Origin of the sequence: Halomonas sp. YLB-10, from assembly GCF_003856855.1 — a bacterium.
Classification (GTDB): domain Bacteria; phylum Pseudomonadota; class Gammaproteobacteria; order Pseudomonadales; family Halomonadaceae; genus Halomonas; species Halomonas litopenaei.
This window is the reverse complement of sequence record NZ_RRCU01000002.1, coordinates 692,057-747,688: the sequence shown is the minus strand read 5'-3', so window position 1 is coordinate 747,688 and position 55,632 is coordinate 692,057. Positions and strand designations below refer to the sequence as shown.

Sequence of the window (55,632 nt, the reverse complement as noted above, 5' to 3'; positions counted from 1 at the left end):
CAGCGAGTCGGCGGCAAGGATCGGAATCACCGCCAGTACCGGAATGGCCGCCATGTCCTGGAACAGCAGCAGCGCAAAGGCATGGCGTCCGTGGCGGCTGTTGAGTTCCTGGCGCTCGCCCAGCAGGTGTAGTACCAGTGGCGTAGAGCAAAGCCCCAGACTGAAGCCCACCACCGCCGCCGCCACCGGCGGAAGGCCCAGTGCCAGGGCGGTCAGGCCCAGCACCAGGGTAGTGATGGCCACCTGCAGGCTGCCAAAGCCGAACACCGCCTTGCGCATCAGCTTGAGCCGCGCCGGTTTAAGCTCCAGGCCGATGACGAACAGCAGAAAGACGATACCGACCTGCGAAAACTGCAGTACCCCTTCGGCGTCCGGTACCAGGCCGAGGGCCGAGGGACCGATCAGCACGCCGGCGATCAGGTAGCCGAGCACTTCCCCCAGGCCAAGGCGTTTGATGATCGGGACCACCAGCACCGCCGCAGTGAGAAAGATCAAGACGTTGAGAAGCAGCGCGGTGGCCAAGGTCGGGTCTCCAGGGCGGCTCGTGGGTGGGCCTCATAGCATACCTGATGTCACCGGCATGCATGTTATGCCGATGGCAGCGTGGGCGCTGATGCGGGGCTTTGATGCAGGAGGGCTCTGATGCAGGGCTCTGAGGCGGAGCTTTGCTGCGGTGTGCAGGTGCCGGGGCTGGTTCGCGGTGCTGGACAGCCCCCGGCGTCACGCCACCTTTAGCGCCGTGGGCCGCAGCGGGGGGGTGTTCATTCGGACGAGAGGCTGTCCTCACCGAGGGCGACATAGCCTGGCAGTGCCTGGATGCGTTGAATCCAGGCACGAATGCCGGGAAAGGCGCCGAGATCGAAGCCGCCTTCGTGGGCCACATGGGTGTAGGCGTAGAGCGAGATGTCGGCGATGGTGGGGTGCTCGCCCACCAGAAAGGGCGTAGCCTCCAGCTGACGCTCCATGACGCCGAGCGCCTTGTAGCCGCCTTGCTGCTTGGCGTCGAATTCGGCCCGCCGGTCCTCCGGCATTCCCAGGTAGAGCGAGATGAAGCGCGCCACGGCGATGTAGGGCTCATGACTGTACTGTTCGAAGTATTGCCACTGCAGCACCTTGGCATGGCGGTAACGATCCTCGGGCAGCCACTCACTGCCGCTGGCCAGGTAGTGGAGGATAGCGTTGGATTCCGCCAGAAAGCGTCCATCATCCAGCTCGAGCAGGGGGATCTTTCCGTTGGGGTTGCGGCCCAGGAAGTCTTCTTCGCGGGTGTCCCCGGCCAGGATGTCGATGCCTATCCACACCATGCGAATGTCCAGCAGCGATGCCAGCAGCTTGATCTTGTAGCAGTTTCCCGAGCGTGTATCGCCGTAGAGATTCATGGAGGTGTCCCCTGGTGCATGGATGAAGAGTCTATGGTGTCACTATTGCGGGAGGCGGGAAGGGCGTCAGCGCGATTCGGCACTGAGCGACGCTGCGCGAGTCGCAGTGGCATCTGGCAGCTTCTATCCTGTTCCAGGCGGTCAGGGCCGACCCGTACCGAAGGGTAGTCTAACCCTTGTAGCATGGAGCTGCGCCCCAGTAGCAAGAGCGGCGAGAGCGGCAAGCGCGGCGAGAGTGGCAAGAGCGGCAAGCGTGGCGAGAGTGTCGAGAGCGGCAAGCGCGGCGAGAGTGTCGAGAGCGGCCAAAAGGGCAAGCGCGGCGAGAGCGGCAGGATGGGCAAGAGCGTCTAGCTGGTCTCGCAGCAACGCTGGCCCGACTCGAAGTCAAGGATGCCGGAGGTAAGGCGATGGATGACAGGCGTGCCGCAAGGTGGCCAGCACGACTGCTTGGCCTGTTGGTGCTGGCGACAGCGTTGGTTGCACTGGCCGCCGGGGGCTACCTGCTGGCGCTGGGGGGCTCGGCGTACTACGTGCTGGCGGCGGGGGGGCTGGCGCTGACGGGATGGGGCCTGATGGCACGATGGTGCCTCGCCCCGGGGCTTTACGCTTTACTGCTTGGAGCAACCCTTGGCTGGGCGCTGTGGGAAGTGGGGCTGGACGCCTGGCGCCTGCTGCCGCGTCTGGGCCTGCCGGCATTGCTGGGGCTGGTGCTGCTGTTGCCCTGGTTCGCCCGCGGTGCCTACGCCTTCTGCAGGCAGGCGCTGGCATTGATGACGTTCTCTTGCTTGTCCTTGCTGCTGTTACTGGCCTTTCTCCCTGCTGTCGAACCGTCCTTGTCTTCGCGTCCCGAGAGTTCTGTCTCCTCTGCGCCCGAGGGCGCGGCGAGACCCCATGGTGAGTCCGCCACTGGCCTTGATGCGCTATGGCGCCTCGATCTGGAGCAGGAGAGGGCGGAGGCAGAGGCAGAGGCAGAGACAGAGACAGAGACAGAGAACCACTTGGCCACCGCCTTCCCTCTGGTCATCATCGACGACCGATTGATTGTCTGCACCTCGAGCGGCATCGAAGCTCGCATGGTCGCTACCGGCGAGCGTCTTTGGTCGCACCCGAACAGCGACGGGCACCCGAACAGCGATGGAAAGGGCAACGCGGACAATGTCGAGCCGCTGGGGCCCTGTCGCACGCTTGCCTATCACGATGCCGCTGAGCGAACGCAGGATATGGTCGAGGGCGTCTTTGCGCCGACCCCCGGGGAGGGCGAGCCGGATCCCCTGGAAATGTCGACGACCCATGAAGGTGCCGGGGAAGAGGGGGTCGCGGAAAGCGATCTGGTCTGTCCGCAGCGGCTGTTCGTTGTCACCCGAGATCGGCGCTTGCTGGCGCTGGATGCCGACACCGGCAGACGCTGCGAGAGTTTCGGCACCGACGGCCAGGTCGACCTGGCCGACGTGGCTGACATGAGTGCCGACACATCCGCCGAGGTGCTGAAGGGAGCCGCCGGCATCCAGGTCACCTCGCGACTGGTACTGCTGACGGGGTTCGGCCCCGAGGTGGTGGCGCTGGACATCGCCACCGGCGATCGCATCTGGCGCTGGCGGCCCGAGACGCCAGGCGCCGACAACCTTCGCATCGTCGCCGTCGATGAGACCCAGGGCCTGCTGATGGTGGCTGTCCCTGCTGACCCTGCTGCCTCTGGGGCCGAGCGCCGCCCGGACAACGTCCGAGATGAGAGTGAGCAGGGCCCGGGGGGCCGGGTGACGGCGCTGGAGGTGACCACCGGTGAACCGCTATGGACGCGAGCGCTGGATCTTGCCCCCATGCCTGTCGATGCGGCGATCACAGCGTCGGCGGCAGCAAAGGATGTTGTCATGGTCAGCCTGGACGATCGACCCCAGGCCGCGGTGGTGGCGACGAGCGAGGGCCGGCTGTTGATGCTGGACATGCCCAGCGGGGAGACCCTGGCGTCGCTCGACCTGATGCCACCACCGCCGCTGTCGGCAGAGACCTGGCGAACCCCGCCCTCTGACCCGAAGGCACTGCGCGAACGCGACATGTGGGGACTTTCGCCGATGGATCAACTGCTTTGCCGTATTCGCCTGCGGGCCAGGGACAGCGCTGGGCCAGTCACCTTGCCGGCGTCGCTGGAGCGGCTGATCCGACCGACGCTACCCTTGGTGTCACCCCGTGTGGCGCTGAGGCTCGGCCCGGATGGGCAAGCGCTCTACGCCAGCGTCGGCTCCCGTGGTGCCGACCCTCGTCATCCCTGGCTATCCTGCCGTACGCCTCCCTGGGGGGAGCTGGTCAAGGTCGAGCTGTCCGCGCTTTACGCTCTGCACGGCAGTGATGGTAGTGATGGTAGCGATAGCTCGGCGATCGTCTGGCGTCGCACCGTCGGTGACCTCGACGTCGAATTGCCCCAGGAGTTGCGCTTGCCGTTCGAGCTTTCTTTGCCTGTCGGAACGGCGAACCTGTCCACGCCGATGATGCTCGCGGGTAGTTCCGGCGACGCAGCGGTGGTCGTCGCGGACCAGACAAGGTCAGTCGCGCTCTACGCCTTCGCTCTGGATGATGGTCGGGCATTGTGGCGCCAGCGAATGGTCGAGGGGGCGCGGGGAGCAAGCCAACTTACTCACCAGGGCAGGAGCGAGGCGAACGTGGTGGCGCTTGTCCTGCCGCGAGATGCAGCGCCTTCAGACCAGGCCGCCGAACTGGTGGTGTACGCAGCGCCCGAGGCTTTGCCCCAAGGGGGTGGCACGAAGTGAGCGAGGGCGGGCGTCGGTCCCGCCGCGCCCGGCCATGGCTATGCTGAAAAACAACATTGCAGGTTACGCAGGGGGCACCCATGAGAACCATGTTGATTGTCGTCGTCGGGGTGGTCGTGGTCCTGGTGTTGCTGTGGCGCTGTCCCAAGCCGCGACAGCACACCGCCATGTGGATATTCAGCCTCGCCTGGCTGGCGATATGCGCCTGGAACCTGAGCGTCGGGCTGTCGCACGGCTACGCCCTGGGCGAAGAGTTGCTGGTCCATGCGCTGCTTTACGGGGTACCCGTGGGGCTTGGCTGGTGGCGGGTGTGCAGGGAGCCGTCCTCGATCTGACTGGTGCAGGACAGAGGCTGGCGCTCTGTTCAGTCGCCGGGCGCCTTTTGTTTATAGTGGCCGGGGATCTTGACGCGCTCGCCATTGGGCAGCGTCTTGACGTGGGTGGGAACGTAGACTCGCTTGATGACACTCTTGGATGTCGCCATGACGGACCTCCTGCATGTTCCATGGAGAGGACCTCCGATAGTCCTCATCACTACCAGAGCCTGATGAGGTTGTAAATGAGAGCATATATCTTTTGTCATCAAATCACATTTGACCTGCATCAAGGGAAGCGACCATTGCCTGCGCAGCGAGTGCGGGGCTAGACCGATGAGCGCCCACGCCCCCCTGATCGAACATCGACACTATCCAGACCGAGTGTTGAGTGACCGCCACGACTTTCAGCAGCTGTTGCTGGGCCGCGGCGGCATGGTGGAACTGGACGTTGGCGGACGTGGTCTGCGCGTAGGGCCGGGCGTACTGGCCCCGGTCCCCAGCGGCGAGACTCACCACTATCTCGCGCCGGGGGCCAACGACATTCTGGTGCTTGACCTGCCGGTGGCCTGGTGCCAGGCCCTGGGGGTGGAGGGGATCTTCGAAAACGAGCGAGCGAGGGGCTATCGCGCGCCGGCGAGCCTGGTCGAGGCCGCGCCTGCCCCGGGCGCCGGCGTCGAGGCGCTGGCCCGGTGGCTTTCCCGCCTGCAGCACGCGCTGGATGAAGGGCGCGGCAGGCCGCTCCCGGCGCCGCGTCTGCGTCTGCTCCAGCTGCTGCCAAGGCTACGCGGCGAGCTGGCCCACCCCTGGCGCGTCAAGGAGATGGCGGCGCTGTGCCACCTGTCCGAGGCGGTCTTCGCCCGTCAGTTTCGTGAGCTGCTCGGGGTGCCGCCAGCGATCTGGCTGCGTCGTGAGCGGCTGGCCCTGGCGCGACAGTTGCTGGTCGCCCGGACTCGTTCCGGCTCGGCCATGGCCCTCAGCGAGGTCGCGCTGGTCTGCGGGTTCCACGACGCCGCCCACTTTTCCCGCGTCTTCCGCGAGGCCCATGACGTTTCTCCCGGCGCCTGGCGGCGTCAAGCCGCAACCGCCACGCACTACAGGTCAGAATCGTACAAGACCTAGTGTGGGCGGCTGGCCCACACTCGAGACCTCGGTGCTCTGGAGGTCTTTATGCGCTCTTCCTCATCTTCCTCTTCTTCATCTTCTTCCTCTGCCCAGGCGGGGGCATCCTCCGATGCGGTCGACATCTCGCGTAGGCGCGCCACCTGGATCGGTGCCACCACGGTGCTCAATTGGGCCATGCTGGCCCTCTTTACCCAGTTGTCGGGGCCCGTGCCACCGTTTCTGCTCACCGCTCTGGCGTTCGGCGTGGCCTTTGTGTGCTTTGTGGTCTATCAGTGCCTGCGCGGCGAGGCGGTGCTGGCGCCGATGCGCCAGCCGCCACTGGTCTGGGCGCTGGGCGTCGGCGGGCTGTTCGGCTACCACGCCCTCTACTTTATCGCCCAGCAGAACGCGCCGCCGGCCAACGCCGGCCTGATCAGCTATCTCTGGCCGCTGTTGATCGTGCTGTTTGTCGCTCTGCTGCCCGGTGAGCGCCTGCGCGGGTTTCACGTGGTCGGCAGCCTGCTCGGTTTCGGCGGGGCGGTGCTGTTGATCGGCGGAGACGTCGACGCCGGCGGTAGCCTCCTGGGCTACGCCGCCGCCTTCGCCTGTGCCTTCGTCTGGAGCGGATATTCGGTGCTGTCCCGGGCCACCCGCACGGTACCCACCGCCGCGGTGGGGGGCTTCTGTCTGGTCACCGCGATACTGGCGGCAGCGTGTCATCTGGCCTTCGAACCCGGCCGCTGGCCCCAGGGCAGCGACTGGTTCGGTGTCATCGCTCTCGGCCTGGGACCGGTGGGCAGCGCCTTTTTTACCTGGGATATCGGGGTCAAGCAGGGGGACCTGCGGCTGCTGGGTCTGCTGGCCTACTTCACGCCGCTGCTGTCGACCCTGGTGCTGGTGGTGACAGGCTTCGCCGCGCCTACCCTGTGGCTTGTCGGGGCGGCGGTGCTGATCACCCTTGGGATGCTGATCGGCAGCGGCTGGATTGGGCGTAGAAGGTCGTCCCGGGCGTCGGACTGATACCCAGTCGGGCGACTGTATCCTTGGGACAATAGGGAACCTCAAGCGTGTCTTTCAGACTGGCCCCGGCGTTCGACAATAACGTCGGTCTTCAAGGAGGACGCCAGTCATGAAAGAACACGATTTCGAACTACGTTTTCGCCTGCCTCGAGGATTGAACCCCGAGGATCTCGCCGAGCGGCTGTGTAACGACGGCTGCCGCGACGCCCTGGTCGGCAGGGCCCACGATGATGAAATCGCGCTGCAGTTCTGCCGCGCGGCGGCCTGCTCCGGCGAGGCCATGCGCAGTGCGCTGCAGGATGTGATCAGGGTGGAGCCCAAGGCGAGGTTGCTGGTCAGCCGCTAGGGCTTGCCTGAAGACGCCGATGACGCCGGCAGAGCGCTCGATACACGCAAGGCCCGGTGACGGGCCTTGCGCATTTTTATGCCAGTGAGGCCGTCGTCAATGACTCCTGACGCGATGGCGCGACAAGCGGGTAAAGCAGATCGGTGGGGTACTGGCCGTGCTCATGCGGTCGGTATCGGGCTGCGCCCGCCAGCCGCGATAGAGCGCCCAGCGCTTCAAGGCGTCCAGGTTGAGGTGTGGGTGGTGCTCGTCGCGGGGATCGTACTCGGGGGAAGGAAAGGCGTGGGCCAGGTGGTCGTAGCGGGCCAGGGCGCGTTCGCCGCCGTGGGCGGCCAGAGCCCGGTCCAGGGCGGACTGCCAGGCGCGGGTGTCATGCTGCTGGGGTCTTCCATTGGAAACAGCCATGCTGTTGCCCTCCTGAAATCACGTCAGAACATTGGTGGTGTCGCCATTCCCTGGTGGGGTTGTCGGTGGAGTGAAGGAAAGACGCCCGAGCCATCAGGCTCGGGCGTCGTCTCGATCAATCCCAGCTCAGCGCGCCGCCGACCTGATACTCGGTGACGCGGGTCTCGAAGAAGTTCTTCTCCTTGCGCAGATCGATGATTTCGCTCATCCACGGGAAGGGGTTCTGGGCACCCGGGAACTGCTCCTTCAGGCCGATCTGGGCCAGGCGACGGTTGCAGATGAAGTGCAGGTACTCCTCCATGATCGCCGCGTTCATGCCCAGCACGCCGCGGGGCATGGTGTCGCGGGCGTAGCTGATCTCGAGCTCGGTACCCTCGAGGATCATCTGGGTGACCTCGTCCTGGAACTCCGGCGTCCACAGGTTCGGGTTCTCGATCTTGATCTGGTTGATCATGTCGACACCGAAGTTCAGGTGCATCGACTCGTCGCGCAGGATGTACTGGAACTGCTCGGCCACGCCGGTCATCTTGTTGCGCCGGCCCATGGACAGGATCTGGCTGAAACCGCAGTAGAAGAAGATGCCTTCAGTGACACAGTAGAAGGCGATCAGGTTACGCAGCAGCTCCTGGTCGGTCTCGACGGTGCCTGTCTGGAAGTCAGGACGCGCCAGCGACTGGGTGTGCTTGAGGCTCCAGGCGGACTTGGCGGCGACCGACGGGACCTCGCGGTACATGTTGAAGACTTCGCCCTCATCCATGCCCAGCGACTCCACGCAGTACTGGTAGGCGTGGGTGTGGATCGCTTCCTCGAAGGCCTGGCGCAGCAGGTACTGGCGGCACTCCGGGTTGGTGATCAGGCGATACAGCGCCAGCACCAGGTTGTTGGCGACCAGCGAGTCGGCGGTGGAGAAGTAGCCCAGTGAACGTTCGACGATGCGGCGCTCGTCGGCGGTCAGGCCGTCGTTGCTCTTCCACAGCGCGATGTCCGCGTTCATGTTCACTTCCTGGGGCATCCAGTGGTTGGCACTGCCGTCCAGGTACTTCTGCCAGGCCCACTCGTACTTGAACGGCACCAGCTGGTTCAGGTCCGCACGGGCGTTGATCATCTTCTTGTCGTCGACCTCGATCCGGGCGGCGCCCATCTCGAGTTCCTCGAGGCCGGCGGCCACGTCGAGTTCTTCCAGCGACTTGCGTGCCCGGGCCATGCGGTCCTGGTCGGCAGCCTGGTAGTTGCCGGCGCTTTCGCGCACCTCATCCGTTGCCTCGGCAGCCGGAGCCGGGGTCGGCTCGGGTGCCTTCTTCGGCTCAGGTACTTCTGCGGTGGCGGTGTCGTCCTCGTGGAACTCGTCCCAGTTCAGCATTGTTGCGGTCTCCCGATCATCTGATCGGCCGACGCGCCTGGCGTCGGCATGGGGTTGTCTGGTGGCCCCGGCGGTGCCGGGGCGAGGTGTGCGGGCCTGGCCCGCACGTCCGTCATGGCGTTGTCGCCGGTGTTACTGGCAGGCCTCGCAGCCCAGCTCGTCGATTTCCCCGGCGGACGGCGGACGCTGGCCACCCTTGCCCTTGAGGAAGTCGTCGATGCCGCGGGGCTCCTCGGCTGCGGGTGCCGCCGCCGGTGCAGACGCCTGGGGTGCGGTACCGTTGGAGACGGCGTTGAGCTTGCCGCGGTCCACCGTGGACTTCTCCACCGAAGTGGCGCCGAGGGCGCGCAGGTAGTAGGTGGTCTTGAGGCCACGGAACCACGCCATGCGGTAGGTCACGTCGAGCTTCTTGCCGGACACGCCCTGGATGTAGAGGTTCAGCGACTGGGCCTGGTCGATCCACTTCTGGCGCCGTGCGGCGGCTTCGACCAGCCACTTGGGCTCGACCTCGAAGGCGGTGGCGTACTTGGCCTTGAGGTCGTCCGGGATGCGGTCTATGGGCTGGACGCTGCCGTCGTAGTACTTGAGGTCGTTGATCATGACCTCGTCCCACAGGCCGCGTTCCTTGAGGTCGTTGACCATCCAGGAGTTGACCACGGTGAACTCGCCGGACAGGTTCGATTTCACGAACAGGTTCTGATAGGTCGGCTCGATCGACTGAGTCACGCCGCAGATGTTCGAGATGGTCGCGGTGGGGGCGATGGCCATCACGTTGGAGTTGCGCATGCCCTGGCTGCGCACCTTGTCACGGATGCGATCCCAGTCCTGGGTCTGTCTGGTGTCGACCTCGATATACTGCTCGCCACGCTCGGCCTTGAGCTTGTCGACGGAGTCGATCGGCAGCACGCCCTGGCTCCACAGCGAGCCCTCGAAGCTCTCGTAGCGTCCGCGCTCGGCGGCCAGATCGCTGGAGGCCTCGATGGCGTGGTAGCTGATCAGCTCCATGGAGCGGTCGGCGAAGGCCACCGCCTCGCCGCTGGCGTAGGCGATGCCCTGGGCGTACAGCGCGTCCTGGAAGCCCATCAGGCCAAGGCCCACCGGGCGGTGCTTGAAGTTGGAGTTGCGCGCCTGGGGCACCGCGTAATAGTTGATGTCGATGACGTTGTCGAGCATCCGCACCGCGGTGCGCACGGTCTTCTTGAGCTTGTCGTTGTCGAGCTCGCCGTCGACCACGTGCTGCGCCAGGTTGATCGAGCCCAGGTTGCACACCGCGATCTCGTCGGGCGAGGTGTTGAGGGTGATCTCGGTGCACAGGTTGGAGCTGTGGACCACGCCGGCGTGGCTCTGGGGGCTGCGAATGTTGCAGGCATCCTTGAAGGTGATCCAGGGATGGCCGGTCTCGAACAGCATCGACAGCATTTTGCGCCACAGGTCCTTGGCCTTGACCCGCTTGAACAGCTTGAGCTGACCGTTGCGGGTCATCTCCTCGTACTCGGCATAGCGCTTCTCGAAGGCCACGCCGTACAGGTCATGCAGGTCCGGGCAGGTGGACGGTGAGAACAGGGTCCACTCCTCGTCATTGAACACCCGCTTCATGAACAGGTCCGGCACCCAGTTGGCGGTGTTCATGTCATGGGTACGACGACGGTCATCGCCGGTGTTCTTGCGCAGCTCGAGGAATTCCTCGACATCCAGGTGCCAGGTCTCGAGGTAGGCGCAGACGGCACCCTTGCGCTTGCCGCCCTGGTTGACCGCGACGGCGGTGTCGTTGACCACCTTGAGGAAGGGGACCACACCCTGGGACTTGCCGTTGGTGCCCTTGATGTAGGAGCCAAGCGCACGCACCGGGGTCCAGTCGTTGCCGAGACCGCCGGCCCACTTGGACAGCATGGCGTTGTCGCGGATCGCGCCGTAGATGCTCTCGAGGTCATCTGGCACGGTGGTCAGGTAGCAGCTGGAGAGCTGGCTGCGCACGGTGCCCGCGTTGAACAGGGTCGGGGTGGAGGCCATGTAGTCGAAACTGGAGAGCAGCTCGTAGAACTCGATGGCCCGCGTCTCGCGGTCGTCCTCGTTCAGCGCAAGGCCCATGGCCACGCGCATGAACATCACCTGGGGCAGCTCGTAGCGGACGTCATCGCGGTGGATGAAGTAGCGGTCGTACAGGGTCTGCAGGCCCAGGTAGGTGAACTGGTTGTCGCGGCTGTGGTCGAGCGCCTCGCCCAGACGTTCCAGGTCGAAGTTGGCAAGCTCGGGGTCGAGCTGTTCGAACTCGATGCCACGCTCGACGTAGCGCACGAAGGCCGGCTTGTAGAGCTCGGCCATGTCGCCGTAGGTGGCGTCCTCGGCCACGTCGAGGAACGACAGCGCCTCACGGCGCAGGTTGTCCTGCAGCAGACGAGCGGTGACGTAGGTGTAGTTCGGGTCCTTCTCGACCAGCGTGCGAGCGGTCATCATCAGCGCTTGGGACACACCGTCGATGGTCACGCCGTCGTACAGGTTCTTCAGCGAGTCCTGGACGATCTTGTTGGGGTCGACGTTCTCGAGGCCTTCGCAGGCGTCGAACACCAGGGTCTCGATACGCCCCAGGTCCAGCGGACGACGGCTGCCGTCGGCGGCGGTGACGTTGAGGGTCGGGTGCGGCTTCTCGATGCCGCTTTCCTCGCGGGCGCGGGCGTGCTCCTCGCGGTACAGCACGTAGGCGCGGGCGACCTTCTGCTCGCCGCTGCGCATCAGCGCCAGCTCTACCTGGTCCTGAATATCCTCGATGTGCACGGTGCCACCGTCGGCCAGGCGACGGGCAAAGGTCTGCTCGATGGCCTCGGCGGATTCCTTGACGAAGTCACGGACCCGGCTAGAGGTGGCGGCATTGTCCCCCTCGACGGCGATGAATGCCTTGCTGATGGCCACGGCGATCTTGCCGGCGTCGAAGGGCACCACGTCCCCGGTGCGCTTGATCACGCGCAGCGTGTCGGGGGCGGTGACGGAGACGGACGGTCGGTCCGGGCTAGCGAGGGTATCCATGGCGCCGAGGCTCCCTATGAGGTAAAAAAGTCGTGAAAACAGGCGTGACCAACTGCGAGAAAGAGGCAGTTGACAGGCTTCTGTGATATTGCTAGAGACACATGATGTGGTGTCTCTCTGGATATTCGGACACAAGATAGTGTGCTTCTCACCGGTCATCAAGTGGATAAGTCTGTGGATGAGGTGTGGTCATCAAGGGGGCAACTGGGCACAACCGGCGTGGACGCCGTGGTGGCGGCCTTGATGCGCATCAGGGCGAGGGCAGGCGACAGCGCAAAATTCGGGTATCCTTGTGTTATCGCGTGTGACATTGCTCAGCACCAGTCATTCGGCCAGGTTGGATAATGCCCGGCATTCGCCAAAAGGAATGAGACCCCCTATGGAAGAACGTTCAGAGCAACGAGAACAGGATCACGTACTTATCATCGAAGATGATGAGCGTCTCGCTGGTCTGACGCGGGACTACCTCGAAGCCAACGGCTTCCGGGTGAGCCTGGAGGATGACGGCGGTCGCGGCGTCGATCGTATTCTGTCGCTGCAGCCGGATCTGGTGATTCTGGATCTGATGCTGCCGGGCGAGGATGGCCTGTCGATCTGTCGTCGTGTTCGCAGCGACTACGGTGGTCCGATCCTGATGCTGACCGCCCGGACCGACGACATGGATCAGGTCCTGGGACTCGAGATGGGCGCCGACGATTATGTGCCGAAGCCGGTGCAGCCGAGGGTACTGCTGGCACGCATGCGTGCCCTGCTGCGTCGTCTTGATGGAGCCGAGGTCAGTGGCGAAAGCCGCTTGACGTTCCAGGACCTGGAAATCGACAACGCCACCCGCGAGGCCTGGCTCAAGGGCGAGCGTATCGATCTGACCAGCGCCGAGTTCGACCTTTTGTGGCTGCTGGCCAGCCACGCCGGTCGGGTGCTGACCCGCGAAGAAATCTTTTCCCAGTTGCGCGGCATCCGCTACGACGGCCAGGACCGCTCCATCGACGTGCGGGTGTCGCGGATCCGGCCCAAGATAGGCGATGACCCCCATCATCCGCACCGCATCAAGACGGTCAGGAGCAAGGGCTATCTGTTCGTGAAGGACAGCTGAACCCATGCGTCGCGCCCTGGCCGACAGTACCTTCCTGCGGGTCTACGTCATGCTGGCGGCGACCCTGGTGCTGGCGCTCGGCGTGGCGATGGTGGGCATGACGCTGATCGACAAGGTGCGCATCGAGCATTATCGCGAACAACTGGCCGAGGCGCCCATGCACCTGTTGGCGACGATGATCGACAGCATGCCGCGGGGCGAGCGGCGTGAGTGGATGGCCGAGAAGTCCGAGGCGCTGGACATGTCGATGTCGATCGTGCCCCTGTCGTCGCTGTCGCCGAGCTACTTCACCCGTCTTCGACTGCAGCGCGGCGGCGTGCTGGTCGGGCGTGACAGTCCCCATGAGTGGCGCTTCTGGCGGCTGATGCCCGCCGGTGGCGCGGTCCTGCAGGTGTCGCTGTCCGGCATGTCGGAGCGCCAGTTGCGGGGCCTGACCCAGCTCAGCGGGGAATGGCTCGCCAGCCTGCCGGCGGGGGCGCGCCAGGCGAGCATCGACAGCATGACCCGTGGCGATCTGCCGGTATCGATCAGCCAGTCCCCTCCGGATATCCTCGAGCCACGTCAGCGCAACCGCCTGGCCGGTGGCGAGGTGATGATGCAGCTACTGCCCGAGCACTGGTCGGTGGTGCTGTTCATGCAGGTGACGCCGCCCGGCGAAGCCCCCTTCTGGCTGACGGTAGGGCCGATGGCCAGCTACGAGGCGCTTCCGCCGGCGCTGTTGGCGTCGATGCTGGTGCTGCTGATGGGCGCACTGGCGATCGTCATCTACCTGATCGTGCGGGGTATCGAGGCGCGCATGGCGCGACTCGAGATGGCCGCCACCCGGCTTGCCAGCGGTCGCCTCGATACCCGGGTCAAGGTCGAGAGCGGCGACTTTCTCGGGCGTGTCGGCATGGCCTTCAACGGCATGGCCTCCCAGGTGCAGTCGCTGTTGCGGGCCCAGCAGGACATGATCCGGGCTGTGTCCCACGAACTCAGGACGCCGGTGGCGAGGATTCGCTTTGCGGTGCAGATGGTCGAGGACATGTCCGAGGATGCCCTGGTCAGGCGCCAGTTGCAGGGGGTCGACAGCGACATCGATGAACTCGACGATCTGATCGACGAAATCCTCACCTATGCGCGCCTCGACAGCGAGACCATCCACGGTGTCGAAGCTTCCCCCGAACCGGTGGAGCTGCGTGATATCTGCGAGCGGGTGATCGACTCCCTGATGCCATTGCACGGCAATCTTGACGTGCGTCTGACCGCGGGGCCGGAGATCGAGGTCCACGCCGATTCCCGCTATCTGCAACGGGCCACCCAGAACCTGGTGGCCAACGCCTGCCGCCACGCCCGCACCCGGGTCAAGGTCAGCCTGCTCGACGAACCCAACCAGGTGAGGGTCGACGTGGAGGACGATGGGGAAGGGGTTCCGCCGGAGGCACGCCAGGATATCTTCAAGCCCTTCGCCCGCCTGGACGACAGCCGAACCCGCCGCTCCGGCGGCTACGGGCTGGGGCTGTCCATCGTGCAGAAGGTGATGGCCTGGCACGGCGGCACCGTCAGCGTGGACGAGAGTCCCGGCCTGAAGGGCGCGCGCTTCTCGCTGATCATCCCCCGCCGGGTCTGAGAATCTGCCCGCGGGCCAACCTGAATGCCGGTGAACGGCCCCTGTTTCGGGCGGGCCTGATTCGTTCAGCGCCTCGACGATGCTTCCTGCTCAGGCCGGCTTGATCCCTTCCAGTACCGCAAAGGACGTCTCCCGCTCAGGCCGGCTTGATCCCTTCCAGTACCGCAAAGGACGTCTCCCGCTCAGGCCGGCTTGATCCCTTCCAGCACCGCAAAGGACGTCTCCCGCGCGGTGCGCAGGAAGTCGACCATCCACGGCGCTTCCCGGGTGTCCTCGCGGATCGCCGCGAAGAGCGTGCTCCAGACACCATCCTCGCCCAGCGCGACGGCCTTGACGTAGTCCCGCTCCAGGTACTCGGTCAGTGCCCAGTTGGGCAGCGCACAGACTCCGCGACCGCTGGCCACCAGTTGCATCATCATGATCGTCAGTTCGGCGGTGCGCACCTCCCTGGGGGTGACGCCGGCCGGGTCGAGGAACTGGGTGAACACATCCAGACGCGAACGTTCCACCGGGTAGGTGATCAGGGTCAGGTCGGCCAGATCCTGGGGCGAGACGTGGGAGCGCCCGGCCAGGGCATGCTGACGCGCCACGGCGAGCAGGCCTTCGTAGCGAAACAGCGGCTCGTAGTGAACGCCGGGCAGGGGTTGGGGGTCGGCGGTGATCACCAGATCGAGCTGCTCGCGGGCCAGCGCCGGCAGCGGATCGAAGTGGTGGCCGCCGGGGATGTCGATCTCGACCTCCGGCCAATGGTCGCGGAAGTGATCCACGGTGGGCATCAGCCACTGAAAGCAGCTATGACACTCGATCGCCATGTGCAGGCGGCCCTGCTCGTTGCCGGCCAGGCGCGCCAGGTCACGCTCGGCCATGCGCACCTGGGGCAGGATCTGTTCGGCCAGGTTCAAGAGGCGCAGCCCGGCCCGGGTGAACTCCACCGGCCGGGTCTTGCGCAGGAACAGTGGCCCGCCCAGACGCTCCTCCAGATCCTTGAGCTGGTGGGACAGCGCCGACTGGGTCAGGTGGACCCGTTCGGCGGCCTCCACCAGGGAGCCGGCGTCGCGCAGCGCTATCAGAGTGCGCAGATGACGGAGTTCGAGCATTATCGTGAGCTTCTTTCATAGTAAAGATTAAGAAGTTTAGTTTGATTCACCCTTCGGATGCCAGCGACACTTCGTCGTATCATTCATGATCAAGGTGAATCACCATGACTTTTTCTCATATTCTGGGGTATCCCCGCATCGGTGCCGACCGCGAGCTCAAGCGCGCCACCGAAGCTTACTGGAAGGGCGATGCCGATCGAGCCAGCCTGGAGGCCACCGGTCGCGAGTTGCGCAAGCGTCACTGGCAGGACCAGCGCGAGGCGGGACTGGACCTGGTGACGGTGGGCGACTTCGCCTTCTATGACCAGGTGCTCAACGTGTCGCTGCTGCTGGGTGCCGTGCCGGCGCGTTTTGCTGCCAAGGCCGAGCTCGAGCGTGGTGAAGTCGATCTGGACACCGCCTTTCGCATGGCCCGGGGCCGCGCACCCAGCGGGGAGCCCGCTGCCGCCTGCGAGATGACCAAGTACTTCGATACCAACTATCACTATCTGGTACCGGAACTGCACCAGGGGCAGGACTTCCGCCTGGCCAGCACGCGGCTGTTCGACGAGGTCGTCGAGGCGCAGCAGCAGGGGCACGCGGTCAAGGTGGCACTGGTCGGGCCGCTGACCTGGCTGTGGCTCGGCAAGGAGCGGGGCGAGTCGTCCTTCGATCGTCTGGCGCTGCTCGATGGTGTGCTGGCGGTCTACGCCGAGGTGTTCGCCCGACTCGCCAAGCTGGGTGTGGAGTGGGTGCAGCTCGATGAGCCGGCCCTGGCCCAGGACCTGCCCAGCGACTGGAAGGTAGCCTTCGAACGTGCCTACCATCATCTGCAGGGGTCAGGGGTCAAGCTGCTGGTGGCCAACTACTTCGGCGGCCTCGGCGACAACCTGACCCTGGTGGTCAATCTGCCGGTGGCGGGGCTGCACCTGGATGCCGTGCGTGCCCCACAGGAGGTCGAGACGGTGGTCGACCGTCTGCTGCCTCACAAGGTGCTGTCGCTGGGCGTTATCGACGGACGCAACATCTGGCGTGCCGACCTGGCTGCCCTGCGCGATCAGTGGACCAACGCCGCCAGCCGTCTGGGCGAGCGTCTGTGGATCGCCCCCAGCTGCTCGCTGCTGCATGTGCCGGTGGACCTGGAGCGCGAGACCGAGCTCGACGCCGAGTTCAGAAGCTGGCTGGCCTTCGCTCGCCAGAAGCTCGACGAGACCGTGACCCTGGCAAGACTGCTCGCTGGCCGGGTGCGACCCGAAGACGAGGCGCTGCTGGCGGCTTGCGTGCAGGCGATTGCCTCGCGGCGTCAGTCGCCACGGATTCATCGTCCCGAGGTCGGTGCACGCCTGGCGGCGCTTGGCGAGGCCGACAGCCAGCGCCCGAGCCCCTATCTGCAGCGTGCCGAGCAGCAGCGTCGCGCCCTTGGACTGCCGCTGTTTCCGACCACCACCATCGGCTCCTTCCCCCAGACCGCCGAGATTCGCGCTGCCCGTCGTGACCACAAGGCAGGACGCCTGTCCGCTGACGACTACCACGCCAGGATGCGCGAGGAGATCGCCCAGGCGGTGCGGCTGCAGGAAGAGCTGGGCCTGGACATGCTGGTCCACGGCGAGGCCGAGCGTAACGACATGGTCGAGTACTTCGGTGAGCAGCTCGACGGTTACGCCTTCACCCGCTTCGGCTGGGTACAGAGCTATGGGTCACGCTGCGTCAAGCCACCGATCCTGTTCGGCGACGTGAGCCGTCCAGCACCGATGACGGTGGAGTGGAGCCGCTACGCCCAGTCGCTGACCGGGGCGCCGATGAAGGGCATGCTGACCGGCCCGGTGACCATGCTGCAGTGGGCCTTCGTGCGCGATGACCAGCCTCGCGCGACCACCTGCCGCCAGATCGCCCTGGCACTGCGTGACGAGGTGTGTGACCTGGAGGCGGCAGGCATTCGCGCCATCCAGATCGACGAGCCGGCGCTGCGGGAAGGGCTGCCGCTGCGCAAGGCCGAGTGGCAGGAGTATCTGGACTGGGCGGTGGAGGCGTTCCGCCTGTCGGCCAGCGGTGTAGCGGACGCGACCCAGATCCACACCCACATGTGCTACTCCGAGTTCAACGACATCATCGCCTCCATCGCCGAGCTGGACGCCGACGTCATCACCATCGAGACCTCGCGCTCCGACATGGAGTTGCTCGACGCCTTCCGTGACTTTGACTATCCCAACGAGATCGGACCGGGGGTCTACGACATCCATTCACCGAACCTGCCCGAGGTGGACTGGATGGTGGCGCTGATGGAAAAGGCCGCCGAGCGCATCTCGCTGGAGCGGCTGTGGGTCAACCCGGACTGCGGCCTCAAGACCCGTCAGTGGGATGAGGTGACGCCGGCGCTGGCCAATATGGTCCAGGCCGCCAAGGAGCTGCGTCGACGCCACGCCTGACGACCGCGCAGCACTAGAGGGCCCATGACGCCGGGAAGCGCGGTTGAAAGTTCGTCGATTGTGCGAGGGGGCGATCCCATGGTGGCAGAGCCGCGCCTTTTGACGATGTGGCTGGTAAGCTTCGCCAGTAGGCCCCGACAGGGACACGCCAGACGGCACCTGGCGGGGCCACGGAATCGTACTGATGTCGTGATCGAAGGAGCCTGTCATGTGTCGTCCCGCTGTCGTCTCACCCCTCCTTGTCGTGATGCTGAGTGGACTGGTGGGGTGCGCCACTACCAGCGCTCCCGGTCCTGCCAGCGAGCAGACCGATCGCGCGGAGCGGCGCGGTTCCTTTACCGATGCGCCGGTGGAGCAGAAGGCGCCGCTGCTGCCCTCTGCCTACTTTGTCGGTGATGGCGCTACCTTCGTTGGCTGGCGCTGTTCGCCGAGTCAGGACATGGTCTCGGCGACCCAGGAGGATTCGCTCAGGTTGTGGACCACCCACGGTGCCGAGCAGTTGCCCCAGGCGGTGGTGGACCAGGGCGAGCGTTACCAGCGAGGGGAACTCAGCGCCCATATCATTGGTGAGCGGGCGGTGATCAAGAGCTCCCGCGGTCGGCTCGAGTGCGAGGCCCGTACCCGCCGCGACTCCCTGCGGCGCAGCGACAAGCCCGGGGTGATGTTCCTGGCCCGGGGCAACGAGCCAGGCTGGCACCTCGAACTGGCCAATGACGTGCCGCGCATTGACATGAGTCTGGACTACGGCGAGCGTGAAGTGAGCCTGCCCTATCGCGTCACCACCCTGGACAACGGTGCCGGTCGAGTGATCCTGGAAAGCGGCCGCGCCGATGCGCCCTTCGAGCTGCGCATCGAGGCCGGTGCCTGCTTCGATGATATGGCGGGCACGCCCTGGCCGGCCCAGGTCACCTTGAACGTCAACGGACGTCAGCTGCAGGGGTGTGGGCAGGGCATCGCGCCCTGACGGGGGGCGACGTGGACGCGCTTGGCAAGCCGACGAAAGCGTCCTTGGCTTGTGTAGCCAGCACACGCGAATAAAGCGCCGAGCGGCGCTTTATTCGTTTTTATCGAAAGATATTCCGAGATTTATTCGCTTTTCGACAATTTTATTGGCGGTAAACTGTGCGCAGACATCATCTTCCACAGGAGCTCGCCATGACCCGCGTACTGCTTGTCACCTCATCCATCCTCGCCGACCAGGGCCAGTCCACCCAGCTGGCACGCCACTTCGAGCGCCTGGCGCGCCAGCGTGACGATATCGAGATCACCCATCGCGACGTGGTCGCCGACGACCTGCCACACCTGGGCCTCGAGGAGCTGTCCAGCTGGCAGGTGGCGGACGCAGAGCGCAGCGAGGCACAGCGCGAGCTGGCGACGCGCTCCGATGAGCGTCTCGCCGAGCTCGAGGCCCACGACGTGCTGGTGCTCGCCGTGCCGCTGTACAACCTGGGCATTCCCTCCCAGCTCAAGGCCTGGTTCGACCGTATCCTGCGCGCGGGCAAGAGCTTCCGCTATACCGAGAATGGCCCGGTGGGGCTGCTCGAGGGCAAGCGTGCCATCGTGCTGGGCGCTCGCGGCGGTCAGTACGCCGGTAGTGCTCTGGATACCCAGACACCGCACCTGCGCCATATGCTGGGCCTGATCGGCATCAATGAGGTCGAGACGGTGTTTGCCGAAGGGCTCAGCATGGGTGACGAACACAAGGAAGCGGCCCTCACCACTGCCCACGCCGAGATCGAGGCGCTGATCGCCAGGCTGTAAGCCGCGCCCGACGTCTGAAGACACTGATTCGCAAGCCGCCGTGGCCCTGGCCACGGCGGCTTGCGTATGGTGATCGTTGCTCAGGGAAGAGGCCGACACCCGGCCGGGTGTCAGCGAGCGTCGCAGTCGTCGCCTGCGCCCAGCTGCCAGCGGGAATCGACGAAGTCAGCGACACACAGCGCGGGCTGTGGTGACAGCATGCGCTCGAACAATTGCCCCATGGGGCGCTGGCTTGCGCTCATCGGTAGTTGCAGGGTCGGTTCCAGGGCGCGCCAGTTGCCATCCTGGCGCTGTGCCAGGGCGAAGCGAAACGGATGGAAGCCGGGAAAGCCCAGGCGCAGGTCGGTGGCCAGCAGACGTTCGGCGTCTCCCTTGCGCTCCACCTCGTAGCGCACAAAGGGGCCAGCGAACCAGGCCAGGCGGCGACCGCTGTCGAGCTCCAGGGCGGCAGCCTCGAGTTCGGTACCGCGTCGAAACAGTTCGACGACCGGGCGGGTATCTCCGTCGAGCAGGCCGATCAGCGTCTCGGCGTGGCGATCGCCGTCCACGGCGGTGACCCGCCACAGCAGGATCGAGAAGGGCGCCGGCTGGATCAGGCGCGGTGCCTCGGCCATGTCCACTCGGTCGAGCGCCTCGTCGGCCCTGGCATCGACCCAGCCGCGCGCGCCCAGCGCCAGCAGCAGGTACAGCGTCGAGATCACCAGGCCCCAGCTGGCGGCGCGTTGCAAGGTCGCTGGCCGATGGCCACGCCACAGTGCGATCACCAGAGCGACCAGCAAGGCCAGGGTGTAGGCCGGGTCGATGATGAACACCAGCGGGGTAGCGCTGGGCGCGGTGACCTCGAGTGGCCACCACAGCTGGGTGCCGTAGGTGGTCAGCGAGTCCAGCAGCGGATGGGTCACCAGGCACAGCCAGAAGAACAGCCACCAGCGCAACAAGCCAAGGTGCTGCAAGCCCAGGCCCTGTGCCGGGCTTAAGCTCAAGCCCAGTCCCTGTGCAGGGCGTCTGGCCCGACGCTCGGCCAGTCGCTCGGCCAGTCGCTGAGCTAGCCCGGCCAGCACCAGCGAGAGCCCCGTCAATACGAAGAGCGAATGACTGAAGCCACGGTGGTAGGTGACGTTGGCCACGGCGTCGCCGTAGTCGATCAGCACGTCCAGGTCCGGCAGGCTGCCGACCACCGCGCCGGCGAGCAATGACTTGCGGCCCAGGTGACGGCCCAGAACCGCGCCTCCCAGGGCCGCGCCGAGGGCGGCCTGGGTCAGCGAGTCCATGGTGGCGCCGCCGCCAGTATTCGGGCCTGCACCGGGCAGTCGTCGCGGTGGGCGCCGGCCAGGTAGCCCGCGCTCATCAGGAACTCCTTGACGATCTCCGGGCCGGTAAAGCGAAAGTGACGCTTGAACAGCTTCACCCAGTCCGCGTGCTCACGTGGGTGGTGGGCATCGAGCCAGGCCTGGAAGCCGCCGTGGGACTCCCGCATGGCCTGGATCACCCGGGCGTTGTGGATCACCGCCTCGATCTTCAGGCGGTGACGAATGATGTCGGCGTCGGCCAGCAGACGTGCCCGATCGTCGTCGTCGTAGGCGGCGACCCGATCGACGTCGAAGCCGTCGAAGGCGCGCTTGAAGCCCTCGCGCTTCTTCAGCACCGTAAGCCACGACAGACCGGCCTGATTGATCTCGAGTGCCAGGCGCTCGAACAGGTCGGACTCGCCTCGGATCGGGAACCCGTATTCGCTGTCATGGTAGGGCCCGTGCAGCGGATGCCCCGGGGCCAGGTCGCAGTACTCGCTCATGCGGCTTGCTCTTGTTGGTAAGGTGTCTCGATTCCCCTGGGACCGACCTGCGCTACGACAAAAGGGTACCGACTCGGCATACCCTTGATGGCGCGATTCTGCGATCCTGAGGCCTGTCCTTCTCTTTTTCCGTCAGGAGATCATACGCGATGACACGTCTTTCTCGCGCCCTGGGCGCCGTTCTCATGGGTGTCTTCAGCCCGCTTGCACTGGCCGCCGGCCTGGACATGCACAAGGATCCCCACTGCGGCTGCTGCAGCGCCTGGGCCGAGCATATGCGTGAGGCCGGCTTCGAGGTGCGTCTTCACGATAGCCCCGACATGGCGTCGGTCAAGCAGCGCCTGGGGGTTCCCCAGGCGTTGGCGTCCTGTCATACCGCTACCCTGACCAATGAAGACGGCAGGCGCTACCTGATCGAGGGCCATGTCCCCGCCGAGCAGGTGGCCTGGCTGCTGGAGGCGTCGCCGGATATCGATGGTCTGGCGGTGCCGGGCATGCCCCATGGCTCGCCCGGGATGGAGACCGGCCGCCTCGATGACTACGCGGTGCTCGGCTTTACAGCCGATGATGCGCGCGCCATGGTAGTGGCCCGTTACCCCTGAGCCCGCGCAGCAGACGCGGCCCCCTGAACCCCGAGGAGACCCGAATGCAATTTCTACACACCATGGTGCGTGTCAGCGACCTTGACGCCTCTCTGCACTTCTATTGCGACCTGCTGGGCCTCAAGGAGGTGCGTCGCAAGGACAACGACAAGGGACGCTTTACCCTGGTGTTCCTGGTGGCGCCAGAGGACGAGGAGCGCTCAAGCCAGCTCAACGCGCCGGAGCTCGAGCTGACCTGGAACTGGGACCCGGAGGAGTACCAGGGCGGACGCAACTTTGGCCACCTGGCCTATCGCGTCGATGACATCTACGCCCTGTGTCAGAAGCTCATGGACAACGGTGTGACCATCAACCGGCCCCCCCGCGACGGCCATATGGCCTTCGTCAGGAGTCCGGACGGCATTTCGGTGGAACTGCTGCAGAAGGGCGACGCCCTGGAACCCGCCGAGCCCTGGGCCTCGATGGAGAACACCGGCAGCTGGTAGCGAGCGAAGGGCCGCTGTCGATCGTGCCAGCGAGCGGCGCCGAAGGGGCGCGAAGGGATGGGGGAGCTGACTCCCCCATCGACGCCTTGTCTTGCAGCTTGCCACGTGACCCGCCGCGCGGGCGTCGTTTGCTCAGGCGGGGATGGCGCTGTCTCTCAGCAGGTGTGACGACAGTGCCGGCCACTGGTCTTCCCAGTGCTCGGTGGGGCGGTGGCGGTAGTCGCTGCGCACGTACTGGGCGATGCGTCCCTCGATCTGGGCGGTCAGCAGGTTGGCGCCGGCGCTGGCCGGCATCGCCAGCCGGCGACCCTCGCGCAGCTCCGCCTCGCGTAGTACCTGCTTGAACTGGGTATCCAGCCGCTCGAACAACTGGTGGATACGCTGCCTCAGTCGCGCCGTCTCGCCGGTCAGCACGTCGCCGCCCAACAGCCGCGACAGGCCCGGGTTCTTTTCGGTGAAGGCCAGCACCAGGGTCATGATCTGATGGCAGCGCGGCAGCGCCTCCTGCTGCTCGTCGAGGATGCGCGTAATGCGCTCGAACAGGGTCTCCTCGATAAAGCTGATCAGGCCCTCGTACATCCTGGCCTTGCTCGGGAAGTGGCGGTAGAGCGCTGCCTCCGAGACGCCGACCTGGCGCGCCAGGGCGGCGATGGTGATGCGCTTGCCGCTGTCTTCTTCCAGCATCAGGGCCAGCGCCTGCAGTATCTGGTCCCGCCGACTTGGGGTCTTTTCCTGCGTCATGATATCGAATTCTTTTGTCGTTGATGGCCCGCCGGGGCGCCGGCGGGCGAGTTCCCTTGCGTCCGGAGCTTGTGCCCGGTTCGCACTTCCTTGCGTCGTTATCGTGTCGCTTTCGTATCGCCCTGGTACGGGTACTTCAGTTGGGCGATTCGTTGGTGATCAGGGTGCCGACACCCGCGTTGGTAAAGATCTCCAGCAGGGTGGCGTGGGGCACCCGGCCATCGACGATATGGGCGCTGACGACCCCGTCCTTGACCGCGTCGAGGGCGCAGCGGATCTTCGGCAGCATACCACCGTGGATGGTGCCGTCGGCGATCAATTCGTCGACCTGAGCGGTGGAAAGTCCCGTCATCACCTCTCCGTCGCGGTTCATCAACCCGGCCACGTTGGTCAGCAGCATCAGCTTCTCGGCGCCGAGCGCCTCGGCCACCTTGCCGGCCACCAGATCCGCATTGATATTGTAGCTGCGACCCTCGCCGTCGACCCCGATGGGGGCGATCACGGGAATGAAATCCCGGGCGGCGAGCATCTCGATCAGGTCGGTGGAGACGTGTTCCACTTCGCCCACATGGCCGATGTCGATGATCTCGGGCGCCGTCATTTCCGGGCTCTGATGCTCGACCTTGAGCTGGCGCGCGCGGATCTGGGCGCCATCCTTGCCGGTCAGGCCGATGGCCTTGCCGCCGCACTGATTGATCTGGTTGACGATATCCTTGTTGACCAGTCCGCCGAGCACCATCTCGACCACGTCCATGGTCTCGGCGTCGGTGACACGCATGCCACCGACAAAGCGCGACTCGATGTTGAGCTTGGCCAGCAGATCACCGATCTGGGGGCCGCCGCCGTGGACCACCACCGGATTGATGCCGACTTCCTTCATCAGCACCATGTCCCGGGCGAAGGAGTCGATCAGGGCGTCCTCGGTCATGGCGTTGCCGCCATACTTGACCACCACGGTCTTGCCGGAAAATTTCTGGATATAGGGGAGGGCCTCGGAGAGGACCTCCACCACCAGGCGCGGATCGCGTGCCTGTTCGCTCATGGGCGTCATGTCTCCTGCACGTCAGTTGGGTAGGGTGAGCGAAGCGTCCACGTCGGCCAGCGCACTGGCAAAGCGCGTGCGAATGCGCTCCAGCGCGGCGGCGTCGTTACCCTCGAAGCGCAGCACCAGCATCGGCGTGGTATTGGACGCGCGGCACAGACCCCAGCCATCCGGGTAGTCCACGCGGATGCCGTCCAGGGTGGTCTTGACACCCTCGTCACCGAAGTCACCTTCCCGGGCCAGGCGCGCGACCAGGTCGAACTTGGTCTCGTCGGTGACCTCGATGTTGATCTCCGGGGTGCTCAGGTTCTGCGGATAGCGATCGAAGAAGGTGTCGGCGTCGCCGTCGAAGCGCGACAGGATCTCGAGCAGGCGGGCGGCCCCATAGAGTCCGTCGTCGAAGCCATACCAGCGTTCCTTGAAGAAGATGTGGCCGCTCATCTCGCCGGCCAGCAGGGCGCCGGTTTCCTTCATCCGTGCCTTGATCAGGGAGTGGCCGGTGCGCCACATCTCCGGCGTGCCGCCGGCCTTCTCGATCACCTCGATCAGCTTGCCGGTGCACTTGACGTCGAAGATCACCCGGGCGTCCGGATTGCGACTGAGCATGTCCTCGGCGAACGCCATCAGCAGGTGGTCGGGGTAGATCAGGCGCCCCTTGGGGGTGATCACGCCGAGGCGGTCGCCGTCACCGTCGAAGGCCAGACCGATGTCGGCGCCGTGCTCGGCCACCGCGTGGATCAGGTCCTTGAGGTTCTCCGGCTTGCCGGGGTCCGGGTGGTGGTTGGGGAAGTTGCCGTCGATGTCCTCGAACAGCGGCACGGTGTCGGCACCGAGCTGTTCGACCAGGCGCGGGCCCAGTTCACCGGCCACACCGTTGCCGCAGTCCACCACCGCCTTGATCGAGCCCGACAGCGAGACGTCGTCGAGGATGCGCTTCAGGTAGGCGTCACGCACATCGTGCTCGGACACCTGGCCCTGGCCTTCGCGCAGATCGCCGTTCTGAAGGCGAGTGTAGAGCGCGGTGATCGCCTCGCCAGAGAGCGTCTCGCCCCCCAGCACCATCTTCAGGCCGTTGTAGTCCGGCGGGTTGTGGCTGCCGGTCAGCATGACCCCGGAGCGGGTGCCTTCCAGGGTGTGGGTGGCAAAGTACAGCACCGGCGTCGGCACCATGCCGATGTCGACCACGTCACAGCCGCTGGCGGTGAGGCCGCGGGTCAGGGCCTTGATCAGTCGCGGGCCGGAGAGTCGCCCGTCGCGGGCCACCACTACACGGGATTCGCCGCGGGCCTGGGCTTCGCTGCCGATGGCCTGGCCGATCGCCTCGACCCCGGCTTCGGTCAGGGTCTCGTCGACGACGCCTCGAATATCGTAGGCACGAAAGATCGTGGAGGGGACTTGAGTCATATGAGGGTCCTGTCCTTTTGACGTGGCGCTTGAATGAACGGGTAGTCGAACCTGGGGCGTCAGTGGCGGCCGGAGCTGCCGAAACCGCCGCCGCCGCGAAGGCTCTCGGAAAAGTCCTCGACCACTTCCAGCTCGGCCTGGACCACCGGCACCAGCACGTACTGGGCCAGACGTTCGAAGGGCTCGAGGGTGAAGGCGGTGGTCGATCGGTTCCACACCGACACCATCAGTTCGCCCTGGTAGTCGGAGTCGATCAGGCCGACCAGGTTGCCGAGCACGATGCCGTGTTTGTGGCCAAGCCCCGAGCGGGGCAGGATCATGCCGGCCAGGCCCGGATCGGCGATATGGATCGAGAGCCCGGTGCGGACCAGATCGCAATCCCCGGGGGCCAGCGTCAGCGGCGCGTCGAGCAGGGCGTGAAGGTCCATCCCGGCCGAGCCGTCGGTGGCGTAGCGGGGCATGCGCTCCTTGATCCGTTCATCGAGAATCTTGACGGCGAGGCGAGGGCGCGAGGCAGTGTCGTGCATGAAAGGTCCTTGGTCTTGGGCAGCCAGACAGGCTTCCTGATAAATAAGTGGTGTCGTGGCTCAGCGCGGGTTCGGCCGCACCGTCTGACGTCGCGCCTCGAGGCAGGCTCGGGCCTGGGCGATGATGGCTTGGGCCAGGCTGGCCTTGTCCTGGTCGGTCTCTTCGCGGCGGGCGAGAGACTCGCCGTCGCGCCACACCAGGGTTGCGGCATTGCGGTCCGAGCCGAAGCCGAGTCCCTCCCGGGAGACGTCGTTGGCGACGATCATGTCGAGCCCCTTGCGCGCGAGCTTGCCCTCGGCGTAGCGCACCACGTCGCGGGTCTCGGCGGCGAAGCCGACCATCAGCGGACGCGGATCGCGGGCAGCCAGGGTGGCGATGATGTCGGGGTTCTTGACCAGCTTCAGGGTAAGACCGTCGTCGTCATCGCGCTTCTTTATCTTGTGTTCGGCCGGAGCCTCGGCGCGATAGTCCGCCACCGCCGCGCAGCCGATGAAGATGTCGCAGCCATCCATCAGCCCTTCGGCTGCGGCGAGCAGTTCTTCCGCGGTTTCTATGTCGTGGCGGGCAACGCCCGAGGGCGTCGGCAGACTGACGGGGCCGGCGATCAGGGTGACACGGGCGCCACTGTCCCGGGCCGCTTCGGCCAGGGCGAAACCCATCTTGCCGGAGCTGTGATTGGACAGGTAGCGCACCGGATCCAGCGGCTCCCGGGTGGGGCCGGCGGTGATCACCACATGAAGGTCTGCGTCCGGGGGCACTGCTTCGCCTTTCTCTCCCACGACGCCTGTCGCTGTCCGGGGCGTGGAGGGAGAGCCGGCATCCAGCAGGGCGCCGAGAATGGCCTCCGGTTCCATCATGCGTCCCGGGCCGACGTCGCCACAGGCCTGGTCGCCCTGGTCGGGCCCCAGCAGGGCCCAGCCATCCTCGACCAGCCGGGCGGCGTTGCGCTGGGTCGCCGGATGGCGCCACATGGCCTGGTTCATCGCCGGGGCCAGCATCCGCCGGGCGTCGCTGGCCAGGCAAGCGGTGGTCAACAGATCGTCGGCCATGCCCTGGGCCAGGCGCGCCATCAGGTCGGCGGTGGCGGGGGCGATCAGAATAAGGTCGGCCCAGCGGGCGAGTTCGATATGCCCCATGCCGAGCTCGGCGTCGGGGTCCAGCAGCGAGGTGCGCGCCGCGCGTCCGGTCAGCGCCTGCAGCGTCAGTGGCGTGATGAAGGCCTGGGCTCCCTCTGTCATCACTACCTGCACCTCGCAGCCCGCCTGCACCAGCAGTCGGGCCAGAGAGGCGCTCTTGTAGGCGGCAATACCGGCGCTGATGCCCAGCACAACCCGCTGCCCGGGGCGCAGGCCGCCGGGGCCTGAGCCGGTCAGGCCGCAACCGGAAGAGGAGGGAGCGTGCAACATGAAAAAAGTCCGCAGCCAGAGTCAGCCCTCTACCTTACCACCGGTACCGGATCATGCGTAGCCGCGCACCCTGGCTCCAGATCAGGCAGACCGCACTAGACTCAACGGGTATGTCGGCGCTCGCCGACAGGGCGTGAGGGGAGGATGTGACAAGAGCGTGTGAGAAGAGAGTGTGAGAAGAGAGTGTGAGAAGAGGATGTGGCGGCTGCGTGTGAGAAGAGGGTGTGATGACAGAGCGTGTCGAGAGGATGTGACGACAGGGTGTGACGAGAGCAACGGAGCAGGAGACAGGGATGTCGATACGAGACTGGCCAGAGGGCGAGCGCCCTCGCGAGAAGCTGCTGACGCTGGGGCCCACCGCGCTATCCGACGCCGAGCTGCTGGCAATTGTGCTGCGGGTCGGGGTGGCAGGACGCTCCGCGGTGGACCTGGCACGGGACGTACTGGGTGCCTTCGGCGGACTGCGTGCCCTGCTCGAGGCGCATCAGCAGGAGGTCTGTGCCCAGCGTGGCCTGGGGCTTGCCACCTTCGTTCAGCTGCAGGCCGCCCAGGAGATGTCGCGCCGTCATCTGGCGAGCTATCTGGAGCGGGGTCAGGCGCTGAATTCTCCCGCGCGGGTCAGGACCTTTCTTTCCGCTCAGCTTCGTCATCTGGACCACGAGGCCTTCGCCGCACTGTTTCTCGACGCCCAGCATCGGGTGATCCGCTTCGAGGTGCTGTTTCGCGGCACCCTGGACAGCGCCTCGGTGTACCCACGTGAGGTGGCCAAACGTGCCCTGGCGCTGGGGGCGGGCGCCTTGATCCTGTGCCACAACCATCCCTCCGGGGTGGCCGAGCCCAGTGATGCCGACCGGCGTATCACCGATCGCCTGAAAGAGGCGCTGGGCCTGTTCGATATCCGTGTACTGGATCATTTTGTGGTGGGAGACGCAGAAGTGGTGTCATTTGCCGAGCGAGGTTGGGTATAATGCGCCGCGCGCAAAGAGAGCTGGCCCAGGCGGGGCGAGGATCGTCTCGATCCTATCGCGTCCTGGCCGGGCGACTCTCTACCCGAACACGTCACGTCATCGCCGTCGACGCAGCGGAGCCGTTTCGAGCACCTCGACACGGGCCGTGAGCGAGCGACCTGGCGAACGTTGGTGTATCCCTTGCCCATGGAGGCAGGGTCTGGTATAAAGTGCACCCTTTGAATTCCCTTGGGTCAAAAGCACGGGGCTCATGACAGGGCTCGAGGTTGCTGAGGGCATGATGAATGCGGACTTTCGCCGGCACCGCGCGGCCAGTCTGCGACACATCCCTTCGGTTCTCGCCCTTCCCGGTTTGCCCGACAGGTTTTGAACAACTCGCCACGCGGTTGGAGGCTCTCATGTCCAAAGTATGTCAGGTTACCGGCAAGCGCCCGGTGACTGGTAACAACGTTTCACACTCCCAGCGCAAGACCCGTCGTCGTTTCTTGCCGAACCTTCACAGCCATCGCTTCTGGGTCGAGTCCGAAAAGCGTTTCGTGACCCTGCGTGTTTCCTCCAAGGGCATGCGCATCATCGACAAGAAGGGCATCGAAGAGGTGCTCAGCGATATCCGTAAGCGCGGCGACGCCATCTAAGGATGACGTCCTCGGGAGCCAACTGGTTCGCCTAAGCGAACGGCCTCCGCCGACTTGAATGACTGGCCTGGTGTGCACGACGCGTACCAGGCGGCAAACTGGGAGAAGTCTCATGCGTGACAAGATTCGTCTGGTGTCCAGCGCCGGTACCGGCCACTTCTACACCACCGACAAGAACAAGCGTAACACTCCGGACAAGATGGAAATGAAGAAGTTCGATCCGGTGGTTCGCAAGCACGTGATGTACAAGGAAGCCAAGATCAAGTAAGGCTTGATCTCGCTTCCACCGCAGGCGAGTTGTCGCCTGTTACCGAGAACCCGGCCCCGAGGTCGGGTTCTTGCGTATGTCCCTGTCAGCGGCCCTGGGCGATGGCATGATGTCGCTCGCTGCTCGCCGCTCTAACCCCAGGCCTCAGGTGCGCCATGCCCGAGCTTCCCGAAGTCGAGACCACCCGGCGCGGCATCGCCCCCCACGTACAAGGGCGCGAGATCCGTGAGGTGCTGGTGCGCCAGTCGCGCCTGCGGGTGCCGGTGCCTGAGGATCTCGCCGATCGTCTGATCGGCGCCCGCTTCGGCGAGATTCGCCGTCGCGCCAAGTACCTGCTGCTGCCGGTGCTGTCGGGCGAGGGCGGTGAAAGCGTCGAGAACGGCGAGACGGTCGCCAGCACCGAGGGTACCTGTACGGCCGCGTCCCGGTCGGACGACGGCGGCGGAGTGCGCGAAAAGGGCACCCTGCTTTGGCACCTGGGCATGTCCGGTAGCCTGCGTATTGCCCGCCTCGGTGAGCTGCCCAGGAAACACGACCATGTGGACCTGGTGCTCGAGGACGGCGTCATCCTGCGCTATCACGACCCGCGTCGTTTCGGCTTCGTCGATTGGCTCCGGGACGACGAGGCCCACGATACCCGCTTGTCGCGGCTAGGCCCCGAGCCGTTGTCGCAGGCCTTCGACGGCGCCCGGCTGTACGCCCTGTCGCGGGGGCGCCAGGCGGCGGTGAAGCCGTTCTTGATGGACAACGCCGTGGTCGTCGGGGTGGGTAACATCTACGCCAGCGAAGCGCTGTTTCTGGCCGGTATCGATCCGCGCCGCGCTGCCGGTCGCATCGGACGCGAGCGCTACGATCGCCTGGCCGCCGCCGCCAAGGAGGTGCTGGCCGCGGCCATCACCCAGGGCGGCACCACCCTGCGCGACTTCGTCAGCGGCACCGGCGAACCCGGCTACTTCGCCCAGCGCCTCAACGTCTATGGGCGTGCCGGCGCACCCTGCCGCCGTTGTGGCGGTGAGCTGAAGCACGTGACTCTGGGGCAGCGCGCCAGTGTGTTTTGCCCTCGTTGCCAACGTTAGTCCTGTCGATGCTTGAAGGGCTCGCCCAATTATTCATGTAGTTTCCGTAGAGAGAGTGATCACCGTGACTCGTCCGCTGCGCCTGAAAAAGAACGCCGATCGTCGCCTCAAGTCCGGCCACCTGTGGCTGTATTCCAACGAGATCGACATCGCCGAGACGCCGCTCAAGGGGCTCGAAGTCGGTGAGCAGGTCATCGTCGAGGCCGCCAATGGCAAGCCCATGGGTCTGGCCTACGTCAATCCCAACTCGCTGATCTGCGCCCGCATCGTCTCGCGTGACCCGAGCATGCGGCTGGATCGCTCGCTGCTGGTGCATCGCCTGAATCAGGCCCTGGCGCTGCGCCAGAGCCTGTTCGACAAGCCGTTCTATCGCCTGGTCCATGGTGAGGCCGATCTGCTGCCGGGGCTGGTCATCGACCGCTACGCCGAGGTGCTGGTGGTCCAGCTCAACACCGCCGGCATGGAAGCGGTGAAGGACGAGCTGCTCGACGCACTCGACAAGGTGCTGTCCCCTGCCTGTGTGGTGCTGCGCAACGACACCAGTGGTCGTCGTCAGGAAGGCCTCAGCGAGGTGGTAGAGGTGGTCAAGGGCGAGCTGCCGGAGCAGGTGCTGCTGGAAGAGAACGGCGTGCAGTTCGCCGCCCCCGTGCTCGACGGCCAGAAGACCGGCTGGTTTTACGACCACCGCATCAATCGCGCCTGGCTCAATCAGCGGGTGGCTGGCAAGCGGGTGCTGGACCTGTTCAGCTACGTCGGTGGCTGGGGCGTGCAGGCGGCGGCCCATGGCGCCAGCGAAGTGCTGTGCGTGGATGCCAGCGAGTCAGCGCTGGATCGCGTCGCCGAGAACGCCGCGCTCAACGGCCAGCACGAGCGGGTCGCTGTGGGTCACGGCGACGCCTTCGAGGCGCTGGCGGCGCTCAAGGCCGACGGCGAGAAGTTCGACGTGATCGTGCTCGATCCGCCGGCCTTCATCAAGAGGCGCAAGGATATCGCCAACGGCGAGCGTGCCTACGCCCGACTCAATCGCGACGCCATGCGCCTGCTGGGTCGCGATGGCCTGCTGCTGTCCGCCTCCTGCTCCATGCACCTGGCACAGGATCGCCTGGTCGACGTGGTGCGCGGTGCGGTACGTCACCAGGATCGTCAGGGACAGATCCTGTTCCAGGGCCACCAGGGACCGGATCACCCGGTGCACCCGGCGATCCCCGAAACCGCCTACCTCAAGGCGCTCGGTGTGCGCGTCTTTCGCGACTGAGCAAGGCGCGATTGAACAAGGCATGAGCTAGATAGGCGCGACGTGACTCGCCGTGGCTGAACACGCTGGGCCGAACTAGCTGGGCCGAACTAGCTGGGCCGAAAAAGGCGCAGGGGCTTGCCTCGGGCGATGGAAGTGTCACATCGTGCCTGGGCAAGCCCGCGCCAAGGAAGACACCATGACCGAGGTTCCCTGGACCCTGATCTTTTCCCACGGCAACGCCCTGCTGGTGGGCCACGTGCGCAACCTGCTCGACGCCGCCGGGATCCCCTGCGAACTGCGCAACATGACCCTCGGCGGTGGCGCCGGGGAGCTGCCGCCGCTGGAGTGCGAGCCCCAGGTGTGGGTCGCCGAGCACAACCGTGAGCGAGCCGAAGCGCTGGTGAAACAGGCGCTCGAGGAGCCAGCGCCGGACAGCGCCTGGCGCTGCCGGGCCTGCGGCGAGGAGCTCGAAGGGGCCTTCGATACCTGCTGGAACTGCGGTGGCCGCAAGGAGGACGATCATGACCGCTGAACACGGTGCCTTCGACTGGGATCTGCCCCGGCCCTTCGTGATCGACATCCTGGTGGCGCCCGAGGCCATCGACCACTATGGCCACGTCAACAACGCCCAGTACCTGCGCTGGGTGGAACAGGCCAGCTGGGAGCACTCCGGCCAGCTGGGTCTGACCCTGGAACACTACCGGGCGCTGGATCGCGCCATGGCGGTGCACCGTCACGAACTCGACTATCTGGCGCCGGGTTTCGAGAGCGAACGCCTGGCCATGGCCACCTGGATCGTCGCCTGCGACTCGCGCCTGACCCTGACCCGCCGCTTTCAACTGATACGCCCGCAGGATGGTGTCACCCTGCTGCGTGCACGTACCCGCTACGCCTGCATCGCTCTCTCAAGCGGCCGTCCCCGCCGTCTTCCTCCCGAATTCGTCAGCGCCTACGGCGGCGCCCTGGTCGCGGAAAGCTGACGATAACGTCCTGACGACAGGGACCTGACCACACAGACCTGAGCGTACACAGCTGGCCTCCGCCCCTTCCGGCAATTTTCTGGCACCCTGGGTGTCGAGTTGGCGAATCTCAATACTGGCAGCTTTTTTGTCCTGACCCTGGGTGTGATAGGTCGCACTTTGTTCCTGAATGCGTCTAAAGACTCCCTGGGTTCATGGAAGAACTGCAGCACTTTGGACCACGAGGTAGAGGCGGGAGGGTCAGCCTGGTGGCCGTGGACGGCGACGTGGTCAACGACCGCCTCAGCGAGGTGGCCCTGGGAGTCAAGATTTGCGGGTGTGTTGTGCCACTTAACAGATATGTTATAACATAACATTTTGTGCGAGTGTGATGGTCTCAGACGCCTTGTGCAATCGGCGCGGCGGGAGGAGCGGTGAGATGCCAACGATGGATGACGCAGCGCATCTTCTCGAGATGCCGGACGACGACTACATGAACGGTGAGCAACTGGCGTTCTTTCGATGCCGATTGCTGCAGGAACGGGCGCTGGTCGAGGAGCGACTGCAGGAGGTTCGCCTGCGCATGTCGGCTCGAGAAAGGTCGAGCGACGATCTGGATCAGGCAGCCCAGGAGGAAGAGCTTCAGCTGCAGCTTCGCCAAGCCGACAGGGAAACCCGCTTGCTGGCCAATATCGCCAGCGCCTTGAAGCGCGTCGAGACGGGTGAGTACGGCTACTGCGAGGAGACCGGCGTTCCCATCGGACTTCCCCGGCTGTTGCACCGGCCAACGGCGCGGCTGTGTCTCGAAGCCAAGCAGCGCCAGGAACAGAGAGAACATCACTTCGCCAGGACGCGGAAGTAGCGGCGCCGGTAAGCATCCACCGCTTGTGACCGTGATGGCCGCCCCAAGGGCGATGCTGAGTCCGGACGAGTGCCTGCTCGGTGGGCTTGTCCACGGATGATCCAACCGGCTCAGCGAAGGCGGTGGCGTATGTCGCATCAAGATTCGCCCATGCCGACTACGCCGGGCGACGATTACTATCTGATTCGCAGGAATCACAACCAAGGAAGCATGAATGATTCGCAAGAATCCCTACGGTGATTTGCCGGTTGTCCACCCCAGCGCCTTTGTCGATCCCACGGCCATTCTCTGTGGGCGGGTGATCGTCGAGGAGAACGTCTTCATCGGCCCCTACGCGGTCATTCGTGCCGATGAGGTCGATGCCGATGGCAAGATGGAGCCGATGATCATCGGCGCCCACTCCAATATCCAGGACGGCGTCGTCATCCACTCCAAGTCCGGCGCGGCGGTGATCATTGGTGCACGCACGTCGATTGCGCATCGCGCCATCGTGCACGGTCCCTGCGTGGTCGGAGAGAGCGCCTTTATCGGTTTCAACAGCGTGCTGTTTAACTGCACTATCGGCAAGGGCGCGGTGGTGCGCCATAACGCCGTGGTAGATGGTTGCGACCTTCCCGACGACTTCTATGTGCCGTCCACCGAGCGCATTGGCCCCGGGACCGATCTGGACACCCTGTCCCGAGTAACGGTCCAGGATTCAGCGTTTTCCGAAGACGTGGCCCGCACCAACAATAGCCTGGTGGAAGGGTATAGGCAGATCCAGAACTCTTTCTAGCCCGGCGCCCTGGTTCGAGGATAGGCGGATGGCCTCCGGGCGGCGAGACGGGAGGTTTGGCAACCGCAAGCGCTTGTGCGCCTGATGCAAGGCGAAGGAGGGGGTTATCACCCTTTGTCGGCGACGGTTGTTCGCTGTCGCCAATCCGCTACGCGTTTTTTCACGCCTTGTCAGCTTGTGTTCATGTGGGCTTAATGCCGCGCTCACTCGCCTGACAGGATGCAACGAGCGGCCCACGGTAGCCTCGGGATGTGCCTTCATCCCAGAGGATTACCGCCATGACCTGTGCCGCTGCCGTGACTCCCTTCGCCGTCCCCGCCACCGCCAAGTGGGCCTTTACCACCCGCCGCGCCAGGCGCGATGACGTCCGTTCCCTGGTCAGTCTCGACCATCCAGTGCGCGCCGGTGACCTGATCCTGTGTGAACTCCTCCAGGTCGGGCAGCACAAGCGGGTCCAATTGGCCTGCGGCCGTCCCAGCGAGAGCTATCCCGGTGATCTGCTGGTGCTGTGTGTGGGAGATCGCTACGCACCGGATCAATTCATGGGCCGCGCTGAGGTGGATGTGCGTATGGATCTGCTGGCCGGCGGCGGCATCGCCGGCAAGGTCGAGGCGGCACATGCCAGGATGGCTCGCCCCACTCAGTTGCGACCGCTGGGTTTTCTCGCCGACCTTCATGGCGAGGTGATCAATATTGACCGCTATGCTATCGCAGATGCGCGTATCCCCGACGATGTGGTGGTGCTTGGGGTGTTCGGCGCTTCGATGAATGCCGGCAAGACTACGGCGGCGGTGAGCCTTGCTCACGGCCTCCAACGTGCGGGCTTTGCGGTGGAGGGGGTCAAGGCCACCGGCACCGGCGCCTTTGGTGACTTCAACGCCTTCGCCGACGCCTCGGTGGCCGTCAGTGACTTTACCGATGCCGGCATGGCGTCGACCTTCCGCTGTCCGCTCGAGCGCATCGAACGTGGCTTCGAGGCGCTGGTCGGAGGTGCGGCGGCGCGCGGTGCCGAGGTGGTGGTGGTGGAAATCGCCGACGGGGTGTTCCAGGACGAGACCGCTGCCATCCTGGCGGATTCCACGATCATCGAGCGCCTGGACGGTATCCTGTTCGCGGCTCCGGATGCGCTGGGTGCGGTCGGGGGTGTGTCGGTGCTCAAACGTCATGGCCAAACGCCCTTTGCCCTGGCGGGGATGGTCAGTCTGTCGGCGCTGGGTAGCCGTGAAGCCAGCGGCGAGACCGGGCTGCCGGTGGTCAAGCGTGAGGCGCTGTGCGACCCCGAGGCGGTATCGAGGCTGGTGGCGCCAATCATCAGAAGGCGTCTCGGTCAGACCATGTTCAATGACCTGACAGAGGATAGCCGTCTTGCCACGGGTGTCGCCGCATGAGTGAGCTTCCCGAACTCTCGGGGCGTGGCAGAGGCCGCCATATCGCGCTGGTGGTGGGCTTGGGGATCATCCAGGCTGGGCTGATGATGGCCACGGCCTTCGCCACCCGCGATGTCTTCGTCGCACTGCGTTCGACGCCCGGCTCGGCCTCCACCCAACTGCCGCTGACCTCGCTGCTGATACTGGCGGCGGCGGCGCTGGTGATCGCTGCCTGTCAGGCACTGGCCAGGGTCCGGGGCGAGGCCATCGGCCAGAGCTACGCGGTGGATCTTCGCAGCGTCGTCTTCCACGCCATCGCTGCCCTCGGTGCCGAGCGTGCCGGTCGTCGCCTCGGAGGGCTGTCGCTGCGCTTTGTCGGTGACCTGACGGCGGCCCGGGGTTGGGTCGGCATGGGCATCACTCGGCTGGTGTCTGCGGCGGTGGTCTTTCCCATGGCGGCGCTGTGCCTGTGGCTGATCGATCCCGTCCTGGCGCTGGCCGGCATGCTACCCATCTTCGTCGCCGTGGCGCTGGCCGCCGGGCTGGGTCTGGCGCTGGGCCGCCTGCATCGGGATCTGCGAAGGCGGCGTGCCGGGGTGGCCATTGCCGCGATGGAGCGGATTCCCATCGCCCGCGAGCTGGCGTTGATGAATCGCCTGCCCCGTGAAATCGCCAGCCTGGAGCGCAAGGGACGTCGCAGTGCCGAGGACGCCGTGCGTCGCGTACGTCGGGTATCGCTGCTGCGTGCGCTGCCCAACGCTTCTCTGGGGCTTGGTGGAGCGGCGGTGCTGTGGGCTACGGCGCGCTTTGGTCTGGCGGCGGCGGACGCCGCCGCGGCGCTGTCGGTGCTGGCGATTCTGGTGGTACCAGTGCGCGAATGTATCGGCGTCTGGGATCGCTACAGCGCCTGGTGTGTCGCCCGCGACAAGTGTCGGGCACTGCTCGCGCGGACCGAGGCTTTGCCGCGAGTGCGTCGACGTGGACGGCCTGTGCCGCTGGATCTGGAGCACCTGCGGGTGGGTGGCTGCACCCTGCATCTGCGTATTCGCGCGGGCCAGCGGGTGTGTCTCGCCACCGACGATCCCGATTTGGCGTCGCGGGTGCTGGCGGTGCTGGCACGGCGGCGTGCACCCGAGGCGGGGCGACTGCGGTTTGACGGCTTGCCGACCGAGCCGGCCATCGCCTGTATCGGTGATCGCCCCGCCTTGCTCAGGGGCAGCCTGCGCCGCGCGCTGACCATGGGGGCCGCCGCGCGCCCCGACGATGACGACATCGGCCGGGTGGCGCGAGAGTGTGGTCTAGGCCCTGCGATCGCTCGCCTGGGAGGTCTGGATGGGCGGATCGAGGAAGCAGGGCACAACCTGACCCCTGGTGAGTCCCTGCGGGTGGCTCTGGTCCAGGCGCTGCTGTCGCGCCCTGATCTGGTGGTGGTCGACAGTTACCTGTGGCCGCTGCTCAAGGACGCCGTCGAGCTGTTCACGCTGCTTGACGCACGCTGCCCGGCGACCCTGGTGCACAATCTACCTGATTCGGTCACCGGCGGTGCCGGCATGTTGCTGCGCCTGTCGGAGAACATGGATCATCCGAAAACGCCTTCCGTCTGCGGGAACAGTAAACTGGGGTCATGAAAATCATCAGTGTGGTAACCGCCTATACCCTGGTCTTGCTGACGATGGCCTGCACCGGAGCGGTGTTGGCCTACTGGAGCGTCGAGCGCAGTACCTGGTTGAGCGATCGCATGAACCTGGCGCATCACTCCTACGAAGCACACCTGAATCTGTCGACCCACAGCTATCGGCTGTTCAAGCAGTACGCAGATGCCTTGCTGATCGGTGATCAGGACGGCGGTGAGGGGGAGCGCAGGTTACAGGAGCTGGTGCGCCAGGATATCGGCGAGATCCGCGATATCATCGGCGCCGAGATCGAGCTGGTAGGGGACGAGGAAGTCGAGGAGCTGGAACTGCTGGCCAGGCTCGAGGACCAGCTGGACGAGGTGATCCGCGGCTACGCTGAGCTGCTCGACTCGGAGCGGGAGCTCGATCCGGTCAGCCGCTGGTTGAGTTTCTATGCGCTGCTCGATGAAGCCATTGATGAACGCTTTCGCAAGCTGATGGACGTGGCCCTGGAGGGCGAGATCGAGGAGGTGCGCGAAGCCCGCGAGGAATTGGCCCGGGGCGCCCGCCAGACGCGCTGGCTGGCGCTCGGGTTTGCGCTGCTGGCGGTGGTGCTGACGGTGGCGGTCATGGTGTTCTACCGTTGGCGGGTATCGCGGCGCTTTCAGAGGCTGATGGCGGGCGTCGAGCGTATGCACGGGGGGGCCTTCGGTCATGCCATCAAGGTCTCCGGCGGTGACGAATTAGGCCGCATCAGCCGTCTGCTCAATCAGATGGGTGCAGACGTGCACTCCCAGCGGCGCGCGCTCGAGCGCCAGAACAGCGCGCTGGAGGAGGCGGTGGCGGATCGCACCGGAGAACTCGAAAGGTTGCTGGAGGAAGCGCGTCGGGCCGAACGGCATCGGCGTCGACTACTGGCCGATGTCAGCCACGAGCTGCGCACACCGTTGACCATCATCCAGGGCGAATGCGACGTGGTACTGCGCGCGCGCCAACCCGACGAGGACGACTACCGCGAGGCGTTGCGTCGTGCCCGTGAGGCGGCCGGCCATACTGCTGCTCTGATCGACGACCTGCTGACCATCGCACGCCAGGAGAGCGGCGAATTGCGCCTGCAACCGCAACCCACCGAACTGGTCGGGTTTCTCAAGGATGTCATCAGTCTGTCATCGGTGCTGGTGTCTCTTGAGACCGAGGTGACCGTTGCCCCCGTGGAGGTGGATCGCCTGCGTCTACGCCAGTCGGTGCTGGCGCTTCTTCAGAATGCCCGGGTCCACGGGGGCCCCCGGGTGGTGGTGCGCCTGTGGCGTCATGGTGGTGGCTGGCGAATCGCGGTGGAGGACGATGGCAGGGGGGTATCGGCGGTCGACAAGGCGGTGGTGTTCGAACGCTTTTATCGCGGTGCCAATGCCTCCACCAACTACACTGAGGGCAGTGGTCTGGGACTGCCCATTGTCCGTGCTATCGCCCGTGCCCACGGAGGGGACGCCGGTCTGGAGGACCGACCGGGAGGCGGGCTGATCGTCTACATCGATGTGCCAGGGATGGCCGAGGAGTCCACGACGACGTGAACGTGCTGGTAGTGGAAGACGAAGATAGGGTCGCGGACTTTCTGTGTCGCGGGCTCAAGGGCGAGGGGTGGACCGCCACCCGTGCCGGTGATGGTGAAACCGCCTTGTCGCTGTTGAAGGAGGGCGGTTTTGATGTGGTGCTGCTCGACATCATGCTGCCGGGGCTGTCCGGGCATGAGGTGTGCACGCGAGTCAGGGCACGGGGCGACGAGGTCCCGATTCTGATGCTGACGGCCCTGGATGCCACCGATGAGAAGATCGTGGGGCTTCGCAAGGGAGCCGACGATTATCTGAGCAAGCCCTTTTCCTTCGACGAGCTGATCGCGCGCATGGAGGCGTTGCATCGACGCGCCCGGGCACGGGCAGGCGCGACACCGGGCACGCTGGCAGGAGACCCGGTGCAGTTCGATCGCGAGGCGCTGTGCCTGAAGGTCGACGGTGAGGTCGTCGAGTTATCGATCAAGGAGCGCGATCTGCTGGCGCTATTGCTCGGCAATGCCGGGCGTGTGATGAGCCGTGAACGTATCCTCAACGCGGTCTGGGGGCTCAACGAAGACCCCATGACCAATACCGTCGATGTCTACGTGGGGCGGGTTCGGCGTAAGCTCGGCGACCACGCCTCGCGCATCACTACGGTCCGCGGCGCCGGATACCGCTACGACGCTCAAGACGTGTGAGGCTCTTTGCCATCGGGTGCCTCCGGGGCAGAACTTCACGTCTTGGTGTGTCTTGCTGTTTTTAGGGGCCTGGGAAGAAAGTTCAAAGGTCTTTGAGGGTGAAGTTTTCTGATCTTTCCGTTTTTTCGCCGGGGGTTTATTGGCAAAAAATTCCTGTGCTTCACTGTGGGTGACGATAAAAAATCTGTTGTACGAATCGATGGGAGAGTCGCCATGCAGATCGCCGTCCCCAAGGAAATCAAGAACCATGAGTACCGTGTCGCCCTGACCCCCAGTGGTGCGCGGGAGCTGACCGAGCGTGGCCACGCGGTGGTCGTGCAGGCCGGCGCGGGTGAGGGCGCCGGTTTTGCCGACGAGGCCTATCAAGCTGCCGGTGCCACCATCGAGGCCGACGTGGACGCGCTGTTCGATGGCGCCGAGTTGATCCTCAAGGTCAAGGAGCCCCAGCCCGAAGAGGTGGCCCGGCTGCGCCCCCAGCACACCCTGTTCACCTACCTGCATCTGGCCGCCGAAGAACCCCTGACCAAGGGGCTTCTGGACAGCGGCGCCACCTGCATCGCCTACGAGACCATCACCGCGCCTCAGGGCGGACTACCACTGTTGGCGCCGATGAGCACCGTGGCCGGACGCATGGCCGTGCAGGCCGGTGCCCACAGCCTCGAAAAGGCCCAGGGCGGTGCGGGTGTGCTGCTGCCCGGGGTGCCTGGGGTGCCGCCTGCCAAGGTTACCGTGATCGGCGGTGGCGTCGTCGGCGAGAACGCCGCCCGCATGGCGTTGGGGCTGGGCGCCGATGTCAGCGTGCTGGACAAGTCGATCCCGCGCCTCGAGACCCTGGATGATCGCTACCAGGGGCGCATGAAGACGGTGTTTTCCTGCGCCGATGCAGTGGAAGAAGCGGTGCGCGAATCGGACCTGATCATCGGGGCGGTGCTGGTCCCGGGGGCGGCGGCGCCCAAGCTGATCAACCGCGCCATGCTGTCGGAAATGAAGCCGGGGGCGGTGCTGGTGGACGTGGCCATCGATCAGGGCGGTTGCTTCGAGACCTCCAGGCCCACCACCCACGCCGAGCCGACCTACGTGGTGGACGGCGTCGTCCACTACTGTGTCGCCAACATGCCGGGTGCGGTGGCGCGCACCTCGACCCAGGCCCTGACCAACGCCACCCAGCCGTTCGTGGTGGCACTGGCCGACAAGGGCTGGCGCCGGGCGCTCGGTGAGGATCGTCACTTCGCCGCCGGTCTCAATGTCCATGACGGCCAGCTCACCTACGCAGCCGTAGGGGAGGCCTTCTCGCTGCCGGTGATCAGCGTGGACAGCGTGCTCGGCTGATGTGATTGGCCAAGGGTCGGCCGGGGCGGCGCTGTCGCCCCGGTCGCCATCCACAGGCCTTGGCGTTACCATAGCGGGCATTTGCCGATACTAGAGTGCCGTCCATGTCCGCAACGACCACCGCTTCCGACAAGACCCGGGTGCTGACCGGTATCACCACCACCGGTACCCCCCATCTGGGCAACTACGTCGGGGCCATCAAGCCGGCGATCGAGGCCAGCCTCGATCCCAACGTGCAGTCCTACTACTTCCTCGCCGATCTGCACGCGCTGATCAAGTGTCAGGACCCGCAGCGGGTCCAGCAGTCGCGCCTCGAGATCGCCGCCACCTGGATGGCGCTGGGGCTGGACACCGACAACGCCATCTTCTATCGCCAGTCCGATATCCCCGAGATTCCCGAGCTGACCTGGATGCTGTCCTGCGTCTGTGCCAAGGGCCTGATGAACCGCGCCCACGCCTACAAGGCGGCGGTGGCGGAGAACGACGAAGCCGGCAACCAGGATCCGGACAAGGGCGTCACCATGGGTCTGTTCGGCTATCCGGTGCTGATGGCCGCCGACATCCTGATGTTCCAGGCCAACAAGGTGCCGGTGGGACGCGACCAGATCCAGCACATCGAGATGGCCCGAGACATGGCCGGGCGCTTCAATCATCTCTACAAGGGTGACTTCTTCACCCTGCCCGAGGCGGTGGTGGACGAGCGGGTCCAGGTATTGGGTGGCCTCGACGGTCGCAAGATGTCCAAGAGCTACAACAACACCATCCCGCTGTTCGTGCCGGAAAAGAAGCTGCTCAAGCTGGTGCGCAAGATCAAGACCAACTCGCTGGAGCCCGGCGAGCCCAAGGATCCCGACACCTGCACCCTGTTCCAGATCTATTCGGCCTTCGCCAGCGCCGAGGAAACCCAGGCCATGCGTGATGACTACGCCGCGGGCATCGGCTGGGGGGACGCCAAGAACCGGGTCTTCGAACACCTCAACGAACAGCTGCGCGCCCCGCGTGAGCGTTACCAGGCGCTGATGGAAGATCCGGGCCATATCGAGACGGTGCTGCTTCAAGGGGCCGAGCGTGCTCGTGCCGAGGCTGCTCCGCTGATGGATCGACTGCGTGTCGCCGCGGGGCTTGGTCGCTTCGTTTGAGCCGTTTCATACGCGTCTCATCGTCGAGTCGCTCTTGTCTGAGCTAAAGTGCGCATGGGCCCTGCGTTGAGGGCCCGCTTTTGCGGGGCTTTCTCGACGGCGTGCTAGAGTGGGCACAAAGGAAGAATGGTATAACGCCTTGTCAGGCAGGCGCCGCCTGAGCCCGGTGCATCGCGCACGGGCGATGTCGTCAGTGTTTCCCCAAGGGTACCGAGAAGAGTGCCCGGACTCGCCAGAGTCCCTTGACCGAGTCACCAAACGAGACGAGAGATGAGCACAGAACCCAAGCGTCCCCTCTATATTCCCTACGCTGGACCCTCTCTGCTGGAGATGCCGCTGCTCAACAAGGGCAGCGCCTTCACCCAGAAGGAGCGCCTGCAGTTCAACCTGATCGGCCTCTTGCCGCAGAACGTCGAGACCATCGACGAACAGGTCGAGCGTGCCTACCACCAGTACCAGCAGTGCCAGAATGACCTGGACCGCCATATCTACCTGCGGGCGATCCAGGACGACAACGAGACGCTGTTCTTCCGCCTCGTCTCCGAGCATCTCGAGGAGATGCTGCCGATCATCTACACCCCCACGGTCGGCAAGGCCTGTGAGGAGTTCTCCAATATCTATCGCAACCACCGGGGGCTGTTCATCTCCTACCCCGACCGCGAGTACATGGACGACATCCTGCGCAGCGCCACCAAGGACAACGTCAAGGTGATCGTGGTCACCGACGGCGAGCGCATCCTCGGCCTCGGTGACCAGGGCATCGGCGGCATGGGCATCCCCATCGGCAAGCTGTCGCTGTACACCGCCTGTGGCGGCATCAGCCCGGCCAATACTCTGCCGATAATGCTCGACGTCGGTACCAACAACCAGCAGTTGCTGGACGACCCGCGCTACATGGGCTGGCGCCACCCGCGTATCAGCCAGGAAGAATACGACGAGTTCATCGATGCCTTCATGCAGGCGGTGAAGCGGCGCTGGCCCAAGGTACTGCTGCAGTTCGAGGACTTTGCCCAGGCCAACGCCATGCCGCTGCTGGAGCGCTATCGCGACGAGCTATGCTGCTTCAATGATGACGTCCAGGGCACCGCTGCGGTCTGCGTCGGCACCCTGATGGCGGCCTGCCAGGCACGTGGCGAGGGCATGGCCCGTCAGCGGGTGGTGTTCGTGGGCGCCGGCTCCGCCGGCTGCGGCATCGCCGAGATGGTGGTGGTGGCGATGATGGCCGAAGGCCTGACCGAGTCCCAGGCCCGCGAGCGGGTCTACATGGTCGATCGCGAGGGCCTGGTGACGGACGACCAGACCTGGCTGCGTGACTTCCAGCGCCGCCTTGCCCACCCGGCCGGTATGGTCGAGGGCTGGGAAGGTCAGGACCTGCTCGAGGTAGTCAAGCAGGTTCAGCCGACGGTGCTGCTCGGCGTCTGTGGCCAGAAGGGTATCTTCACCGAGGCGGTGGTCAAGGCGATGCACGCCAACTGCAAGATGCCGCTGATCATGCCGCTGTCCAACCCCACTTCGCGGGCCGAGGCGATCCCCTCCGACGTGCTCGAGTGGACCAACGGTGACGCCCTGGTGGCCACCGGCAGTCCCTTCGCCCCGGTCGAGATCAACGGTCGTCGCATTCCCATCGCCCAGTGCAACAACGCCTACATCTTCCCGGGGATCGGCCTCGGGGTGGTGGCAAGCGGTGCACGCCGCGTCACCGATGCGATGCTGATGGCGGCCTCACGGGCTCTGGCCCGGGAGGCACCGATCGTCAAGGAGGGCGAGGGTGCCATGCTGCCGGCGCTGTCGCGCATCCGCGATATCTCCAAGTCGATCGCCTTCGACGTGGCGGCCCAGGCCCAGCACGAGGGCGTGGCGCTCAAGAGCGACGGTACCAAGCTGCGCCGCGACATCGAAAAGAGCTGCTGGATGCCCAACTATCGCGACTATCGTCGCCGCGCCTTCTAGGCGTCCGCGCGCTCAAGCGATCACTGAACCCCGCCACAAGGCGGGGTTTTTACTTTCTTGAGCACTGAGTAGACACCAGAGAAGGATGCAAGTCGGCTGTGGCTTTGATGGAGAGCCGCCAGTCGCCCAGCGGGCCCGGGTAGCAAAGAGGCTTCTGTATCAACCGGCCAGGTGTCTTGGGGCGGCTTGCTCTAGACAGCCATGCCCGTTACGGGCATAGTTGGGTGAGGTGAATGAGGATGAGTGTATCGACGTCTTGAAACGACGGGACTTTGCGCGGTGGCAGTCGGGCGAGAAGTTGTCCGATGAGGCCCTGTGCAAGGCAGTCCAGGAAATGGAAAGCGGATTGATTGATGCTGACCTGGGTGGCCACTTATACAAGAAGCGGGTTGCCCGCCCTGGTGCAGGCAAAAGCGGTGGCTACCGTACCTTGTTATCAGCCCGTCTTGGTCAACGTTATGTATTCCTGCATGGGTTCCCGAAAAGCGACAAGTCGAACATCACGCGGGACGAGAAAAAAGCGCTCCAATATGCTGGCAAGCTATTTCTAGAACTTTCCCCCGAGCAGTTGGCAAAGGCGTTGCAAGCGGGTGTTCTACTGGAGGTGCGTTGTGACGAGCAAAATCATTGAATCCTTGCGCGGCGAGTTGGCCGCATTGCAAGACGCTGGCGCGATCAGCAAGGTAACCATGCGTCAGTTTGACACCATGTGTCCTCCACCGGTGCGCGAGTTCAGTGCCGGTGACATCAAGCGTCTACGTGAGGCGTTGAATTTCAGCCAGCCGGTGTTCGCCCATCACCTGCACACCACTGCCTCGACGGTGCGCAAGTGGGAGCAGGGCGAAACGCGTCCGGCCGGCCCTGCGCTCAAGCTGCTCAACGTCATCGCTGATAAGGGCTTGCAAGCCATTATTTGAAACTGCTCCTGTGGCGGTACCGAGCGAGGTGTCAAGACATGCCCGTTCAGTCCCCTGTGCCTGAAAACTGCCTACCTTAATCTCACGCCCAGCCTGGTTTCTGCAGGTCGGCGAAGTGCCAAAAAAAGACCTCGCCGGTGGGCGAGGTCTCGGTGTGGCGGCCAGTGCGATGCGCCGGCCGGCTGCCTGGCGGGCCTGGGCCCGCCGGGTGATCAGGCGGCGCCGATCATCTTGCGCAGCACATAGTGCAGGATGCCGCCGTGGCGGTAGTACTCGAGCTCGTTGGCGGTGTCGATGCGACACAGGGCGTCGAGGGTCTTCTCACCCTTGTCGCCCTTGATGGTCACCTTGACCTTGCCGCCCGGCTCGAGGCTGTCGAGGCCCTCGATGGAGACTGTCTCGTCGCCGGTCATGCCGAGTGACTTGCGATCCTCTCCTTCGGGGAACTGCAGCGGTACCACGCCCATGCCGATCAGGTTGGAGCGGTGGATGCGCTCGTAGGACTCCGCCAGCACGGCGCGCACGCCGAGCAGCAGGGTGCCCTTGGCCGCCCAGTCGCGGGAGGAGCCGGTGCCGTACTCCTTGCCGGCCACCACCACCAGGGGGGTGCCTTCCTCCTGGTACTTCATGGCGGCGTCGTAGATCGCCATCTGTTCGCCGCTGGGCACGTGGCGAGTCTCGCCACCGACCACGCCATCGAGCATCTCGTTCTGGATGCGCACGTTGGCGAAGGTGCCGCGCATCATCACCTCGTGGTTGCCGCGCCGCGAGCCGTAGGAGTTGAAGTCCACCGGCTTGACGCCGTTCTCCTGCAGGTAGCGGCCCGCCGGGCTGTCGGGCTTGATCGCGCCGGCCGGCGAGATGTGGTCGGTGGTCACACTGTCGCCGAGCATGGCCAGTACATGGGCGTCCTTGACGTCCTCGACCTTGGACGGCTCCTTGCCCATGCCCTCGAAGAAGGGCGGGTGCTGGATGTAGGTCGAGTTGTCGTCCCACTCGTAGACCTCGCTTTCCGGCACCTTGATGGCCTTCCACACCTCGTCGCCGTCGAACACCGCGGCGTATTCCTTGCGGAACATCTCGGTGTTGACCTTCTCCACCGCCTCGGCGACCTCGGCCTGGGTGGGCCAGATGTCCTTGAGGTAGACCGGCTCGCCGTCGCTGCCTTCACCGATGGGGTCATTGTCCAGGTCGCAGCGCACATTACCGGCCAGGGCGAAGGCCACCACCAGGGGCGGTGAGGCCAGCCAGTTGGTCTTCACCAGCGGGTGCACCCGGCCTTCGAAGTTGCGGTTGCCGGACAGTACCGAGGCCACCGTCAGGTCGCCGGTCTTGACCGCATCCTCGATCGGCTCGGGCAGCGGGCCCGAGTTGCCGATGCAGGTGGTGCAGCCATAGCCCACCAGATTGAAGCCCAGGGCGTTGAGGTCGTCCTGCAGGCCGGCGGCGGCCAGGTATTCGGTGACCACCTTGGAGCCGGGAGCCAGCGAGGTCTTGACCCAGGGCTTGGTGGCCAGGCCCTTCTCCTTGGCCTTGCGGGCCAAGAGGCCTGCGGCCATCATCACGCTGGGGTTCGAGGTGTTGGTGCACGAGGTGATGGCAGCGATGACCACCGCGCCGGGGTCCAGGCTGAAGTCCTCGCCCTTGTAGTTGACGTCCTGGCTGTCGGCGTGACGATAGCTGCGCTCGACGCCGACCGCGGTCTGGCCGCCCTCGGAGCCCATCTTGTCGTCGCGGCTGTCCTTTGCCGACTTGCCCTCGTCCTCCATCAGTTTTTCGAAGGTCGTGGCGAGCTGGCTCAGGGCGACCCGGTCCTGGGGCCGCTTGGGACCGGCGAGGCTGGCCTCGACGTCACCCATGTCGAGTCCCAGGGTGTCGCTGAAAATCGGCTCGTGGCCGGGTTCGCGCCACAGGCCCTGCTCCTTGGAGTAGGCCTCGACCAGAGCGATCTGGTCGTCGTCGCGGCCGGACAGACGCATGTAGTTCAAGGTCTCGTCGTCCACCGGGAAGAAGCCGCAGGTGGCGCCGTACTCCGGGGCCATGTTGGCGATGGTGGCGCGGTCGGCCAGGGGCAGGTCCTTGAGGCCGTCGCCGTAGAACTCGACGAACTTCCCGACCACGCCTTTCTTGCGCAGCATCTCGGTGACGGTGAGTACCAGGTCGGTGGCGGTGATGCCTTCTCTGAGCTTGCCGGTCAGCTTGAAGCCGATGACCTCGGGGATCAGCATCGACACCGGTTGGCCGAGCATGGCGGCCTCGGCCTCGATACCGCCGACACCCCAGCCGAGTACGCCGAGGCCGTTGATCATGGTGGTGTGGGAGTCGGTGCCGACCAGGGTATCCGGGTAGGCCAGGGTCTTGCCGTCCTCTTCCCGGGTCCACACCGTCTTGCCCAGGTACTCCAGGTTGACCTGGTGGCAGATGCCGGTGCCCGGCGGCACCACGCGGAAGTTGTCGAAGGCCTGCTGGCCCCAGCGCAGGAACTCGTAGCGCTCGCGGTTGCGCTCCATCTCCAGCGCCACGTTGTCCTTGAAGGCGGACGGGTCGCCGTACTTGTCGACCATCACCGAGTGGTCGATGACCAGATCGACCGGTGACAGCGGGTTGATCTTCGACGGTTGCTCACCGAGTTTCTCCACCGCGGCACGCATCGAGGCCAGGTCGACCACCCCCGGCACGCCGGTGAAGTCCTGCATCAGCACGCGGGCGGGACGGTAGCCGATCTCGCGGTCCGAGCGGCCTTCCTTCTGCCAGTCCACCAGCGCCTGAAGGTCGTCTCTGGACACGCTCTCATCGTCGGCAAAGCGTAGCTGGTTTTCCAGCAGTACCTTGAGCGTCATCGGCAGACGCTGAATATCGCCAAGGTCCTCGGCAGCCTGGGCCAGGCTGTAGAAGTCGTACTGAGTCCCGCCTACATCTAGCGTGCGACGGGTATCCGGTAGGGAATCGCTACTCATGCTGTCCTCCTGAGGCATTGAATCGAACGGTCCAGGTTCGCTGGGATCGGCGCGGGGCCAATATCGATCCCTTGGTGGTACTAGTAGTGGTACTTGGTCATCATAGTTGTGTTCTTCAACCGTTGACGTGTAAACGGATGCCGGATCACGCCTTGAAAGGCTGTCGGGTCACCCCCATGGTGAAGGTTCACGTCGATCGCGACCAGAGGGGAGGTGCATCGTGCACGAACAGACGCTGCCGAGCTGGCCGCTTGATTGCCCCTACTGCGATGCCCATATCGAGCTGGTGGTGGACACCTCCCAGGGCAGCCACGAGACCTGGGAAGACTGCCCCCAGTGCTGTGCGCCGATCCACTACCGTATCGAGGTGGATGCGGTGACCGAGGATATCGTCTCGGTGGTCGCCGGCGACGATGACGAGGTCATGTGACAGGGCTCATGTGATGGAAGTGTCATGCGCCGCTGTGGGCCGCGTAACGATCTCATTCGAGCCTGGCGGATGTCGATGACGGCGTCATTGCGACGTCATCGCCGTCGGGTGACAATAGTCGGCGACTATCGGGTCGATGGCCCAGGTCGATTGGCCCGGCGTGGTTCGCTGGCCTAGGGTGACATCCGGTATTTGCCCCTGATTCTTGAACCCTCACGTTTCACTACTCCAAGGAGACTTTCATGAGCGTACTGGTAGGACGTCAAGCTCCCGATTTCGAAGCCGCCGCCGTCACAGGCAACGGCGAAATCGTCGAGAACTTCAAGCTGTCCGACAGCAACGGCAAGCTGCGCGTGCTGTTCTTCTGGCCGCTGGACTTCACCTTCGTGTGCCCGTCCGAGATCATCGCCCATGACAACCGTCTGGCGCAGTTCAAGGATCTGGGTGTCGAGGTGATCGGTGTCTCCATCGATTCCCAGTTCACCCACTACGCCTGGCGCAAGACCAGCCCGGACGCCGGTGGTATCGGTGAGGTCGGCTTCCCGATCGTGGCCGACGTCAAGCACGAGATTACCCAGGCGTACGGCATCGAGCATCCGGAAGCCGGTGTCGCCCTGCGCGCCTCCTTCCTGATCGACGAGGATGGCGTGGTGCAGCATCAGGTGGTCAACAACCTGCCGCTGGGCCGCAACGTCGATGAGATGGTGCGTATGGTCAAGGCCCTGCAGCACCACCAGAAGCACGGCGAAGTCTGCCCGGCTGGCTGGGACGAAGGCCAGGAAGGCATGAAGGATACCGCTGAAGGTGTCGCCAAGTACCTGGGTACTCACTCCAGCGAGCTGTAAGACGCTGCCAGCGCTCACCGCCAGGTGAGCCGACTCGGGACAGCCCGAGCAGTGTCACGACGGGGCGGCCTGGCCGCCCCGTTGCGTATATCCTCGGCATGCTGGTGTGCTGGCCAGTCGCGACAGACCCTTGCGCGGCAGACCGCACCCTGTCGACCCGAGTTTCGGGTGGATTGGCTCATGACGACGCTGCGTCGCCGTCATCATCGAATCCATTTTCCTTTAGCGTCGCGGCCCCCCCAGGGGAGCCCCCGGCTTAGTCAAGTTAGTCTTGTGAGGTAGCCATGAGCGAAGTGCGCCACGAACGTCTGATCATCCTGGGCTCGGGGCCTGCCGGCTACAGTGCGGCGGTCTACGCTGCGCGGGCCAATCTCAAGCCGCTGTTGATCACCGGCATGCAGACAGGCGGTCAGTTGACCACCACCACCGACGTGGACAACTGGCCAGGCGACGACGCCGGTGTCCAGGGGCCGGAGCTGATGGAGCGCATGCGCCGTCACGCCGAGCGATTCGATACCGAGGTGCTGTTCGACCATATCCACGAGGTGGAACTGCGCGAACGTCCCTTCACCTTGAAGGGCGACAACGGCACCTACACCTGTGACGCCCTGATCATTGCTACCGGGGCCAGTGCACGCTACCTGGGGCTGCCCTCGGAGCAGCACTTCATGGGCCAGGGCGTGTCGGCCTGCGCCACCTGCGACGGCTTCTTCTATCGCAACCAGGAAGTGATCGTGGTGGGCGGCGGCAACACCGCCGTGGAAGAGGCGCTGTACCTGTCCAATATCGCCTCCAAGGTCACCCTGGTGCACCGCCGCGACAGCCTCAGGGCGGAGAAGATTCTGCAGGACAAGCTGTTCGAGAAGGCCGAGAACGGCAACGTCGAACTGATCTGGAACCACACCCTGGACGAGGTGCTGGGGGACAACACCGGGGTCACCGGTGCGCGGCTCAAGGCGGTCGAGGACGGTTCGACCCGCGAGATCACCGCACCCGGCGTGTTCATCGCCATCGGTCATAGCCCCAACACCGGCATCTTCGAGGGCCAGCTCGAGATGGCAGGCGGCTATATCAAGGTCAAGTCAGGCCTCGAGGGCAACGCCACCGCCACCAGCGTGCCCGGTGTGTTCGCCGCCGGCGACGTCATGGATCACGTCTATCGTCAGGCGATCACCTCCGCTGGCAGCGGCTGCATGGCGGCGCTGGACGTGGAGCGCTACCTGGACAGCCTCGACTGACGCTATCGTCAGGCGCGATATCTGGACAGCCTCGACTGAGGCTATCGTCAGGCTCACTACAACTGCACCGCTGGCAGCATCGATATCGATCTGATACAAAAAACACCGCCAGGCAAATGCCTGGCGGTGTTCTTGTTGATGGCATCCGCCGGGGGGGGGCAGCGGCGGAGCAGTACTGTCCTGTCCGCCGGGCCGCGCCTCAATAGTGTGGCGGCAACTCGTCCTCGGGGCCGGGGGCATCGCCCAGTCCGCGGTCGTTGCTGGCCGCCAGTTCGCGTAGCCTTTCCTGCATCAGGCGATTGATGCGTTCCAGCTCCATCATTCGGCGCTCCTGGCCGGCGATGGTGGCGTCCAGGCTGTCCAGCCAGTGTTCCTGGTAGGCCAGACGGCTCTCCAGTTCTTCGACACGCTTTGCTAGATCGGCGGACGACTTGTCAATACCCGTGATAGACTCATGTTGCGGTGTGTCACTGTTCATCGTGTCAACTGCCTGCCTTGGGCTTTTTTCGAGAAGTCGTGGCGGAAGGATCTCGTCTGTGTATCGTGCATGGCCGCGGATCCCATGGTCATTCCACCTGTTTTCACCATAAGAAGAGAGTTTTTCACGTCCATGAAAAAAAGGGTATTCGTTCGTTGTTGTGTGATCAGTCTGCTGTTGGCCGCGCCTGCACCGCTGCTGATTGCTCTTGCCGTCAGCCTGGTGACCGGGCTGTCCGTCGAGGAGTTGCACGGCGCCATCGCCGAGGAGGCACTGCTGCATGGCTACCTTGCCGCTGCCGGAGCGGTCTTTGGCGTGTTGCTGGTAGCCACCCTGGCCCTCAATGCCCTGACGCCAAGGCTGGTCAACCTGGCCGAGGTCGAGGATGACGATCGCGAGATCGGCGAGGTCAAGTGGTTCAATGTCAACAAGGGCTACGGCTTCATCACCCGTGACGGGGGCGAGGACGTCTTTGTTCACTTCCGTGCCATCCGCGGCCGGGGCCATCGCACCCTGGCCGAAGGCCAGAGAGTACGCTACTACGTGATCGAGAACGAGCGCGGCCTGCAGGCCGACGACGTCACCGTCATCACCTGAGCGCGATGCTCTCGCCATTGCCACGACGCCCCGCCTAGTGCGGGGCGTCGTCGTTTGTGGCGCCGCGGGTCTGTCTCTGCGCCCGGCTCAGTATCCGTTTCTGCGCCCGGCTCTGCGCCCGTTGCAGGACCCTTTTCAGGGCCCAGCTGGGAGCGCCTCGTCAGTGTCCCGAGTCGGGCCAGTCGATGGCCGATTCGCTGCCGTCGGGTAACACCTGCAGGAAGCGGTCGGGGTCGTCGCCGGGCTGCCAGCCGCCCAGCGAGCAGCGCACCTCGCAGTCCAGCGCCAGGGCGGCGGCCCTGGCGAAGTCGGCGTCGGTGGGCCAGGGGGACTGGCCGCTGTCGAGCCAAAGGCTGGCGAAGCCATCGGCGGCCTTGCCGACCAGCAACACGGGAATGTCGGCACCATCGAGGTGACCTTCGGTGCGCCACTTGAGCTTGCCGCAGGGGGTCAGCGGCGGGGCATTCAGGGTGGCGCCGAGCCACTCGCCGATGCGCTCGGCGCTGGCCTCGCCAAGATAGATCTCGATATCCGGGTAGCGCTCGGTCATCACTTCAGCTCCTTGCGTCGGCGAACAGCCGCGTCAGGATGGCTTCGTAGACCCGGCTCAGGTCATCCAGGTCTGCGGCGCGCACGCGCTCGTCGACCTTGTGGATGGTGGCGTTGAGCGGGCCAAGTTCCACCACCTGGGCGCCTAGCGTGGCGATGAAGCGACCGTCGGAAGTACCGCCGGAGGTGGACAGCACCGGGGTGGTGCCGGTGACGTCGCGGACGCCGGCCACGGCGGCGTCGACCAGCGCCCCTTCGCGGGTCAGGAAGGGCTGGCCGTTGAGCGTCCAGTCGATCTCGAAGTCCAGGTCGAAGCCACGCAGGATGGCCTCGGTGCGCTCGCGCAACTCGGCGTCGGTGGTCTCGGTGGAGAAACGGAAGTTGAAGGTGGCCTCGACCTCGCCTGGGATCACATTGGTGGCACCGGTGCCGGCGCGCAGGTTCGAGATCTGGAAGCTGGTGGCAGGAAAGCAGTCGTTGCCGGCATCCCAGTGTTCGTTGGCGAGGGCGTCCAGCGCCGGCGCGATCTGGTGAATCGGGTTACGCGCCAGGTGAGGATAGGCCACGTGGCCCTGGATGCCGCGGACCTTGAGCACGCCGCCCAGCGAGCCGCGCCGGCCGTTCTTGATCACGTCGCCCAGGCGCTCGGTGGAAGAGGGCTCGCCGACGATGCAGTAGTCGAGGCGTTCGTTGCGCTCGCGCAGGTGCTCGACCACCGCACGAGTGCCATCCACCGCCGGGCCTTCCTCGTCGGCGGTGATCAGAAAGGCGATGCGTCCGGGGTGATCGGGGTGGGCGCTGACAAAGCGCTCCACCGCCGTGACCATGGCGGCCAGACTGCCTTTCATGTCGGCGGCGCCGCGACCGCGCAGCATGCCGTCGTCATCGATGATCGGGGCAAAGGGCGGGGTCTGCCACTGGTGCTCGGGTCCGGTGGGTACCACGTCGGTGTGGCCGGCGAAGGCCAGCACCGGGCCGTGGTGACCGTGCACCGCCCAGAAGTTTTCCACTTCGCCGAAGGGCAGCGACTCGACGTTGAAGCCCAGGCGCTCGAGGCGTTCGATCATCAGCGCCTGGCAGCCCATGTCGTCCGGGGTTACCGAAGGACGCCGCAACAGCTCGAGGGCAAGCTCCAGGGTGGGCGAGAGTGTCTCGGTGGTCGCGGGGGCGTCGGTCGGTGCAGGCAAGTCGGTAGTCGGCATAGCGGTCTCGAAGAAAGGCGGCGGCCAGGGCCGCCGCGCTCGGGATCAATTGTGGGCGTGCAGCGCTTCGTTGAGGGCGATGGCGCTCTTGTTGGTCAGGCACTCGATACGGCCGTTGTTCGAGTTGCGACGCAGCAGCAGATCGTCCTGGCCGGCCAGTTCGCGGGCCGCCAGGGTGCGTACTTCCTGGCCCTGGTCATCGAGCAGGGTGACCTTGGCGCCGGCGGTGATGTAGAGCCCGGCCTCGACGGTGCAGCGGTCGCCCAGCGGGATACCGATACCGGCGTTGGCGCCGATCAGGCAGCCTTCACCCACCGAGATGATGATGTTGCCGCCACCTGACAGGGTACCCATGGTGGAACAGCCACCGCCCAGGTCGGAGCCCTTGCCGACCACCACGCCGGCCGAGATACGGCCCTCGATCATGCCCGGGCCTTCGGTGCCGGCGTTGAAGTTGACGAAGCCCTCGTGCATCACCGTGGTGCCCTCGCCCAGGTAGGCGCCCAGACGCACTCGTGCGGTGTCGGCGATGCGCACGCCATTGGGCACCACGTAGTCGGTCATCTTGGGGAACTTGTCGACACAGTCCACCGACAGGGTGCGACCTTCCAGGCGGGCCTTGAGGCGGCGTGCCGGCAGCTCGATGATGTCGATGGCGCCTTCGCTGCTCCAGGCAATATTGCGCAGCAGACCGAACATGCCGGTGAGGTCGAGCTGGTGCGGCTTGACCAGGCGATGGGACAGCAGGTGCAGCTTGAGGTAGACCTCCGGGGCGCTCTGGGGCGGCAGGTCCTCACTGATGAAGGTCGCCACCAGCGGACGCTGGCTGGCGCTGAGGCTGGCGGCCAGTTCGGCCTGCTCCGGGTGGCCGGCGTCGCGCAGGGCGTCGGCCAGGGCCTGGCAGTGTTCCGGCAGGAAGCTGACGGCGGCGGTGCCCTGGGGCGCGTCGAGTACCCGGGCGGCGGCCTCTACCAGGCTGGCGTCGGGGGCGAGCAGCGGCGCCGGGTAGTAGACCTCGAGCCAGTCGCCCTGGGTGTTCTGGGTGCCGATGCCGAGTGCAAAGCTGTGCATGCCGTATGTCCTTTTCGTAGGTACTGGAATTCGCAAAGAGGGGCGAAAAATTAGAGGTCGTCGTAGTCGCCGTCGCGATAGCCGACCAGGATGTCGTCGCCGGTGTCGAGCAGCGGGCGCTTGATCAGGGTCGGGTTGGCGAGCATCAATTCGCGGGCCTTGTTGGCGTCGACGTCGTTCTTGTCGTCCTCAGGTAGCTGGCGCCAGGTGGTGCTGCGCTTGTTGAGCAGGGTCAGCACCGGCACCGACTCGAGGAAGTGCTCGAGCAGGGCCGCCGATACGCCATCGGCGCGCAGGTCATGGACCTGGTAGGGGTGGCCGCTGCCGTCCAGCGCCTTCTGGGCCTTGCGGCAGGTATCGCAGTTCTTGATCACGTAGAGCGTCAGCATGGGGCCCGTCCTCAATGTTCGTTGGTCGTGGCGTCGGTCGGGATCAGCCGCGTGCGAGCAGGTCGCGGATGCGCTCGGCCGCTTCCCGAGTGGGGGCCAGTTCGTCCACCAGTGCCAGTCTCAGCCGACCGGCGCCCGGGTTGGTGCCGTCGCTGCCGGTTCTGCCCATGTAGCTGCCCGGCAGGACGCTGACGTGGGCCTCGGCGTAGAGTCGCCTGGTGAAGGCGGCGTCGTCACCGTCGGGGACCGCTGGCCACAGATAAAAGCTAGCCTCGGGGGCGGGAAAGTCCATCACCGGTGCGAGGATCTCGGTGACCGCGGCGAACTTGGCGCGGTAGGCGTCTCGGTTGTCGCGCACGTGGGCTTCGTCGGACCAGGCGGCGATCGAGGCCTGCTGGATCGGCAGCGCCATGGCGCAGCCGTGGTAGGTGCGGTAGCGACGAAAGCGGCTGATCAGCTCGGCGTCGCCTGCGACGAAGCCCGAGCGTAGCCCCGGCAGGTTCGAACGCTTGGACAGCGAGTGGAACACCAGGCAGCGGTGATAGTCGTGGCGCCCCATGGCGGCGGCGGCCTGCAACAGTCCCGGTGGTGGCGCCTGCTCATCCAGGTACAGCTCCGAGTAGCACTCGTCGGAGGCGATGATGAAGTCGTACTCGTCGGCCAGGGCGATCAACTGCTGGAACTCTTCGATCGGGGTCACCGCGCCGGTGGGGTTGCCCGGCGAACACAAGAACACCAGCTGCACCTGGCGCCAGGTGTCGGCGTCGACGGCCGAGAAATCCGGGCGGAAGTCGTTGTCGGCACGGCAGTCGAGGTACAGCGGGGTGCCGCCGGCCAGCAGGGCGGCGCCTTCATAG

The 55,632-nt window shown here is 65.2% G+C and carries 55 protein-coding genes (2 of these 55 only partly in view); 35 read left to right on the top strand and 20 right to left on the bottom strand.

Annotated elements, in window-relative coordinates; genetic code table 11:
- On the bottom strand, positions 1-522 hold the 5' end (the start) of the coding sequence (locus tag EBB56_RS07150) for a monovalent cation:proton antiporter-2 (CPA2) family protein (protein ID WP_124803542.1). 1,335 nt of this gene lie to the left of the window's left edge; the window shows 522 of its 1,857 coding nt (coding positions 1-522); its start codon is at positions 520-522; its stop codon lies off the left edge, out of view.
- Positions 523-761: 239 nt separating this feature from the next.
- Positions 762-1,379, bottom strand: coding sequence for a glutathione S-transferase family protein (locus EBB56_RS07145; RefSeq protein WP_045991233.1), 618 nt, complete (start codon positions 1,377-1,379; stop codon positions 762-764).
- Between the two features lie 183 nt (positions 1,380-1,562).
- Here EBB56_RS07145 and EBB56_RS21875 point away from each other — a divergent pair, with 183 nt between their 5' ends.
- The 6 genes from EBB56_RS21875 to EBB56_RS07120 all read left to right on the top strand — a co-directional run bounded on the left by EBB56_RS21875 (position 1,563) and on the right by EBB56_RS07120 (position 6,925).
- Entirely contained in the window at positions 1,563-1,730 is a 168-nt protein-coding gene (locus tag EBB56_RS21875; protein WP_185696398.1) for a hypothetical protein, read from the top strand.
- Between the two features lie 56 nt (positions 1,731-1,786).
- Complete coding sequence (locus tag EBB56_RS07140) at positions 1,787-4,141, top strand: PQQ-binding-like beta-propeller repeat protein (protein WP_124803540.1); 2,355 nt, start codon at positions 1,787-1,789, stop codon at positions 4,139-4,141.
- Between the two features lie 80 nt (positions 4,142-4,221).
- Positions 4,222-4,476 carry a hypothetical protein gene (locus tag EBB56_RS07135; RefSeq protein WP_045991231.1) on the top strand — a complete coding sequence of 85 codons (255 nt, stop codon included), beginning with the start codon at positions 4,222-4,224 and terminating at the stop codon, positions 4,474-4,476.
- A 315-nt stretch (positions 4,477-4,791) separates the two neighbouring features.
- Complete coding sequence (locus tag EBB56_RS07130) at positions 4,792-5,577, top strand: AraC family transcriptional regulator (protein WP_124803538.1); 786 nt, start codon at positions 4,792-4,794, stop codon at positions 5,575-5,577.
- Between the two features lie 48 nt (positions 5,578-5,625).
- Positions 5,626-6,579 (top strand): DMT family transporter, encoded by a 954-nt coding sequence (locus EBB56_RS07125; protein ID WP_185696397.1) that lies wholly within the window; start codon positions 5,626-5,628, stop codon positions 6,577-6,579.
- A 109-nt stretch (positions 6,580-6,688) separates the two neighbouring features.
- Positions 6,689-6,925, top strand: a complete 237-nt coding sequence (locus tag EBB56_RS07120; RefSeq protein ID WP_124803536.1) for a DNA-binding protein — start codon at positions 6,689-6,691, stop codon at positions 6,923-6,925.
- 96 nt (positions 6,926-7,021) lie between these two features.
- Here EBB56_RS07120 and EBB56_RS07115 read toward each other — a convergent pair whose 3' ends face one another.
- From EBB56_RS07115 to EBB56_RS07105, 3 genes are all read right to left on the bottom strand, one after another.
- The gene (locus EBB56_RS07115; protein ID WP_045991229.1) at positions 7,022-7,330 is read right to left on the bottom strand and encodes a hypothetical protein; all 309 of its coding nucleotides are present in this window, start codon (positions 7,328-7,330) and stop codon (positions 7,022-7,024) included.
- 115 nt (positions 7,331-7,445) lie between these two features.
- A complete protein-coding gene (locus tag EBB56_RS07110) occupies positions 7,446-8,690 on the bottom strand; it encodes a ribonucleotide-diphosphate reductase subunit beta (protein WP_124803534.1) in 1,245 nt (414 codons plus the stop codon).
- Positions 8,691-8,822: 132 nt separating this feature from the next.
- Positions 8,823-11,711, bottom strand: coding sequence for a ribonucleoside-diphosphate reductase subunit alpha (locus EBB56_RS07105; RefSeq protein WP_124803530.1), 2,889 nt, complete (start codon positions 11,709-11,711; stop codon positions 8,823-8,825).
- A 379-nt stretch (positions 11,712-12,090) separates the two neighbouring features.
- Between EBB56_RS07105 and EBB56_RS07100 the strand changes: the two genes are divergently transcribed.
- Positions 12,091-12,804 carry a winged helix-turn-helix domain-containing protein gene (locus tag EBB56_RS07100; RefSeq protein ID WP_083970186.1) on the top strand — a complete coding sequence of 238 codons (714 nt, stop codon included), beginning with the start codon at positions 12,091-12,093 and terminating at the stop codon, positions 12,802-12,804.
- 4 nt (positions 12,805-12,808) lie between these two features.
- Positions 12,809-14,413, top strand: coding sequence for an ATP-binding protein (locus EBB56_RS07095; protein WP_045991225.1), 1,605 nt, complete (start codon positions 12,809-12,811; stop codon positions 14,411-14,413).
- Between the two features lie 182 nt (positions 14,414-14,595).
- Here EBB56_RS07095 and EBB56_RS07090 read toward each other — a convergent pair whose 3' ends face one another.
- On the bottom strand, positions 14,596-15,510 hold the full coding sequence (locus EBB56_RS07090) for a LysR family transcriptional regulator (RefSeq protein ID WP_045991224.1): 915 nt from the start codon (positions 15,508-15,510) through the stop codon (positions 14,596-14,598).
- 104 nt (positions 15,511-15,614) lie between these two features.
- Here EBB56_RS07090 and metE point away from each other — a divergent pair, with 104 nt between their 5' ends.
- The 3 genes from metE (at position 15,615) to EBB56_RS07075 (ending at position 19,676) form a co-directional block, all read left to right on the top strand.
- Complete coding sequence (metE, locus tag EBB56_RS07085) at positions 15,615-17,915, top strand: 5-methyltetrahydropteroyltriglutamate--homocysteine S-methyltransferase (protein ID WP_124803528.1); 2,301 nt, start codon at positions 15,615-15,617, stop codon at positions 17,913-17,915.
- Positions 17,916-18,123: 208 nt separating this feature from the next.
- Positions 18,124-18,879, top strand: coding sequence for a COG3650 family protein (locus tag EBB56_RS07080; RefSeq protein WP_124803526.1), 756 nt, complete (start codon positions 18,124-18,126; stop codon positions 18,877-18,879).
- Between the two features lie 191 nt (positions 18,880-19,070).
- The gene (locus EBB56_RS07075) at positions 19,071-19,676 is read left to right on the top strand and encodes an FMN-dependent NADH-azoreductase (RefSeq protein WP_124803524.1); all 606 of its coding nucleotides are present in this window, start codon (positions 19,071-19,073) and stop codon (positions 19,674-19,676) included.
- A gap of 110 nt (positions 19,677-19,786) precedes the next feature.
- On the opposite strand, the gene EBB56_RS07070 is transcribed toward EBB56_RS07075, so the two are convergent.
- On the bottom strand, positions 19,787-20,947 hold the full coding sequence (locus tag EBB56_RS07070; RefSeq protein ID WP_124803522.1) for a metal-dependent hydrolase: 1,161 nt from the start codon (positions 20,945-20,947) through the stop codon (positions 19,787-19,789).
- The gene (locus tag EBB56_RS07065) at positions 20,935-21,468 is read right to left on the bottom strand and encodes a DNA-3-methyladenine glycosylase I (protein WP_124803520.1); all 534 of its coding nucleotides are present in this window, start codon (positions 21,466-21,468) and stop codon (positions 20,935-20,937) included. The genes EBB56_RS07070 and EBB56_RS07065 overlap by 13 nt, the downstream gene beginning before the upstream one ends.
- Positions 21,469-21,617: 149 nt before the next feature.
- Between EBB56_RS07065 and EBB56_RS07060 the strand changes: the two genes are divergently transcribed.
- Positions 21,618-22,070 carry a DUF411 domain-containing protein gene (locus EBB56_RS07060; protein ID WP_124803518.1) on the top strand — a complete coding sequence of 151 codons (453 nt, stop codon included), beginning with the start codon at positions 21,618-21,620 and terminating at the stop codon, positions 22,068-22,070.
- 44 nt (positions 22,071-22,114) lie between these two features.
- Positions 22,115-22,555, top strand: a complete 441-nt coding sequence (locus EBB56_RS07055; RefSeq protein ID WP_124803516.1) for a VOC family protein — start codon at positions 22,115-22,117, stop codon at positions 22,553-22,555.
- Positions 22,556-22,687: 132 nt separating this feature from the next.
- Here the strand turns inward: EBB56_RS07055 and slmA are convergent, their stop codons facing one another.
- The 5 genes from slmA to coaBC form a co-directional block, all read right to left on the bottom strand.
- On the bottom strand, positions 22,688-23,296 hold the full coding sequence (gene slmA, locus EBB56_RS07050; RefSeq protein WP_045991216.1) for a nucleoid occlusion factor SlmA: 609 nt from the start codon (positions 23,294-23,296) through the stop codon (positions 22,688-22,690).
- Between the two features lie 136 nt (positions 23,297-23,432).
- Entirely contained in the window at positions 23,433-24,338 is a 906-nt protein-coding gene (gene argB / locus EBB56_RS07045; RefSeq protein ID WP_045991215.1) for an acetylglutamate kinase, read from the bottom strand.
- A gap of 21 nt (positions 24,339-24,359) precedes the next feature.
- Positions 24,360-25,742 (bottom strand): phosphomannomutase/phosphoglucomutase, encoded by a 1,383-nt coding sequence (locus EBB56_RS07040; RefSeq protein WP_124803514.1) that lies wholly within the window; start codon positions 25,740-25,742, stop codon positions 24,360-24,362.
- Between the two features lie 59 nt (positions 25,743-25,801).
- Entirely contained in the window at positions 25,802-26,269 is a 468-nt protein-coding gene (dut, locus tag EBB56_RS07035) for a dUTP diphosphatase (protein WP_124803512.1), read from the bottom strand.
- A gap of 60 nt (positions 26,270-26,329) precedes the next feature.
- On the bottom strand, positions 26,330-27,676 hold the full coding sequence (gene coaBC, locus EBB56_RS07030; RefSeq protein WP_124803510.1) for a bifunctional phosphopantothenoylcysteine decarboxylase/phosphopantothenate--cysteine ligase CoaBC: 1,347 nt from the start codon (positions 27,674-27,676) through the stop codon (positions 26,330-26,332).
- A gap of 293 nt (positions 27,677-27,969) precedes the next feature.
- On the opposite strand from coaBC, the gene radC reads away from it, so the two are divergent.
- From radC to EBB56_RS06940, 18 genes are all read left to right on the top strand, one after another.
- Positions 27,970-28,644 (top strand): RadC family protein, encoded by a 675-nt coding sequence (gene radC / locus EBB56_RS07025; protein ID WP_124803508.1) that lies wholly within the window; start codon positions 27,970-27,972, stop codon positions 28,642-28,644.
- A gap of 398 nt (positions 28,645-29,042) precedes the next feature.
- Positions 29,043-29,279, top strand: coding sequence for a 50S ribosomal protein L28 (gene rpmB, locus EBB56_RS07020; protein ID WP_045991211.1), 237 nt, complete (start codon positions 29,043-29,045; stop codon positions 29,277-29,279).
- A gap of 112 nt (positions 29,280-29,391) precedes the next feature.
- Entirely contained in the window at positions 29,392-29,547 is a 156-nt protein-coding gene (gene rpmG, locus EBB56_RS07015; RefSeq protein ID WP_016856547.1) for a 50S ribosomal protein L33, read from the top strand.
- Positions 29,548-29,702: 155 nt separating this feature from the next.
- Positions 29,703-30,623, top strand: coding sequence for a bifunctional DNA-formamidopyrimidine glycosylase/DNA-(apurinic or apyrimidinic site) lyase (mutM, locus tag EBB56_RS07010; RefSeq protein WP_124803506.1), 921 nt, complete (start codon positions 29,703-29,705; stop codon positions 30,621-30,623).
- 64 nt (positions 30,624-30,687) lie between these two features.
- Entirely contained in the window at positions 30,688-31,878 is a 1,191-nt protein-coding gene (locus EBB56_RS07005; RefSeq protein WP_045991285.1) for a class I SAM-dependent rRNA methyltransferase, read from the top strand.
- 178 nt (positions 31,879-32,056) lie between these two features.
- On the top strand, positions 32,057-32,392 hold the full coding sequence (locus EBB56_RS07000; protein ID WP_045991209.1) for a DUF2007 domain-containing protein: 336 nt from the start codon (positions 32,057-32,059) through the stop codon (positions 32,390-32,392).
- Positions 32,382-32,840, top strand: a complete 459-nt coding sequence (locus tag EBB56_RS06995) for a thioesterase family protein (protein ID WP_124803504.1) — start codon at positions 32,382-32,384, stop codon at positions 32,838-32,840. The genes EBB56_RS07000 and EBB56_RS06995 overlap by 11 nt, the downstream gene beginning before the upstream one ends.
- Before the next feature lie 418 nt (positions 32,841-33,258).
- Positions 33,259-33,681: a TraR/DksA C4-type zinc finger protein gene (locus EBB56_RS06990; RefSeq protein WP_124803502.1), complete on the top strand. Its 423-nt coding sequence runs from the start codon at positions 33,259-33,261 to the stop codon at positions 33,679-33,681.
- Positions 33,682-33,895: 214 nt separating this feature from the next.
- The gene (locus tag EBB56_RS06985) at positions 33,896-34,456 is read left to right on the top strand and encodes a carbonate dehydratase (protein ID WP_124803500.1); all 561 of its coding nucleotides are present in this window, start codon (positions 33,896-33,898) and stop codon (positions 34,454-34,456) included.
- Positions 34,457-34,734: 278 nt separating this feature from the next.
- Complete coding sequence (locus EBB56_RS06980) at positions 34,735-35,844, top strand: DUF1611 domain-containing protein (protein WP_124803498.1); 1,110 nt, start codon at positions 34,735-34,737, stop codon at positions 35,842-35,844.
- Entirely contained in the window at positions 35,841-37,451 is a 1,611-nt protein-coding gene (locus EBB56_RS06975; protein ID WP_124803496.1) for an ABC transporter ATP-binding protein, read from the top strand. The genes EBB56_RS06980 and EBB56_RS06975 overlap by 4 nt, the downstream gene beginning before the upstream one ends.
- Positions 37,448-39,007 carry a HAMP domain-containing sensor histidine kinase gene (locus EBB56_RS06970; RefSeq protein WP_045991203.1) on the top strand — a complete coding sequence of 520 codons (1,560 nt, stop codon included), beginning with the start codon at positions 37,448-37,450 and terminating at the stop codon, positions 39,005-39,007. The genes EBB56_RS06975 and EBB56_RS06970 overlap by 4 nt, the downstream gene beginning before the upstream one ends.
- Positions 39,004-39,684 (top strand): response regulator transcription factor, encoded by a 681-nt coding sequence (locus tag EBB56_RS06965; RefSeq protein ID WP_124803494.1) that lies wholly within the window; start codon positions 39,004-39,006, stop codon positions 39,682-39,684. Before EBB56_RS06970 ends, EBB56_RS06965 begins: the two co-directional genes overlap by 4 nt.
- Before the next feature lie 213 nt (positions 39,685-39,897).
- Entirely contained in the window at positions 39,898-41,013 is a 1,116-nt protein-coding gene (gene ald / locus EBB56_RS06960; protein ID WP_124803492.1) for an alanine dehydrogenase, read from the top strand.
- A 104-nt stretch (positions 41,014-41,117) separates the two neighbouring features.
- Positions 41,118-42,152: a tryptophan--tRNA ligase gene (gene trpS / locus EBB56_RS06955; protein ID WP_045991200.1), complete on the top strand. Its 1,035-nt coding sequence runs from the start codon at positions 41,118-41,120 to the stop codon at positions 42,150-42,152.
- Between the two features lie 270 nt (positions 42,153-42,422).
- Complete coding sequence (locus tag EBB56_RS06950) at positions 42,423-44,102, top strand: NAD-dependent malic enzyme (RefSeq protein ID WP_108132277.1); 1,680 nt, start codon at positions 42,423-42,425, stop codon at positions 44,100-44,102.
- Between the two features lie 247 nt (positions 44,103-44,349).
- On the top strand, positions 44,350-44,733 hold the full coding sequence (locus tag EBB56_RS06945) for a type II toxin-antitoxin system RelE/ParE family toxin (RefSeq protein ID WP_108449777.1): 384 nt from the start codon (positions 44,350-44,352) through the stop codon (positions 44,731-44,733).
- The gene (locus EBB56_RS06940) at positions 44,714-45,019 is read left to right on the top strand and encodes a DNA-binding transcriptional regulator (protein ID WP_108449735.1); all 306 of its coding nucleotides are present in this window, start codon (positions 44,714-44,716) and stop codon (positions 45,017-45,019) included. Before EBB56_RS06945 ends, EBB56_RS06940 begins: the two co-directional genes overlap by 20 nt.
- A gap of 212 nt (positions 45,020-45,231) precedes the next feature.
- Here the strand turns inward: EBB56_RS06940 and acnA are convergent, their stop codons facing one another.
- Positions 45,232-47,976, bottom strand: coding sequence for an aconitate hydratase AcnA (gene acnA, locus EBB56_RS06935; protein ID WP_045991198.1), 2,745 nt, complete (start codon positions 47,974-47,976; stop codon positions 45,232-45,234).
- 220 nt (positions 47,977-48,196) lie between these two features.
- On the opposite strand from acnA, the gene EBB56_RS06930 reads away from it, so the two are divergent.
- The 3 genes from EBB56_RS06930 (at position 48,197) to trxB (ending at position 50,489) form a co-directional block, all read left to right on the top strand.
- The gene (locus EBB56_RS06930) at positions 48,197-48,406 is read left to right on the top strand and encodes a CPXCG motif-containing cysteine-rich protein (RefSeq protein WP_045991197.1); all 210 of its coding nucleotides are present in this window, start codon (positions 48,197-48,199) and stop codon (positions 48,404-48,406) included.
- Positions 48,407-48,648: 242 nt separating this feature from the next.
- A complete protein-coding gene (locus tag EBB56_RS06925; protein ID WP_045991196.1) occupies positions 48,649-49,251 on the top strand; it encodes a peroxiredoxin in 603 nt (200 codons plus the stop codon).
- A gap of 284 nt (positions 49,252-49,535) precedes the next feature.
- Positions 49,536-50,489, top strand: coding sequence for a thioredoxin-disulfide reductase (gene trxB / locus EBB56_RS06920; protein WP_124803490.1), 954 nt, complete (start codon positions 49,536-49,538; stop codon positions 50,487-50,489).
- A 199-nt stretch (positions 50,490-50,688) separates the two neighbouring features.
- Here trxB and EBB56_RS06915 read toward each other — a convergent pair whose 3' ends face one another.
- A complete protein-coding gene (locus EBB56_RS06915) occupies positions 50,689-50,967 on the bottom strand; it encodes a SlyX family protein (RefSeq protein ID WP_181248591.1) in 279 nt (92 codons plus the stop codon).
- 132 nt (positions 50,968-51,099) lie between these two features.
- Between EBB56_RS06915 and EBB56_RS22265 the strand changes: the two genes are divergently transcribed.
- A complete protein-coding gene (locus tag EBB56_RS22265; protein WP_045991194.1) occupies positions 51,100-51,564 on the top strand; it encodes a cold-shock protein in 465 nt (154 codons plus the stop codon).
- Between the two features lie 160 nt (positions 51,565-51,724).
- On the opposite strand, the gene EBB56_RS06905 is transcribed toward EBB56_RS22265, so the two are convergent.
- The 5 genes in view from EBB56_RS06905 to dapC are tightly spaced (at most 50 nt apart) and all read right to left on the bottom strand, a layout consistent with a single transcriptional unit that may run on beyond the window.
- Entirely contained in the window at positions 51,725-52,114 is a 390-nt protein-coding gene (locus EBB56_RS06905; protein ID WP_045991193.1) for a hypothetical protein, read from the bottom strand.
- Positions 52,115-52,118: 4 nt separating this feature from the next.
- A complete protein-coding gene (gene dapE / locus EBB56_RS06900; RefSeq protein ID WP_124803488.1) occupies positions 52,119-53,315 on the bottom strand; it encodes a succinyl-diaminopimelate desuccinylase in 1,197 nt (398 codons plus the stop codon).
- 45 nt (positions 53,316-53,360) lie between these two features.
- A complete protein-coding gene (gene dapD, locus EBB56_RS06895; protein ID WP_124803486.1) occupies positions 53,361-54,386 on the bottom strand; it encodes a 2,3,4,5-tetrahydropyridine-2,6-dicarboxylate N-succinyltransferase in 1,026 nt (341 codons plus the stop codon).
- A gap of 50 nt (positions 54,387-54,436) precedes the next feature.
- Positions 54,437-54,775, bottom strand: a complete 339-nt coding sequence (locus tag EBB56_RS06890) for an arsenate reductase (RefSeq protein WP_045991190.1) — start codon at positions 54,773-54,775, stop codon at positions 54,437-54,439.
- Positions 54,776-54,818: 43 nt separating this feature from the next.
- Positions 54,819-55,632: the 3' portion of a succinyldiaminopimelate transaminase gene (gene dapC, locus EBB56_RS06885; RefSeq protein WP_124803484.1), read on the bottom strand. 383 nt of this gene lie beyond the right edge of the window; 814 of the gene's 1,197 nt are visible here — the last part of the coding sequence; its start codon lies off the right edge, out of view; it ends in the stop codon at positions 54,819-54,821.

Excerpts from the sequence above, each read along its gene's own strand:
- acnA (WP_045991198.1), bottom strand. The coding sequence starts at position 47,976 with ATGAGTAGCGATTCCCTACCGGATACCCGTCGCACGCTAGATGTAGGC.
- EBB56_RS06950 (WP_108132277.1), top strand. The coding sequence starts at position 42,423 with ATGAGCACAGAACCCAAGCGTCCCCTCTATATTCCCTACGCTGGACCC.
- EBB56_RS07130 (WP_124803538.1), top strand. The coding sequence starts at position 4,792 with ATGAGCGCCCACGCCCCCCTGATCGAACATCGACACTATCCAGACCGA.
- EBB56_RS07060 (WP_124803518.1), top strand. The coding sequence starts at position 21,618 with ATGACACGTCTTTCTCGCGCCCTGGGCGCCGTTCTCATGGGTGTCTTC.
- dapD (WP_124803486.1), bottom strand. The coding sequence starts at position 54,386 with ATGCACAGCTTTGCACTCGGCATCGGCACCCAGAACACCCAGGGCGAC.
- EBB56_RS21875 (WP_185696398.1), top strand. The coding sequence starts at position 1,563 with ATGGAGCTGCGCCCCAGTAGCAAGAGCGGCGAGAGCGGCAAGCGCGGC.
- EBB56_RS07095 (WP_045991225.1), top strand. The coding sequence starts at position 12,809 with ATGCGTCGCGCCCTGGCCGACAGTACCTTCCTGCGGGTCTACGTCATG.
- metE (WP_124803528.1), top strand. The coding sequence starts at position 15,615 with ATGACTTTTTCTCATATTCTGGGGTATCCCCGCATCGGTGCCGACCGC.
- EBB56_RS07075 (WP_124803524.1), top strand. The coding sequence starts at position 19,071 with ATGACCCGCGTACTGCTTGTCACCTCATCCATCCTCGCCGACCAGGGC.
- EBB56_RS06985 (WP_124803500.1), top strand. The coding sequence starts at position 33,896 with ATGATTCGCAAGAATCCCTACGGTGATTTGCCGGTTGTCCACCCCAGC.
- EBB56_RS06980 (WP_124803498.1), top strand. The coding sequence starts at position 34,735 with ATGACCTGTGCCGCTGCCGTGACTCCCTTCGCCGTCCCCGCCACCGCC.
- EBB56_RS07110 (WP_124803534.1), bottom strand. The coding sequence starts at position 8,690 with ATGCTGAACTGGGACGAGTTCCACGAGGACGACACCGCCACCGCAGAA.
- EBB56_RS07040 (WP_124803514.1), bottom strand. The coding sequence starts at position 25,742 with ATGACTCAAGTCCCCTCCACGATCTTTCGTGCCTACGATATTCGAGGC.
- EBB56_RS07125 (WP_185696397.1), top strand. The coding sequence starts at position 5,626 with ATGCGCTCTTCCTCATCTTCCTCTTCTTCATCTTCTTCCTCTGCCCAG.
- EBB56_RS06890 (WP_045991190.1), bottom strand. The coding sequence starts at position 54,775 with ATGCTGACGCTCTACGTGATCAAGAACTGCGATACCTGCCGCAAGGCC.
- EBB56_RS07000 (WP_045991209.1), top strand. The coding sequence starts at position 32,057 with ATGACCGAGGTTCCCTGGACCCTGATCTTTTCCCACGGCAACGCCCTG.
- EBB56_RS06990 (WP_124803502.1), top strand. The coding sequence starts at position 33,259 with ATGCCAACGATGGATGACGCAGCGCATCTTCTCGAGATGCCGGACGAC.
- trxB (WP_124803490.1), top strand. The coding sequence starts at position 49,536 with ATGAGCGAAGTGCGCCACGAACGTCTGATCATCCTGGGCTCGGGGCCT.
- EBB56_RS06905 (WP_045991193.1), bottom strand. The coding sequence starts at position 52,114 with ATGACCGAGCGCTACCCGGATATCGAGATCTATCTTGGCGAGGCCAGC.
- EBB56_RS06970 (WP_045991203.1), top strand. The coding sequence starts at position 37,448 with ATGAAAATCATCAGTGTGGTAACCGCCTATACCCTGGTCTTGCTGACG.
- EBB56_RS06915 (WP_181248591.1), bottom strand. The coding sequence starts at position 50,967 with ATGAACAGTGACACACCGCAACATGAGTCTATCACGGGTATTGACAAG.
- EBB56_RS07145 (WP_045991233.1), bottom strand. The coding sequence starts at position 1,379 with ATGAATCTCTACGGCGATACACGCTCGGGAAACTGCTACAAGATCAAG.
- trpS (WP_045991200.1), top strand. The coding sequence starts at position 41,118 with ATGTCCGCAACGACCACCGCTTCCGACAAGACCCGGGTGCTGACCGGT.
- EBB56_RS07070 (WP_124803522.1), bottom strand. The coding sequence starts at position 20,947 with ATGGACTCGCTGACCCAGGCCGCCCTCGGCGCGGCCCTGGGAGGCGCG.
- EBB56_RS07105 (WP_124803530.1), bottom strand. The coding sequence starts at position 11,711 with ATGGATACCCTCGCTAGCCCGGACCGACCGTCCGTCTCCGTCACCGCC.
- argB (WP_045991215.1), bottom strand. The coding sequence starts at position 24,338 with ATGAGCGAACAGGCACGCGATCCGCGCCTGGTGGTGGAGGTCCTCTCC.
- EBB56_RS07115 (WP_045991229.1), bottom strand. The coding sequence starts at position 7,330 with ATGGCTGTTTCCAATGGAAGACCCCAGCAGCATGACACCCGCGCCTGG.
- dut (WP_124803512.1), bottom strand. The coding sequence starts at position 26,269 with ATGCACGACACTGCCTCGCGCCCTCGCCTCGCCGTCAAGATTCTCGAT.
- EBB56_RS07100 (WP_083970186.1), top strand. The coding sequence starts at position 12,091 with ATGGAAGAACGTTCAGAGCAACGAGAACAGGATCACGTACTTATCATC.
- ald (WP_124803492.1), top strand. The coding sequence starts at position 39,898 with ATGCAGATCGCCGTCCCCAAGGAAATCAAGAACCATGAGTACCGTGTC.
- EBB56_RS06975 (WP_124803496.1), top strand. The coding sequence starts at position 35,841 with ATGAGTGAGCTTCCCGAACTCTCGGGGCGTGGCAGAGGCCGCCATATC.
- EBB56_RS07135 (WP_045991231.1), top strand. The coding sequence starts at position 4,222 with ATGAGAACCATGTTGATTGTCGTCGTCGGGGTGGTCGTGGTCCTGGTG.
- EBB56_RS07140 (WP_124803540.1), top strand. The coding sequence starts at position 1,787 with ATGGATGACAGGCGTGCCGCAAGGTGGCCAGCACGACTGCTTGGCCTG.
- EBB56_RS22265 (WP_045991194.1), top strand. The coding sequence starts at position 51,100 with ATGAAAAAAAGGGTATTCGTTCGTTGTTGTGTGATCAGTCTGCTGTTG.
- rpmG (WP_016856547.1), top strand. The coding sequence starts at position 29,392 with ATGCGTGACAAGATTCGTCTGGTGTCCAGCGCCGGTACCGGCCACTTC.
- EBB56_RS07120 (WP_124803536.1), top strand. The coding sequence starts at position 6,689 with ATGAAAGAACACGATTTCGAACTACGTTTTCGCCTGCCTCGAGGATTG.
- dapE (WP_124803488.1), bottom strand. The coding sequence starts at position 53,315 with ATGCCGACTACCGACTTGCCTGCACCGACCGACGCCCCCGCGACCACC.
- mutM (WP_124803506.1), top strand. The coding sequence starts at position 29,703 with ATGCCCGAGCTTCCCGAAGTCGAGACCACCCGGCGCGGCATCGCCCCC.
- EBB56_RS06995 (WP_124803504.1), top strand. The coding sequence starts at position 32,382 with ATGACCGCTGAACACGGTGCCTTCGACTGGGATCTGCCCCGGCCCTTC.
- radC (WP_124803508.1), top strand. The coding sequence starts at position 27,970 with ATGTCGATACGAGACTGGCCAGAGGGCGAGCGCCCTCGCGAGAAGCTG.
- EBB56_RS07080 (WP_124803526.1), top strand. The coding sequence starts at position 18,124 with ATGTGTCGTCCCGCTGTCGTCTCACCCCTCCTTGTCGTGATGCTGAGT.
- coaBC (WP_124803510.1), bottom strand. The coding sequence starts at position 27,676 with ATGTTGCACGCTCCCTCCTCTTCCGGTTGCGGCCTGACCGGCTCAGGC.
- EBB56_RS07065 (WP_124803520.1), bottom strand. The coding sequence starts at position 21,468 with ATGAGCGAGTACTGCGACCTGGCCCCGGGGCATCCGCTGCACGGGCCC.
- rpmB (WP_045991211.1), top strand. The coding sequence starts at position 29,043 with ATGTCCAAAGTATGTCAGGTTACCGGCAAGCGCCCGGTGACTGGTAAC.
- EBB56_RS06925 (WP_045991196.1), top strand. The coding sequence starts at position 48,649 with ATGAGCGTACTGGTAGGACGTCAAGCTCCCGATTTCGAAGCCGCCGCC.
- slmA (WP_045991216.1), bottom strand. The coding sequence starts at position 23,296 with ATGACGCAGGAAAAGACCCCAAGTCGGCGGGACCAGATACTGCAGGCG.
- EBB56_RS07090 (WP_045991224.1), bottom strand. The coding sequence starts at position 15,510 with ATGCTCGAACTCCGTCATCTGCGCACTCTGATAGCGCTGCGCGACGCC.
- EBB56_RS07055 (WP_124803516.1), top strand. The coding sequence starts at position 22,115 with ATGCAATTTCTACACACCATGGTGCGTGTCAGCGACCTTGACGCCTCT.